General features: G+C 55.2%; 58 protein-coding genes and 1 pseudogene (1 of these 59 running past the window's edge). 10 read left to right on the forward strand and 49 right to left on the reverse strand.

Annotated elements, in window-relative coordinates; all coding sequences use genetic code 11:
- Positions 1–242 precede the first annotated feature (242 nt).
- The 46 genes and pseudogenes from HY868_12165 to sufC all read right to left on the reverse strand — a co-directional run bounded on the left by HY868_12165 (position 243) and on the right by sufC (position 42527).
- Positions 243–1442, reverse strand: coding sequence for a nucleotidyltransferase family protein (locus tag HY868_12165; GenBank protein ID MBI5302883.1), 1200 nt, complete (start codon positions 1440–1442; stop codon positions 243–245).
- 363 nt (positions 1443–1805) lie between these two features.
- On the reverse strand, positions 1806–3764 hold the full coding sequence (locus HY868_12170; protein ID MBI5302884.1) for a polysaccharide biosynthesis protein: 1959 nt from the start codon (positions 3762–3764) through the stop codon (positions 1806–1808).
- 3 nt (positions 3765–3767) lie between these two features.
- Entirely contained in the window at positions 3768–4955 is a 1188-nt protein-coding gene (locus HY868_12175) for a DegT/DnrJ/EryC1/StrS family aminotransferase (protein ID MBI5302885.1), read from the reverse strand.
- A gap of 4 nt (positions 4956–4959) precedes the next feature.
- Positions 4960–5601 carry an acetyltransferase gene (locus HY868_12180; GenBank protein MBI5302886.1) on the reverse strand — a complete coding sequence of 214 codons (642 nt, stop codon included), beginning with the start codon at positions 5599–5601 and terminating at the stop codon, positions 4960–4962.
- A gap of 3 nt (positions 5602–5604) precedes the next feature.
- Entirely contained in the window at positions 5605–6231 is a 627-nt protein-coding gene (locus tag HY868_12185; GenBank protein MBI5302887.1) for a sugar transferase, read from the reverse strand.
- A gap of 1 nt (position 6232) precedes the next feature.
- Positions 6233–7321, reverse strand: a complete 1089-nt coding sequence (wecB, locus tag HY868_12190) for a UDP-N-acetylglucosamine 2-epimerase (non-hydrolyzing) (GenBank protein MBI5302888.1) — start codon at positions 7319–7321, stop codon at positions 6233–6235.
- Positions 7318–8382: a polysaccharide biosynthesis protein gene (locus tag HY868_12195; GenBank protein MBI5302889.1), complete on the reverse strand. Its 1065-nt coding sequence runs from the start codon at positions 8380–8382 to the stop codon at positions 7318–7320. The genes wecB and HY868_12195 overlap by 4 nt, the downstream gene beginning before the upstream one ends.
- Before the next feature lie 42 nt (positions 8383–8424).
- Positions 8425–9324 carry an SDR family oxidoreductase gene (locus tag HY868_12200; GenBank protein MBI5302890.1) on the reverse strand — a complete coding sequence of 300 codons (900 nt, stop codon included), beginning with the start codon at positions 9322–9324 and terminating at the stop codon, positions 8425–8427.
- The gene (locus tag HY868_12205) at positions 9303–10229 is read right to left on the reverse strand and encodes a GDP-mannose 4,6-dehydratase (GenBank protein ID MBI5302891.1); all 927 of its coding nucleotides are present in this window, start codon (positions 10227–10229) and stop codon (positions 9303–9305) included. The genes HY868_12200 and HY868_12205 overlap by 22 nt, the downstream gene beginning before the upstream one ends.
- On the reverse strand, positions 10226–11485 hold the full coding sequence (locus HY868_12210) for a glycosyltransferase family 4 protein (GenBank protein ID MBI5302892.1): 1260 nt from the start codon (positions 11483–11485) through the stop codon (positions 10226–10228). Before HY868_12210 ends, HY868_12205 begins: the two co-directional genes overlap by 4 nt.
- Positions 11482–12639, reverse strand: coding sequence for a glycosyltransferase family 4 protein (locus HY868_12215; GenBank protein MBI5302893.1), 1158 nt, complete (start codon positions 12637–12639; stop codon positions 11482–11484). Before HY868_12215 ends, HY868_12210 begins: the two co-directional genes overlap by 4 nt.
- On the reverse strand, positions 12636–13793 hold the full coding sequence (locus HY868_12220) for a glycosyltransferase (GenBank protein ID MBI5302894.1): 1158 nt from the start codon (positions 13791–13793) through the stop codon (positions 12636–12638). Before HY868_12220 ends, HY868_12215 begins: the two co-directional genes overlap by 4 nt.
- Positions 13790–15583 (reverse strand): asparagine synthase (glutamine-hydrolyzing), encoded by a 1794-nt coding sequence (gene asnB / locus HY868_12225; GenBank protein MBI5302895.1) that lies wholly within the window; start codon positions 15581–15583, stop codon positions 13790–13792. Before asnB ends, HY868_12220 begins: the two co-directional genes overlap by 4 nt.
- Positions 15584–15587: 4 nt before the next feature.
- Positions 15588–16793 (reverse strand): glycosyltransferase, encoded by a 1206-nt coding sequence (locus tag HY868_12230; protein ID MBI5302896.1) that lies wholly within the window; start codon positions 16791–16793, stop codon positions 15588–15590.
- A gap of 43 nt (positions 16794–16836) precedes the next feature.
- Positions 16837–18393, reverse strand: a complete 1557-nt coding sequence (locus HY868_12235) for a hypothetical protein (protein ID MBI5302897.1) — start codon at positions 18391–18393, stop codon at positions 16837–16839.
- A 30-nt stretch (positions 18394–18423) separates the two neighbouring features.
- On the reverse strand, positions 18424–19557 hold the full coding sequence (locus tag HY868_12240; GenBank protein MBI5302898.1) for a glycosyltransferase family 4 protein: 1134 nt from the start codon (positions 19555–19557) through the stop codon (positions 18424–18426).
- Between the two features lie 8 nt (positions 19558–19565).
- A complete protein-coding gene (locus HY868_12245) occupies positions 19566–20261 on the reverse strand; it encodes a class I SAM-dependent methyltransferase (protein MBI5302899.1) in 696 nt (231 codons plus the stop codon).
- Complete coding sequence (locus tag HY868_12250; protein MBI5302900.1) at positions 20258–21538, reverse strand: oligosaccharide flippase family protein; 1281 nt, start codon at positions 21536–21538, stop codon at positions 20258–20260. The genes HY868_12245 and HY868_12250 overlap by 4 nt, the downstream gene beginning before the upstream one ends.
- 16 nt (positions 21539–21554) lie before the next feature.
- Positions 21555–22820 (reverse strand): hypothetical protein, encoded by a 1266-nt coding sequence (locus HY868_12255; GenBank protein MBI5302901.1) that lies wholly within the window; start codon positions 22818–22820, stop codon positions 21555–21557.
- 201 nt (positions 22821–23021) lie between these two features.
- Positions 23022–23591 carry a hypothetical protein gene (locus tag HY868_12260; GenBank protein ID MBI5302902.1) on the reverse strand — a complete coding sequence of 190 codons (570 nt, stop codon included), beginning with the start codon at positions 23589–23591 and terminating at the stop codon, positions 23022–23024.
- A 64-nt stretch (positions 23592–23655) separates the two neighbouring features.
- Entirely contained in the window at positions 23656–23961 is a 306-nt protein-coding gene (locus HY868_12265) for a hypothetical protein (protein ID MBI5302903.1), read from the reverse strand.
- A 277-nt stretch (positions 23962–24238) separates the two neighbouring features.
- A pseudogene (locus HY868_12270) lies at positions 24239–24495 on the reverse strand (DUF433 domain-containing protein).
- A gap of 65 nt (positions 24496–24560) precedes the next feature.
- Positions 24561–25298: a Uma2 family endonuclease gene (locus HY868_12275; protein MBI5302904.1), complete on the reverse strand. Its 738-nt coding sequence runs from the start codon at positions 25296–25298 to the stop codon at positions 24561–24563.
- 86 nt (positions 25299–25384) lie between these two features.
- Complete coding sequence (locus tag HY868_12280; protein MBI5302905.1) at positions 25385–25633, reverse strand: type II toxin-antitoxin system HicB family antitoxin; 249 nt, start codon at positions 25631–25633, stop codon at positions 25385–25387.
- A complete protein-coding gene (locus HY868_12285) occupies positions 25626–25835 on the reverse strand; it encodes a type II toxin-antitoxin system HicA family toxin (GenBank protein MBI5302906.1) in 210 nt (69 codons plus the stop codon). Before HY868_12285 ends, HY868_12280 begins: the two co-directional genes overlap by 8 nt.
- A gap of 213 nt (positions 25836–26048) precedes the next feature.
- Positions 26049–26471 (reverse strand): HEPN domain-containing protein, encoded by a 423-nt coding sequence (locus tag HY868_12290; protein ID MBI5302907.1) that lies wholly within the window; start codon positions 26469–26471, stop codon positions 26049–26051.
- Positions 26468–26992 (reverse strand): nucleotidyltransferase domain-containing protein, encoded by a 525-nt coding sequence (locus HY868_12295; GenBank protein ID MBI5302908.1) that lies wholly within the window; start codon positions 26990–26992, stop codon positions 26468–26470. The genes HY868_12290 and HY868_12295 overlap by 4 nt, the downstream gene beginning before the upstream one ends.
- Before the next feature lie 47 nt (positions 26993–27039).
- On the reverse strand, positions 27040–28017 hold the full coding sequence (locus HY868_12300; GenBank protein MBI5302909.1) for a GDP-L-fucose synthase: 978 nt from the start codon (positions 28015–28017) through the stop codon (positions 27040–27042).
- On the reverse strand, positions 28010–28429 hold the full coding sequence (locus HY868_12305; protein MBI5302910.1) for a HEPN domain-containing protein: 420 nt from the start codon (positions 28427–28429) through the stop codon (positions 28010–28012). Before HY868_12305 ends, HY868_12300 begins: the two co-directional genes overlap by 8 nt.
- On the reverse strand, positions 28386–28739 hold the full coding sequence (locus tag HY868_12310) for a nucleotidyltransferase domain-containing protein (protein MBI5302911.1): 354 nt from the start codon (positions 28737–28739) through the stop codon (positions 28386–28388). Before HY868_12310 ends, HY868_12305 begins: the two co-directional genes overlap by 44 nt.
- A 15-nt stretch (positions 28740–28754) precedes the next feature.
- On the reverse strand, positions 28755–29768 hold the full coding sequence (locus HY868_12315; protein ID MBI5302912.1) for a Gfo/Idh/MocA family oxidoreductase: 1014 nt from the start codon (positions 29766–29768) through the stop codon (positions 28755–28757).
- A gap of 547 nt (positions 29769–30315) precedes the next feature.
- Positions 30316–31950, reverse strand: coding sequence for a phosphoenolpyruvate carboxykinase (ATP) (gene pckA / locus HY868_12320; GenBank protein ID MBI5302913.1), 1635 nt, complete (start codon positions 31948–31950; stop codon positions 30316–30318).
- Entirely contained in the window at positions 31947–33164 is a 1218-nt protein-coding gene (locus HY868_12325) for a pyridoxal phosphate-dependent aminotransferase (protein ID MBI5302914.1), read from the reverse strand. The genes pckA and HY868_12325 overlap by 4 nt, the downstream gene beginning before the upstream one ends.
- Before the next feature lie 178 nt (positions 33165–33342).
- Entirely contained in the window at positions 33343–33654 is a 312-nt protein-coding gene (locus HY868_12330; GenBank protein ID MBI5302915.1) for a non-heme iron oxygenase ferredoxin subunit, read from the reverse strand.
- Between the two features lie 2 nt (positions 33655–33656).
- Positions 33657–34049 carry an SUF system NifU family Fe-S cluster assembly protein gene (locus tag HY868_12335; GenBank protein MBI5302916.1) on the reverse strand — a complete coding sequence of 131 codons (393 nt, stop codon included), beginning with the start codon at positions 34047–34049 and terminating at the stop codon, positions 33657–33659.
- Between the two features lies 1 nt (position 34050).
- Complete coding sequence (locus tag HY868_12340) at positions 34051–34383, reverse strand: hypothetical protein (protein ID MBI5302917.1); 333 nt, start codon at positions 34381–34383, stop codon at positions 34051–34053.
- A gap of 14 nt (positions 34384–34397) precedes the next feature.
- Positions 34398–34703 (reverse strand): hypothetical protein, encoded by a 306-nt coding sequence (locus HY868_12345; protein MBI5302918.1) that lies wholly within the window; start codon positions 34701–34703, stop codon positions 34398–34400.
- 24 nt (positions 34704–34727) lie between these two features.
- Positions 34728–35963, reverse strand: a complete 1236-nt coding sequence (locus HY868_12350) for a cysteine desulfurase (protein MBI5302919.1) — start codon at positions 35961–35963, stop codon at positions 34728–34730.
- A gap of 64 nt (positions 35964–36027) precedes the next feature.
- Positions 36028–36360 carry a DUF59 domain-containing protein gene (locus HY868_12355; protein ID MBI5302920.1) on the reverse strand — a complete coding sequence of 111 codons (333 nt, stop codon included), beginning with the start codon at positions 36358–36360 and terminating at the stop codon, positions 36028–36030.
- A gap of 74 nt (positions 36361–36434) precedes the next feature.
- Positions 36435–36740, reverse strand: coding sequence for a ferredoxin family protein (locus HY868_12360; GenBank protein ID MBI5302921.1), 306 nt, complete (start codon positions 36738–36740; stop codon positions 36435–36437).
- Positions 36741–36777: 37 nt separating this feature from the next.
- Positions 36778–37218: an SUF system NifU family Fe-S cluster assembly protein gene (locus HY868_12365; GenBank protein ID MBI5302922.1), complete on the reverse strand. Its 441-nt coding sequence runs from the start codon at positions 37216–37218 to the stop codon at positions 36778–36780.
- A 79-nt stretch (positions 37219–37297) separates the two neighbouring features.
- Positions 37298–38140, reverse strand: a complete 843-nt coding sequence (locus HY868_12370; GenBank protein MBI5302923.1) for a sulfurtransferase — start codon at positions 38138–38140, stop codon at positions 37298–37300.
- A gap of 88 nt (positions 38141–38228) precedes the next feature.
- A complete protein-coding gene (gene sufD / locus HY868_12375) occupies positions 38229–39650 on the reverse strand; it encodes a Fe-S cluster assembly protein SufD (GenBank protein ID MBI5302924.1) in 1422 nt (473 codons plus the stop codon).
- A 114-nt stretch (positions 39651–39764) separates the two neighbouring features.
- Entirely contained in the window at positions 39765–41189 is a 1425-nt protein-coding gene (sufB, locus tag HY868_12380) for a Fe-S cluster assembly protein SufB (protein MBI5302925.1), read from the reverse strand.
- A 128-nt stretch (positions 41190–41317) separates the two neighbouring features.
- Positions 41318–41683, reverse strand: a complete 366-nt coding sequence (locus HY868_12385) for a VOC family protein (GenBank protein ID MBI5302926.1) — start codon at positions 41681–41683, stop codon at positions 41318–41320.
- Between the two features lie 67 nt (positions 41684–41750).
- Entirely contained in the window at positions 41751–42527 is a 777-nt protein-coding gene (sufC, locus tag HY868_12390) for a Fe-S cluster assembly ATPase SufC (protein MBI5302927.1), read from the reverse strand.
- A 200-nt stretch (positions 42528–42727) separates the two neighbouring features.
- Here sufC and HY868_12395 point away from each other — a divergent pair, with 200 nt between their 5' ends.
- Positions 42728–43255: a hypothetical protein gene (locus HY868_12395; protein ID MBI5302928.1), complete on the forward strand. Its 528-nt coding sequence runs from the start codon at positions 42728–42730 to the stop codon at positions 43253–43255.
- Between the two features lie 9 nt (positions 43256–43264).
- Here HY868_12395 and HY868_12400 read toward each other — a convergent pair whose 3' ends face one another.
- The 3 genes from HY868_12400 to HY868_12410 form a co-directional block, all read right to left on the reverse strand.
- The gene (locus HY868_12400; protein MBI5302929.1) at positions 43265–43672 is read right to left on the reverse strand and encodes a cupin domain-containing protein; all 408 of its coding nucleotides are present in this window, start codon (positions 43670–43672) and stop codon (positions 43265–43267) included.
- A gap of 73 nt (positions 43673–43745) precedes the next feature.
- Complete coding sequence (locus HY868_12405) at positions 43746–44915, reverse strand: ArsA family ATPase (protein ID MBI5302930.1); 1170 nt, start codon at positions 44913–44915, stop codon at positions 43746–43748.
- Between the two features lie 3 nt (positions 44916–44918).
- Positions 44919–47231, reverse strand: a complete 2313-nt coding sequence (locus HY868_12410) for a GAF domain-containing protein (protein ID MBI5302931.1) — start codon at positions 47229–47231, stop codon at positions 44919–44921.
- 603 nt (positions 47232–47834) lie between these two features.
- On the opposite strand from HY868_12410, the gene mtaB reads away from it, so the two are divergent.
- The 9 genes from mtaB to HY868_12455 form a co-directional block, all read left to right on the forward strand.
- Positions 47835–49199, forward strand: a complete 1365-nt coding sequence (gene mtaB, locus HY868_12415; GenBank protein MBI5302932.1) for a tRNA (N(6)-L-threonylcarbamoyladenosine(37)-C(2))-methylthiotransferase MtaB — start codon at positions 47835–47837, stop codon at positions 49197–49199.
- 71 nt (positions 49200–49270) lie between these two features.
- Entirely contained in the window at positions 49271–50095 is an 825-nt protein-coding gene (locus HY868_12420; GenBank protein ID MBI5302933.1) for an ABC transporter ATP-binding protein, read from the forward strand.
- Positions 50079–52022 (forward strand): AMP-binding protein, encoded by a 1944-nt coding sequence (locus HY868_12425; protein ID MBI5302934.1) that lies wholly within the window; start codon positions 50079–50081, stop codon positions 52020–52022. Before HY868_12420 ends, HY868_12425 begins: the two co-directional genes overlap by 17 nt.
- A gap of 85 nt (positions 52023–52107) precedes the next feature.
- On the forward strand, positions 52108–53013 hold the full coding sequence (locus HY868_12430; protein MBI5302935.1) for a branched-chain amino acid ABC transporter permease: 906 nt from the start codon (positions 52108–52110) through the stop codon (positions 53011–53013).
- A 79-nt stretch (positions 53014–53092) separates the two neighbouring features.
- Positions 53093–54178: a branched-chain amino acid ABC transporter permease gene (locus tag HY868_12435; GenBank protein ID MBI5302936.1), complete on the forward strand. Its 1086-nt coding sequence runs from the start codon at positions 53093–53095 to the stop codon at positions 54176–54178.
- A 93-nt stretch (positions 54179–54271) separates the two neighbouring features.
- On the forward strand, positions 54272–55552 hold the full coding sequence (locus HY868_12440) for an ABC transporter substrate-binding protein (GenBank protein ID MBI5302937.1): 1281 nt from the start codon (positions 54272–54274) through the stop codon (positions 55550–55552).
- 69 nt (positions 55553–55621) lie between these two features.
- The gene (locus HY868_12445) at positions 55622–56425 is read left to right on the forward strand and encodes an ABC transporter ATP-binding protein (GenBank protein ID MBI5302938.1); all 804 of its coding nucleotides are present in this window, start codon (positions 55622–55624) and stop codon (positions 56423–56425) included.
- 116 nt (positions 56426–56541) lie between these two features.
- The gene (locus HY868_12450; GenBank protein MBI5302939.1) at positions 56542–57192 is read left to right on the forward strand and encodes a hypothetical protein; all 651 of its coding nucleotides are present in this window, start codon (positions 56542–56544) and stop codon (positions 57190–57192) included.
- A 65-nt stretch (positions 57193–57257) separates the two neighbouring features.
- A protein-coding gene (locus tag HY868_12455) for a MaoC family dehydratase (GenBank protein ID MBI5302940.1) crosses the window boundary here: on the forward strand, positions 57258–57671 show its 5' portion. It continues 24 nt past the right edge of the window; 414 of the gene's 438 nt are visible here — the first part of the coding sequence; it begins with the start codon at positions 57258–57260; its stop codon lies off the right edge, out of view.

Consider the following 57671-nt stretch of genomic DNA (forward strand, 5'->3'; position numbering starts at 1 on the left):
CTAGAGCCGCCGGGTTTTCTAAAGTTGCTTGACTCACTTGCCAACCTAACCCCCACCCCCCTTCCCTATGAGGGAAGGGGGCAGGGGGATGGGTCTGCAAATGACTTTAGCAAAGCCGTGGCTAGAGCCGCCGGGTTTTCTAAAGTTGCTTGACTCACTTGCCAACCTAACCCCCACCCCCCTTCCCTATGAGGGAAGGGGGCAGGGGGATGGGTCTGCAAATGACTTTAGAAAAGCCGTGGCTAGAGCCGCCGGGTTTCTTCAAGCCCTTTGGCGTCGGGTTGAGTATTATGCAGGATCGAGCGCACGGAGATGACGATGCGCTGGGCGCCCAAGATCAGACGCCAGCCATAGTAGAATGGCACGAGTGACGTGTGCGCGATGAGGTACCGTTGCCGCATGTACGCGGGACTGGGGAAAATAAAGTGGAACAAGTAGGCAACCTTGTCGCGCCACCGACGATAACTCAACCCCTCGCGCAGAATGAGAATGTCCGGCCGTTCCGCTGTCGCGGCGAGCATGTCGACGCGGCTGGCTAGATTGCCGGTGGACGCAAGTTGCGCCCCCACGGCATCCGGTACGGCGACGCCCCACACTGACGCGACCTGCGTCAGCGCCGCCGCCAACGCCGGCGCAATTCGAAATTGGCGCGCGGCGGCGAGGATCGCGTCCCAATGCAATTCGTTTCCGTGCGCTGCGAGGACGAGCGCGAGATCGCACTCCCAGCGCGTCCCGCGCATTTGATGATGCAGAACGAAATGCTCGGCGAGGTGAAGCAGTTGCGCGTCCCAGTTCAATACGGTCGCCGCGCGTGCGCCGAATGACGTCGTCAGGGTCCGTTCCCAGAACCACGCGACCGACGTGCGTTGCGCGTACGATGGCACGTTGATGATGTGCCAATGCGCGTCCACAGTGAGCGCGTGCTTGCCGCGCCGAGTGTAGGTCTGCTCGCTTCCCAACCCTTCGCGAAATCCAGTCGTCAAATCGAGGAGCGGCGTGAAGCCATGCGCGTGCAACAGCGCGGCGACACGCGTCTTGTCTTCGTCGTGGATCAATAGATCGAGATCGCCGATCTGACGAAGCGCGCCATCGGTGTAGAGGGTGACGCTGAGGGCGGCACCCTTGAGCAAGACGACCGGAATCTGCGCCGCGTCGAACCACTCTAGCAGTTCCTGGGTTAGGGCGATGGTTCGCCAATGCGCGACGTTCGCGCGAAGGTACGTCAGCCGCAGCGTTTTGGCGAGGTCGGCGGGCAGTTGCGCCAGGTGTCCGGTTCGCGTGAGCGCGGCGTACAACAGCGCGCTCATATTTTCGCGTTGCGCGTGCTGAACGAGCGCGCGCCACGCGTCCGCAGTGGGCGTGGGCATTTCGGCGGGTACGGTAAGCGGCGATAACCCAGCGCGGATGAATGCGACGAGTGCGCGGTTTAGGGTGATGGTCATTTTTGAGATTTTGCCAGCCGACCTATCCCCCTACCCCCTTTCCTACAAGGAAAGGGGGAAATGCCTCCGCATCCCTCACAGGGAAAGGAGAAAATCACTCCGCATCCCTCGCAGGAATGGGGGAAATGCCTCCGCATCCCTCACAAGGAAAGCGGAATATCACTCCGCATCTCTCGCAAGGAATGAGGGAAATCCCTCCGCATCCCTCACAAGGAAAGCGGAATATCACTCCGCATCCCTCGCAAGGAATGAGGGAAATGCCTCCGCATCCCTCACAAGGAATGGGAAAGTCACTCCCCTTCCCTTGCAGGGAAGGGGCTGGGGGTTAGGTCGGCGCGACTTGCCCAGCCCTGGAGGGTGGGGTTATTGTTGCGCCGGACGATACTCAGGGACGAGCGCGTTGAGCAACTCGCGCACCTTGGCGGTTTCGCCGCACTGCGCCGCCGCAATCAACATGTTAACTTGTTCGTCAAGCAACTCAGATTTTGGCGAATGAGAATTCGTAATGGATGATTGGGAATGGGAAATGGCATTACCGCCATTGCGCGCGACAAAAATCTTGTCATGCGCGGTGCGGGTGTACTCTTCGCCGGCGATGAAGAGTTCTTCAAACAGTTTTTCGCCGGGACGCAAGCCGGTAAATTCAATCGCAATTTCGTCCGGCTCCAATCCGCTGAGCCGAATCAGGTCGCGCGCCAAATCCACAATTTTCACCGGCTCGCCCATATCGAGCACATACACGCCGCCCGACTTGCCGAGCACGGTCGTCTGCAAGACCAATTGCACCGCTTCGGGAATCGTCATGAAATAGCGCCGAATTTCCGGATGCGTGATCGTGATGGGACCGCCGCGTGCGATCTGTTGCTTGAACAAGGGGACGACACTCCCGCGCGAATCGAGCACGTTGCCAAACCGCACCGCGACCAGATTCTTGCCGGTCGTATGCGCGGCAGACTGGACCAGCATCTCGGCGATGCGTTTCGTCACACCCATCACGCTCGTCGGGTTGACCGCTTTGTCGGTCGAGATGAGGACGAGGTGCGCGGCGTTCACGTCGAGCGCGCTCTGAATCACGTTGCGCGTGCCGAGGACGTTGTTGGTGACCGCTTCTTCGAGATTTTCTTCCATCAACGGGACATGCTTGTGCGCGGCGGCGTGAAAAACGATCTGGGGTTGAACGCGCGTAAAGACCGCGCGCAGACGCGCCGCGTCGCGCACATCGGCAATGACCGGGCGAACGGCAAATTGGGGATGGCGAATAGCAGATGGCAGATTGCGTTGGAGCTCGTTACAGACTTCGAAGATGGAGTTTTCGCCGTGCCCGAGGAGGACGAGTTCGGCGGGCGCGCACTGGGCGATCTGGCGGCACAACTCGCTGCCAATCGAACCACCCGCGCCGGTGACGAGGACGCGCTTGCCCTGCACGAGTTGCGCGATGTGGGACATATCGGTCGCGATCGGTTCGCGGCGCAAGAGATCGGTAATTTCAACCGGGCGTAGTTGGTTGACCGCGTGCTTGCCGTCCAATAAATCGGACATGCCGGGAATCGTCTTGACCGGCAGATTATTTTCCTGACACAGGTGCGTGAGTTCGCGAATCGTTTTGCCCGGCGCGCTCGGAATCGCGATGATCGCCTGCGTTATACTGTACTTGTCCACCACGTCGGCGAGTTGGGTGCGGTCGCCAATCACGGGCACGCCGAGAATCCACGTCCCTTGCTTGGCGGGGTCGGCATCCAGGAACGCGACCGGCTCTAACCCAAGTTTGGGGTTGCGTTGCATCTCGCGCACGATCATCGTGCCGGCTTCACCAGCGCCAAACACAATGACGCGCGCGTGCGCCGTCTTGGCGCTGCGCCGGCGTTGCCGTAACCGTTCGGCAATCCGGATACTGTACCGGATCCCGCTCGTCGCGACGAAGACGAGAAGCCCGTCAATGAGCGGGATCGAGCGGGGCAGGTCGGGAATGAGAATGCCGAGCGGTGGGATGAGCCACCAGAAGAGGACGCAAAGGAATGCCATCGTCGTGAACGCGGCGAACGCGATCTGCGCGAGCTCGTCCACGCTGGCGTAGCGCCAAAAGCGCGAATAGAGTCCGAACCGACGATAGATTACAAACCGCGCCCCACACGCGACCAAGGTGTAAATGACGACTGGCGTTGAAAAAGTGGAACGCCATACCCAATCATCCACCCGTAGCCACAAAGCGAATGCGGCGGTGATAAACCACAACAGCAGATCGAGCGTAAAAAGATGACGATTGCGCAAGGTCGTCAGAAAATTTGTTAGACTGATGGGTGCCGTGTTTCTGGAACTAGTCATGGGTTAAGGTTGCTCTTCGACGATTCGTTTCAAGTTCGTACAGACGTACTCGACCTGTTCTTCGGTCATTACGCCGGCAAAGGGGAGCGCGAGCGACACGTCACCCAGGTACTCGGTCACCGGAAAATCGCCGCGCGTGTATCCAAACCGTTCGCGATAGAATGGTTGTAAGTGAATCGGCGTAAAGTACGGACGACTGGGAATACCGACCTCGGTGAGTCGTTGCATCACCTGCTCGCGTTGCGCCGGTGGTTTGATGCGAATGACATAGACGAACCACGACATGCGTGTCGTGGTTGGCGCGGTGTACGGTCGTTCGATCAGCCCGACGTTTGCCAGGCGTTCGTTGTACCATTGCGCCACGCATTCACGTTTGGCAAGCAGTTCGTCAATTCGCCGAATCTGCGCGAGACCCAGCGCCGCGCTCATTTCGTCGAGCCGATAGTTGTAACCGAGCCGCGTGTGATTGAGCCACGCGTCAAACACGTCACGCCCCTGATTGCGAAGCGAGCGAAACAGATTCGCCCAGTCCGCGCGGTTGGTGACCATCATTCCGCCTTCGCCGGTCGTCATCTGTTTATTCGGATAGAACGCAAATACCGCCGCGTCGCTTAACGTGCCGGCTTGGCGTCCCTTGTACTGTGCGCCAATTGCTTCGCACGCATCTTCGATGACAGAAAGGTCGTGAGCGCGCGCAGTCTCGTTGAGTGCGTCCATATCGGCGGGCTGACCGAACGCGTGAACGGGCAATAAGGATTTTAGATTTCTGATTTCGGTTTTGTGATTTCGGAGAGCAGGCGGCAACCAGCGGTCAGCGGTGGGCAGTCGGCGATCAAGCGCGTCTACACATTCGGCGACGCACGCCGGGTCAATGTTCCCCGTCTTGGGGTCAATGTCTACAAAGATGGGCATGGCGCGTTCGTAGAGAATCACGTTCGCGGACGCGACGAATGAGAACGGCGTCGTGACGACAAGATCGTTTTCTTTGACCCCAGCGGCAATCACGGCGAGGTGCAATCCGCTCGTGCCGGAGTTGACGCCGACCGCGTGTGTGGCGCCGACGTATTCGGTCGTCGCTTTTTCAAACGCGTCAATCTGCGGACCGATGCTAAGGGTGGGTGTTTGTAAAACTTGATTGACCGCCGCGACATCTGCGGGTGTGATGTCGGGTGAAGACATGGGGATTTTCATTAGGTTATGTTGTCCTGTTTTCAAGAATGCGCGCCGGAATACCTACCACAGTAACGTTGCTTGGAACAGGGCGCGTCACAACTGCGCCTGCGCCGACAATGCTCCACGAACCCACTGATTGGCGCGGCATCACAGTCGCACCTATACCGACCAATGTGCCCTGACCAATTTGCGCTTGACCACCCAAATGTGCTCCCGGCGCAACGTGGGCAAAAGCGCTAATCAGGTTATGATGATCCACCGAACAAGCGGTATTCAGAATAACGCCTTCTCCGATAGTGCTGCCTGTGCCAACGATAGCGCCGGCGCAAATCACGCATCCTTCACCTACCGTCGCTTGGCGCGCAAGCAGCGCGCTTGGATGGATCGCGGCAAAGAAGCGTTCTCCTTGGTCGCGCAGGCGCGTATACAATTGTTGGCGCAGATGGTTGTTACCAACAGCGATGACAACCGCGTCATGTTCGATAATGCTCAAATCTGACACGATACCCAGGACGGGTAAACCAAGTAGGACCTGCGCCTGCAAATTAGCGTCGTCGTCCATATAGCCGATTGGTTCTATCGCGGGGTTTCGCTCGCGCATACTCAGGAGAATGTCCGCGACGACCTGTGCGTGTCCGCCGGCGCCAATAATTAGTACGCGCATCGGCTACACCTGGTTTCCGCGAAACTCACGTGCCGTCGCCTCGCCAGGTTCATTGATGCCCTCGCGGGTGATTAACTTCCAGAGTGTCAACAGAATGATTTTCACGTCGAGCCAAAACGATTGATGGTCAACGTACCAAACATCCAGTGCGAATTTCTGTTCCCAGGTCAGCGCGTTGCGTCCATTCACCTGCGCCCAACCGGTGATACCTGGTTTCACTTCGTGGCGGCGTATCTGCTCCGGCGTGTAGAGATCAAGATACTGCATCAGCAACGGTCGTGGTCCAACTAGACTCATTTCGCCGCGCAAAACGTTGAAAAGTTCCGGTAATTCGTCGAGACTCGTCGCACGCAAGAATCTACCTAATCGCGTCAGCCGTTCGGCATCTGGTAACAGATTACCGTGTGTGTCACGCGTCTCAGTCATCGTACGGAATTTGTAAAGTGTGAATGGCATACCGCGAAATCCCGGTCGCTTCTGATGAAACAAAACTGGTGAACCCAACTTGATGCGTGCAAGCCATGCGAGCATGGATATGAAAGGTGACAGGACCACCAAAGCAGGGATCGTCAATCCCAGATCGAACAGGCGCTTGACATACCGCGCATAAAAGTTCAAAGGTGTCGCCATTTCAAAAAGCAGATTGGTATCCTAGAACGATCTTCGCCACCGCGCGCGACACATCGGACTCTACATACTCGGCAGGCGGATTCCACGTGTGGCTTGTTTCTAGCGCAATCTTCACCGCGCGCAGAATCATCTCTGGTTCCGCGCCAGCCAAAATGTTACTGCCCACCTCAGTCGTTTCTGCTCGTTCGGTGACATCGCGCAGCGTGATATTCGGCACACGAAAAATACAACACTCTTCCTGCACTGTACCGCTATCGCTCAGGACACAATGCGCGTGGCGTTCGAGGTTGACGAAATCGAAAAAGCCCATCGGCGACATGAGGCGAACGCGTGGCGATTGCAGGTCGAGTCCAAAGCGGTTGAGTTTGTCCGCCGTACGCGGGTGGAGACTGATGACCATTGGCTCGGCGTACGTGTCCGCGACGAGCGCCAGACCACGTAACAATCGCTCCAAGCGTTCGGGCTGATCCACGTTTTCGGCGCGGTGAAGTGTAACCAAGAAATATTTGCCTGATTCGACGTTGAGTCGGTCGAGCGCGTCGCTCTGTTCGATGTGCGACGCATACGCGTTCAGCACCTCGTAGATTGGATTGCCAATCACAAAGATGCGCTGACGCTCAATTCCCTCGCGCAATAGGTTTTCTTTGCTGCGATGCGTGTATGGCATCAACACATTACTGCAATGGTCAATGATGCGGCGATTGATCTCTTCGGGCACGTGGTTGTCGTAACAGCGATTGCCGGCTTCCATGTGATAGACCGGAATGCCCAGCCGCGCGGCGACGATCGCGGCAAGCCCGCTGTTCGTGTCACCCAGGATCAAGAGCCGATCCGGTTTTTCCCGCGCGAGCAATTCACCGGCACGCGCAATGATCTGTCCGGCTTGGTCGGCAAAACTGGTCGCCGTAATGCCGAGATGTACATCCGGCGCACGCACGCCGAGGTCGCGAAAAAAAATGTCGCTCAGGTTCGGGTCATAGTTCTGTCCGGTGTGGACGAGTACTTGATCGGCAAATTGGTCGAGTAGCGGGATGACGCGCGCGAGCCGAATGATTTCGGGGCGCGTGCCGAAAATCGTCATCACCTTCATCGCAATAGTTCTCCGCGCCCGTTGGCATCTTCCAGCATCAAGCGACGCGCCTTGAGCACGCCGACGGTTTCCGCTAGCGACATAACGCTGTCCTGCGAACTGTACTCACCCTGCAAGCACCTAGAGCCGACACGGTCGCCGCTCACTTCGGGGAGCATGGGTAGAATCGCGTACCACTTGCCGCGCTCGACGACTCGATATGCTTCTTCATCGCTGACCATGATCTCGTGGATCTTTTCGCCGGGGCGAATGCCAGTCAAGACCTGTTTGATCGGACGGTCGCCGATCAGCGCGGTTGCCACATCCACAATGCGCGCGGCGGGCGCACGCGGCACGTAGGTTTCGCCGGGCTGCGCTTCGCTGATCGCGGCGAACACCGTGTCCACCGCGTCATCGAGACTAAGCAAAAAGCGCGTCATCTCTGGCGTGGTGATCGTCACTGGTCCACCAGCGCGGATCTGTTCGTGGAACAAGGGAATGACCGATCCGCGCGAGGCGAGCACATTGCCGTAGCGCACGCAAACGAAACGCGTGCCATTGCACCGCATATTGCCCTGAATGAACACGCGCTCTTGAATCGCCTTGGTCATGCCCATCACATTGACCGGCTTGCACGCCTTGTCGGTTGAGACGCCGACGACCGTTTCGACCGGCAGACGATGTTCCTGGATCACGCGCACGATATTTTCCGCGCCCTCGACGTTCGTGCGCACGGCTTCGTAGGGAAAATACTCGCAGGTTGGCACTTGCTTCATCGCCGCCGCATTGACGACGACATCCGCATCCGGCAGAACCGTCGCGACACTCCGAAAATCGCGCACGTCGCCGATGCGAAATTCGAGCAGTTGTTGAAAGTTGTGATAGATGATTTCGTCGGTTGCCGCGAGCCGATGTTGGTACTCGACGCGCATAAAGTGTTGCTTGGCTTCGTCGCGCGAAAAGATTATAACCTTGGCTGGCTTGCCCATTTCGCCGCTGAGTAAGCGACGCGTAAGTACTTGACCGAGCGAGCCGGTGCCGCCGGTAATCAGAATGCGTTTGTCTTGAAGAGGAAGAGTCATGGGGTGATCCATTGATCGTAGGGGGCGACGCATGCGTCGCCCCTACGCAACAATCCATTCGTCGTAGGGTGTAGGGTCTTGCGCGAGATTTTGGGCGAGTGTTTGCCATGCTGGTGAAACATACCCAGTGGCAAGGCGCAACTTGTCGCCCTTCATACTGCGGTCGGATATAACTGTCTCGTCTGGCGTGATTTCGATATCGAGTTTGTAAGCGTCGCGGAGCAGACAAAGCAAGTCGTATTTGGAGATAGGTTCGGCGACAACCTGATACAAGCCGGATAGGGTTGGATAATTCTGAATCACGAATGTAACGACCTCTGCCATTTGATTTGTCGTGATGCCGGAATAAATAACGCGTCTAAAGCCCTTGATCGTTTTGTGATTCTGCGCAAGGAACCAGTCGAGTAGCGATTGATGCTCGACGAGTTCGCGTCCGATGATAGAGGTGCGAAGTGTCAACGCGTTCGCCGTCGCAACCTCGCCGAGGAACTTGGACTTGCCATAGAGGTCGTCGGCATCTGAATCATCTGTTTCGGTGTATCCGCCGCGCTTGCCGCTGAACACGCAATCGGTGCTAAAGTGAATGACTCGTCCGCCCCAGGTCTGCGCGAGGTCGGCTAACCGATGGGGTAATAGTGAATTGAGCGCGATGCTGGGAATGGCGCGTTTGGCTTCGTCACGCTGTTTGATGATGCCGACACAGTTGACGATGTAATCCGGTTGATGCTCAGTGAGCAGACGCGAGAGCGCATCGAAATCCATCACATCCACGCCGCGCAAAACATCGTCACCCTGCAACAGTTCGACCTTGTGAAAGGGGGGCTGATGCGTATCTTCGCGTGTGGTTGTGATGGTGCCGGGAAAGCGTTGGCGCAGAATTTGGAACAGTTTGTGTCCCAGCATTCCGGCTCCACCGATGATTACAAGACGTGTTTCGCCCAATTCAAATACTCCTTCAACCCAGATTCAAGTGTGATGCTCGGATTGTACCCGAACGCGATACGTGCGGCGGAAATATCTGCCAAACTGTGGCGCACGTCGCCCGCGCGCGGCGGCGCGTACTCAATTGATGCGGAAATGCCGCTTGCCTCGCACATCCATGTAGCCAGACGGTTGATCGTGATGCGCGTGCCGCTCGCGATGTTGAACGCGCCCCAAACACCCGGCGTGAGCGCGGCTTGAAGGTTTGCGCGTGCGACATCCTGCGCGTTCACAAAGTCGCGGGTCTGTTCGCCATCGCCAAAGATGGTAATAGGTAAACTGTGAAACAAGCGATGCGCGAAAATGGGAATGACGTTGCCGTACGCGTCATAGCGCTGGTTGATGCCGTAGACGTTGAAATAGCGCAAGCACACACATTCGAGCGATGGATAGAGTTTGCTATAGGCGAGACACAATTTCTCCGCTGCGAGTTTGCTCGCGCCATATGGCGAGTCGGGTTCGACGGGGTGATCTTCTTTAATAGGGAGTGTCTTGAGTTCGCCGAAAATACCAGCCGATGAGGAAGCGACCAATTTCCTGATTCCCGCGTGCCGCGCGGCTTCGAGCACATTGAGCGTGCCAATGACGTTGACCTGGGAATCTTCAAGCGGATGTTCGATGGAGCGTTTGTTGCCGACGGACGCGGCAAGATGGAACACCGTGTCCTTATCCTGCATCGCGCGTGTGACGCACGCGGCATCGCGTACGTCGCCCTCGATGAATTCGACTTGCGGAAACGGATCAAGGTTGCCGCGATACCCGGAGGTGAGGTTATCCAGTACCGTGACCGAGTGTCCTTCATGGACGAGTAGGGCGACAATGTTCGAGCCAATAAAGCCCGCGCCGCCGGTGACAAGTGCATTCACGTTGTTGTGCTCCGCTGAACGTTGAGATGGATCGTATGCTGATCCGCAATTTGAGTAAATAATTCTTCGTAACGACCTATCAATACGGTGCGCGTATAGTGATCGAGAAACGCGCGTCTGCCAGATTGTCCCATTGCTTCGCGCTGTGTGTGAGGCATCGCATGCAACTGACGCACTGCCCGCGCAAGCGCCGCGGGATCTTCTGGCGCGCAGATAATCCCAGCTTGAGCATTCCGAATCATCTCGGCGGCATCTCCAGCAATCGCACCAAGAATGGGGCGACCGCAAGCAAGGTATGCTATGGTCTTGCCGGGGATCGTGATTTCAAATAGCGGATCGCGCCGCAAGTGGACAAGCAAGGCATCTGCCCAAGCAAAAAACTGCGCCATCTTTTCAGCCGGTTGGCGTCCAATCAAACGGACATTCCTAATGTCGCGTTCCCGCACGGCTCGCTGCAGACGTTCTTCCTCCACACCATCGCCAACCAAGACGAATTGTGTGTCCGGCAGATCGTTCAGCAGCGTGGCGGCATTGAGCACATTGTCCAAACTCTGCGCCGCGCCGAGGTTACCGCCGTAAATGATATTAAATTTGCCGAGCAAGCCATATTCATGCGCTAGTGTCTCGTCGCGGGGAACTGGGTAATAGAGTTCTTCGTCTGCCCAATTTGGAATCACGTGAATCTTGTCTGCCGGTACTCCTTTGGCAATCAGATTACGTTTAAATCCAGGCGAGATCACTGTTATGGCGGAGGCGCGCGCATAAACCCCGCGCGCAAATCGGTCAACGAGTGCCATGCCACGCCGAGAACGAAACATGCCGGTTGCCGCGAGCGTTTCGGGCCACAGGTCCTGGATTTCGTACACAAAGGGAATCCGGCGCAAGCGCGAAATACACCAAGCCGGTAGACCAATCGTCAAGGGGGGATGATAGACCCACATGACATCGGCGGGACCACACCAAGCCGCGCCGAGGAACGATGCGGACAAGGCAAAGCTGGCATAATTGGCAATCCGCTTGATACTGGACTGATTATGGTTAGGATAGAGGGGAACACGTAGCACCTGTACACCATCGCGGATTTCCCATTGTCGCCAACGGATGGAATAGCCGGGATAAAGGTGCCCGCTAGGATAATTGGGAAACCCGGTGATGGCGGTGACCTGATGACCACGAGCCACGAGTGTTTTGGCGAGCAGATGGATACGCGTGTCCGGTTCAGGTGGGTACCACTGGGACAAAACAAGAATTCTCATCTATTATAATTACAGTCGAATAGCTTCCGATATGCGTCGGGTAGCGTTGCTTCCTGCTCACATTTGAACTGTTCGGCGAAGACGCGCGCTCCATTGGACCACATATCGAACTCGGATTGATTGATTGACACACAGTATTGGAGGATGGTGTGGAATTGCGTGTGCCTCGAAAGTGGTACGTCCCAACCGGCATGGTGGGAATCCAAGTTGTGCCAGAGCGTTTGATCGCTAATCAAGACCGGCGAGCCAACCGAAAGAGCTTCTAGGATCGCTCGACCGAATCCTTCTCCGAAAGTTGGCAAAAAAAACAAATGATAGCGCGCGAGTGTTTCCGGAACCTGCTCCGGGGATACACTGCCACGATACGAAACGCGAATGTTGGCAGGTAAGTCTCGAATCACGTGTTGACATTCTTGCCAATACTGCGTGTCTTCAAGAGGACCAAAAATATCGAACTCAACCGCGCCTTGAAGAGGAGCCAACAGTCGAAGCGCCAAGGCGAGATTTTTTATACGGACAATCCGCGAGAGGTAAACTACGCGCAATTTACCGGCGTGTTTTTCGATCGGATGTGTCGAAGTGACCGATGGAAAATTGCCGGATGCCCAGTCAAAAGCAACTTGGATATTCGCTGATTTCACCTGTCGTCGAATGTCCTCCGCTTCGCGCTCACTCGTGGCGCGCCAGATTACATCGCGGTAAAGCCCCCACCGGTTTGCCAGAGCAAGATAGGGACGTTTTTTGTATGCCTTGAGCGCGAGCGCATGAGGAGAGAATTCTCCGCGCGGCGCTAGAATGACGCGGTGCGAATCAATTTTGCCTAGGTACCGCAAGAACAGGAGTTTGATAGTAGGGCGGGCAAAGTGGCTGTTCAGAAAAAGAACATCATGCTCAGTGGTCTGAATCAAGGTGCGCCAATGGTGCAGTGATTGTTGTTGCGGCGTCAAGTAACGTACGCATGCTTTACCGACGGGTTGCCATTCGCCATGTTTTATACTCGAATACGGCTGTGACTCACCTACATCGCGATCAAGTGTAACGATTGAGAACGTATATTCGTCACCCATTCGCTCGACGAGATTCGCGATACTTCGGATTGGTCCGCCTCCCTTGTAACCGGGCAAATAAGCGCCGACAACGACCAGAATCTTCATACCTGTGGCAATTGATTAATCAGGCTACGGAACTGGTCGAGTTGTTCGTTTTGGCTTTCTACGAATCGTGCGCCGAGGGCGCGTGCGCCACGCGACCATTCCGCAAATGTCGAACTATCCATTGCCACACATTCATTCAAGATGGCTTGAAATTGTTCCGACGCAGACAAGGATACGTCCCAGCCCGCGTGCTTCGCCGCCAAGTCCCGCCAAGGGGTTTGGTTACTCACAAGCACTGGGCAGCCCGCTATCAGCGCTTCGGCAACCACGTGCCCGAAATTTTCTCCGTGCGTTGGAAATAGAAACAAGTGGTATTTAGAAAAAACGTGGATGACTTGGTCTTGAGCGACCACACCGCAATAATTGACGCGATGTGACGGCGGTAACTTTCGAATCAATGCTTGACATTCTTGCCAGTACTGGACATCTTCGAGCGGACCATAAATATCGAATTTTACGCAACCTGGTGCCAGACGCAACATCTGCAAGGCAAAGAGCAGATTCTTTTTGCGGACGATACGCGAAAGAAAAACGATCTGCAATTCTCCAACGCGTTTTACGCGATGATCCATTTTCTCCGGTATGGTGTCGAATGTGACGATGTTCTCAGCGGTGTGAATCGGCGCCAGCTCAAAGACTCGGTGAATGTCTTGCGCTTCTGAATCGCTCGAAGCGTGCCAGACTACGTTCCGGGTGAGCCCGAGTTGCTTGGCGAGAAATATGTACGCGCGTTTTTTGATGGTTTTCAGTGCTAGCGCACCCGATGAGAATTCGCCACGCGGCGCGAGTACAACCGGCTTGGATGGAATCTGGCGCAAGCGACGTAACACCAATGTTTGGATCGTGAGCAATGCGAAAAAACTATTGAGGTAGAGCACGTCGTATTGGATCTGGGATAAAAGCCACCGCCAATTCAACAATCGCAATTGGTGCGGCGCAAGGTACATCACGCGCGCTTTCCCGACAGTCAGCCAGTCGCCAACGAGAATGTTGGAAAATGGAACCCGGTCGCCAATGTCACGGTCACTCGTCAAGATGGAAAAATCATACTCGTTGCCCAGGCGATCAACCAGATTCACGAGCGAGCGTACCGGACCACCGGCTTTATAGCCCGGCAAGTAATGTCCTATCGAAACCAAAATCCGTCGGTTCATCGCTGTATGTCTACAAATTCACCTAACACGCGCAGTGCCAAGCGGCGCGAGTCCATTCCCCACCGGGGTGGGTCGCGTGGGACAGACGGGTCGAGCCATTCCATCACCGGGAACATAAAACCGGACTTGCGGCGCGTGAAGAGTTGGGTCGGCAATTCCGGAGCGACTTGTTGAACAAGAGCGGCTTTGCCTTGATGGCGCGCCGGTTCAAAACCGGTTTGGCAAAGGTACTCACGCAAACGCACGTCAACCAGCGGCACGCGCAACTCGAGCGAGTGTGCCATCGAAGCCCAATCCGCGTCGCGCAAGAGTTGGTTTCGCATGTACTGACCGGATTCTAGCTGATGCACGTGTTCCCACGCGCTACACCCATCGGTTTGTGTGCCTGGGCCATTCGTCAAAGCCAGCATCCGGGCGATTGGGTCATACGTGGCAAGTCCTGCGTGTGCCATATCTGATCCAATCAATGCTGGCAGTTCCTCCGGCAGAAACACGCCGCGGCGGAGATAGTACGCACCCGCGATATCACCGCCGTACCTGAGCAATCCTGCGAGCTTGGGCTGGGTCGGACGCGCGATCTGCGCGAGCTGAGACCAAACCGCATGCAAGCCGGGAATACGTCGCGCGATGCTCGACCACTTGGTCCAGCGCGGCACATCGTGGAATGAAGAATAACTGCCGAACAACTCGTCGCCGCCTAGTCCCGACAAGACAACCTTGAGTCCGGCGGATTGCGCAAATTGACTGATCACAAAAACGTTAAATCCATCTACACTAGGTTGATCCATTGCCGCGAGCGTGTGCGACCATAGATCCGGCAAGTCAGTTGGACTGACGCGTTGTTCGATATGATGCGTGCCAAGTGTTTTGGCAACCTCAGCCGCCAACGGCAATTCATCCCATGGTTTGCCCAGGAAACTGGTAAAGCCCAGTGAGAAGGTTTGCGGCGGAGTTGGCAAAGTCCGGCACGCTAATGCGGTAAGCAACGTCGAATCAAGTCCGGCTGAGAGAAAAATTGCTACGGGCACATCGGCAACTAGATGTGCCTGCACCGTATCTTGGAGCGCTTCTTGAACGTTGGCGTACCGGTTGGCAACGGGCGCGCGCCAATCGTAGTGTGCACACGGCGCGCCGATCTTGCCACACTCGACAAGGACATAGTGCCCGGCGGGAACGGCGCGCACGGCGTGCCGAATCGTGAACGGTTCCGGCACTGATCCCCACAACAAAAAACCGGCAACGCCTGCAGGATCCGGTTCGCGCGAAATTGCGCCGCTAACTTCCAACGCCTTGACTTGTGAGGCGAAGCGAAGATAATCTCCGTCGCTTGAATAGTACAGTGGTTTGATGCCATAGGGGTCGCGTGCCAGCAAGAGACGATGGGTGTGTGTATCCCAGATTGCAAACGCATACATTCCACGTAGACGTGGAAACATCGCAGTGCCTTGACGTGCGTACAGCGCCAGGATAACTTCAGTGTCACTGTGCGTTTTCAACGGTGCGCCATCGCGGATCAACTCGGCGCGCAGTTCGGCATAGTTGTAAATCTCGCCGTTGAACGTGATCCAATAACGACCATTCTCCCACGACATCGGTTGTGCGCCAGCCGGCGAGAGGTCAATGATTGCTAATCGCAGATGCCCAAAGCCGATTTCACCGGATTCCAAGACCCATTCTCCGGTATCATCTGGACCGCGCAAGTACATATAATCACGCGTACGGATTAGCTCGGTTCGACTGATCGCCGGGGCTGATTCGCGCAAGCGCAAGATGCCATTGATCCCACACATAGTTTTAGTTTCCTGCTCGACAAATCAGCAACTCAGCGTACTTGTCCAAATAGACTTGCCCAGTGGCAGCCATTGAAAAGCGTTTTTCGGCAACGGTACGACCGGCATATCCCATCTGTTGGCGCATGGTCGAGTCTTGCAAAAGGGACTGGATTGCGTCAGTGATCGCGCCTAGGTTGCCAACAGGTGTAAGTAATCCAGTAGTTCCATGAACAATCGCGGTAGACGGTCCGCCGCAATCTGTGCATATTACTGGAAGCCCAGAAGCCATCGCTTCGAGAATGACAATGCCTAATCCTTCTTCATCCGAAGGTAAGACAAATAGCGACGCATTCTGATACGTCAGCCGCAGTTGCGCTAATGAGATGTTTTTCTTGATTTCGATATGATTCTCTAATCCTAGAGATTTGACCAGATGAGTGTCCTCCTCAGAAACGCCATTACGTCCGACGAGCACGAGGCGGGGGATGTCAGGTCGCTGTAGATGAATCGCGTGATAGGCGCGAATCAACATGCTCAAATTCTTACGCGGATCATCAAGCCGACCGACGCATAGGAGGGGTCCATCAGTTTGATAGCAAGAGGGAGGGCAGAAAAAATCGGTATCTACGCCCGGGGGAGCCAGTGTCAAACGCGCTTGTGGGACAATCGAATTCAATAGTTTGATCGTATAGTGGCTTTCAGCGAAAACGCAGCTAGCCAATGATAAAGCGCGCAGTTCGATTTGAGCGACGGCGTGTACCATGCCAGTCATCCAAATTTTTTTCCAACCAGTGGCTTGACGGATGCTCGACACACGTTCATTACCGGCGCGGGTGGCTACGAATAGTGTGACCGGCGGCACAATCCCTTCTGTCACTGCTGCCCATGCGGGCGTACCCGCGACGACCTGAACAAGATCATAGCGATTGAGTAATTCAGTTAATTGACGCCGTGGTTTGTAGCGCTGGAACTCGAATTCAGTCAAAAAAGCGCCGACATGATAGATTTTGTCATTGTTGTTATTTTGTTTCAAACCAACTTGGATACCGCGTTGCCAAGTTGCTGGCGACAGTAGTCGCACGCTTTGGTCGTCACTCATTGAAGTGGCGAGGACGATGATGTCGGTACTGTACTGTTCGGTGTGATTAAGCGCCGCGCGTAGGAACTGGGTCGTTGTCCAAACACCTCCGCCAACGGTGTGTGTTACCAGGGCAATGCGATATGTCATTCAACCTACTTGCGTCAAGTATTCACGCGGATGGAGTAATTCATTACAGGTGCTTGCGTAGAAGAATCCAAAGTGCGAAGGCGACTGCCAGTGGAATCACCATATCGCGAAAAGTGGCGAGGTAGTGTCCAAAAGGTTGCTCTAGGTTCAAGGTAATCCCGACTAACCAAGGTGCGAGTGGGTGCGTGGATAACCGGCTCGGCGAAAGCAAAAAACCGGTCAAAAGAGACCAGAAGAAGCCGATTCCCAAGAACGTGAACAAGCCAGCAACCCATCCATAGTTCCCTACGAACTCGAATGGAAGCGAAACGGCGATGCTGTTCAAGTAATTCGAAGGATCGGTAAGCCCCAAATCGGTACCAATCGTCCGCGACATCAAGTTGCCAACGTTCATTTCCGGTTTGTCCGGCGCGAGTGCGCGCGGAATCAACGCTTGCAAACCCATCTCGACCGTTTCGCCTTTCCAGTACCCATCGAACCAATCGGCTTTGCGTGTCAATTCCCCCGCCAGCGGGTAGATGCCGCGAAACAATTGCTCGACCTTGACATCTCGTACATCGGATTGCAGAAATCTGCCAGACAAAAAGGTATCGAGAAATATGTCTGTGCGATCGGTGGTTGATTGCGCTGACGTCATGATGGCGGTTTGCCGCGCTGTCGTCACAAAAGGGTCAACGATGAACAAGAAAACAATGGCTAAAACGAGACCCAAATGCCACGGGATGCGTTTGGTATAGGACACGTACGCACAGAGTGTGTAAAAGAATAACAGGATCATCGGGCCGCGTGATCCACTGGTTATTCCAGTTGCTAGACCCTGCACAAGAATCAAGATGGCAACTAATTTCAGCCACCAAGAGCCAGAGTGTTTGGGCGCAAACAAATATGCAATCGCACCGACACTTGCAAAGATAATGACATCGCTTATCGCGTCAAGCACACCCAACCACCACACATCGGTGCGAGTTCCTCCGAGATAATTGACAAACGTGATTCCTTCGACGCCGGCGGTCCTAAACGCGATTACTAGAACGGTGGCAATCGTGCCAATCGCCCAGAATGCCAATAAGGTTAAGGGTGTATACGAAAAACTATTCGGCATGAGAAACGTTGCAGACAGTTTGCTGGATTCGAGCCATTGTAGTGCCACGCGCGCAATCGCGGCATAGAGTGGCAATCCAAGAGCGACGATAAATTGTGCATCCAGCCCGGCTTCTTGAATGCGTAAGGCGGCTGAAGCGTCTCCGAGGAACAAATAATATCCGCCAATCACCACCGGCGCGGCACCAACCCACCAGTAGAAAATGGCAACAACTGCCTGAACCGGATTGATGAGTGGGCGGTCAGACAGCAACCACAACGCGATGAATGTGCCGAGCAATATGCACATCTGACTGAACCAATATGAAGAACTCGTACTAGATAGCAGAGCCGTGCCAAATGTAGCAACGACAATGAGGATAGTGCCCGCAATGAACCATGGAGCGCGAATCCAAGATTTTTCACTGACATCTGGATAGTGCAACTGAGCTACGCGCAATGTTTCTGTACTCATTTCTCGTTCTTCCCATAGATAACTAAAAGCAGCAAGTCCGGGCAAGCGACAATCCAAGGAAAAGTCATATCTTCCTCACGAGAGAACTCGTTCATAAACGGAATGGACTTGATGAGCGCAACATTCCCAAGAGTATTTTTTCGCGACTGCGTATCCTCGCGTCCGCAAGCGGTCGACACTTTGACTATCGTTCAACAAGCTACATATCGTTTCAGCAAGTGTCGTTGGATTCTCGACGGGAAACAAGATAGCCGCACCCTGGACAATTTCACGGAACACCGGAATATCGGAAGCAATAACAGGACATCCAGAATTCATCGCTTCAATAATCGGAATCCCGAAACCTTCGTATAGACTTGACATCACCAGAATCTTGGCGTGCCGTATCAGTTGACGTACCGTGTGCGTGTCTTTGCCACTGAGGTGCACCAGTTCCTCAGTATTCTGAAGTCGAAGGATGGTCTCCTGAATAGACTTGCTTTTCCAACCAATGCTTCCAACAATGACCATTTGAACACTCTGTGACATATTTTTTCTCAAAATAGAATAAGCCTCCAAAAGGGTTTTAATTCCCTTCCTAGGCTGAATAGTACCAACAAAAATGACGTACGGTTTGTGAATCCCATGGGAAGGTAGGAATTCATTACCGTGCTTGGAATCTTCCCAAGATGGTTCATCAACCCCTGGATATGCTACATGGATTTTTTCTTTGGGCACATTTAGGATCCGGTTAAGTTCGTTTTTGACAGTTGCTGAGATGGTAATTATTGCATCTGCAAGGTTGACGCTGGATCGAATAAGATATCTGTGGTAAAGATTGGAAATCAAGCGGCCGGTTTCTGGAAACAGGAAGGGAGTTAGATCGTAAATAGTCACTATCTTTTTTGCCTGGCGTGTCTTGGGCACAAGATGAAATAACCCGTGGACCAAATCAACATCGCCGATCTGGTATTCGATTGGGTCAAGCTTGAGCGTGTTCCAGCGAATCGCGCTAATGGTTTGGGAACGTCGCATTACATGGAGAGAGGCGTCGGTTCGCAGAGCAGTTAGGTCGGACAAGCCATGAATATCTACGAAACGCGAGTACGCATATAGTGTGAAATCGTCTTGAGGAAAACCTAGGAGAAGAGATTTGACCAAGTTGGCAGCATAGGTTCCGACTCCAGTCCGGTTTCCGGAAGTACAGGTGATATCTAACCCAATCTTCACCCCCAATTTCAAGAGCCCTCTGAAGCAAGTACAATATAAAGTTCACCGGGCGATAAACGTACGAGTGTCTGCCTAATCACCCATAGGGTACGATTCCGTTTGTATGCAAATCGGCGTTCCACAAAACCCAGAATACGACCCAGCAGATTGTAATGTGCTTGTCCCGTCACATCCACAACACCAAGACCGCCAACCAAGTCCAGCCACTTCTTAACGGACAATAGGCGTTCATCACCACGTAAACCACCACGCCAGTAGCATGTTGGAACTGAAAAGGCAACCAGGCGACTAACGCGAAGAGATTCACGAAGAGCGGCGGTAATAACTGGTGGATCGAAATGCTCCAATAGTCCCTGACTGTAAATCAAGTCAAAAGTACCTTTCTGAAAAGGCAAGGAAAGCAGGTCCCCTTGCATCAAATCCAATCGGACGGATTTGCTAGACCAGTCTCTTGATTGAGAAAGTAGATCAAACGACAAGTCCACCCCAACATAACGAGCGCCAATGCTTGCAAGGTACATTCCAAGATAGGCATTGGCGCAACCGACCTCCAGAATCCTGCGATTTCTGAGATCATGACCGAGAGCAGTTTGGATAAAATGGAATTGTCCTGATACTGTGTTATGGAACGCGGCGAGTGACAAAGCTGTCCCATAATATTCTTCCCAAGTTGCCTGCGGGTTTGCTTGGCTTGGATTTTTCATGTACGAACTGCCCAATAAAGAATGATGAATACAGTCATATAACTTGCAACGGATGTTATCGCCGCACCAAGAATGCCAAAATAAGGGAGCAAAGCAATCAAGCCCACTAAAGTGACCAAGAGTCCGGCGATTTCGGCTATTGTGGTAGCGAAAGGTCGCCCCAGACCGCGCAATCCGTCGCTCAAAACATAGTTGGCACTAAGAAAAACGGTTCCCAGCAACAAGACGAGGGCAGAGTTGACTGCCAGGGTGAATCTCGAACCAAACAAGAACGGTAACGCCACTGAACAGATAATACCTAGTGCTAGTGCTCCTGTAACAGAAACACCCAAATTCAATTTCAAGATTCGGAGGATTCGTGCACCTGCATTTTGCTGATCCTCTGCAACACGCGGGAAAAGAATCGTGGCGAACGCACCTGTAACGGGAAACAGAACATTGGAGTACGAAACCGCAACAGCGTACTGTCCTAAAGCGTCCATCCCCACAATTGCACTCATAACAAACTGATCCAAGCGCGCATTGGCTACCCATGACAAACTTCCCCAATACGATTTGGTCCCGTACGCCAACAAATGTTTTGCCCACACAGTTTCCACACTCCACACCGGCCGGACACACATGAGAAATATACCGAACTGGACAAGCGCGCTGAAGACAAGGAACGACAACATCAATGCGACGATTTCCACTGTGCGATTCAAACCAAGGAGTATTCCTAATCCTATGCTTAGTGGATAAGTGATGGACGCTGCCAGTCGTATCGCGTTGAATAATCCAAAGCGTTTTAGCCCTTGTGCCATTGTGCTTAGATAAGTCGTCAGTATTACTGGGGGAATAGAGAACAAGTATAATCGCGTGGATTCGGTTGCGGGGGACCGCAAGTGCGCCAAGAGCAAATCAATCGCGACCCAGCCACTCAGCAAGGCGATACTACTCTGGACTAACCAAATCATCAGCGTGGTAGAAAAAATCGTTCCAACCGCCGATGGGTCGCGCGCTACAAAAAAAGTTAATGCCTGTGGCAGTCCTATCGTTGCGATTGCGCTAAGTACCGCCGCCCAAACAATTGCCACGGCAAACTCGCCGCGGCCTTCTGGTCCTAAAAGGCGCGCCGCCAGAATTCCGCCCATAGCCGTAAAGACTGTTACAGCGAAATTACTTCCTGCTGTCAACAAAAAATCTTGGGCAGACTTGGCCCGCCAAATCTGAATTGTTTGCTTGATAAAATGATTAAAGGAAAGTGTACGGAATCGTGAGGGGATAATTTGATTCATTCAAGGTTGCTACACATTAACGCGAACAGTTCGAAGAAAACAATTGTTGGAAGGGGGTGGCACGTTGAGACTCACCTAGCCGAGTGTACCCCTCTGCTATCAGTCTCCAGGACTCACAAGAAGGAGTAAGCGTGCTTGCTCGCTCCAGCAAAGTGAGTGCGATCGTGCGGTTGCCTTGCCGGTTCTCAAACATCGCTGTTGACCAAAGTGTTCCGAGGTGCTGCGGCGCGATTTGGAGCGCCACGTCAAATCTTTGTCGTGCTTGATTCTGATTATTCAACCCTTCTGCCACCTCTGCCGCGCGAATGTATGCCCAGGGATCACGCGGAAAAAGGGCAACCACACGGTCTGCCCAATCGTTTGCTTTTGCGTAATCTTTGTTAGCAAGGAATATTCTTGCGAGTGAGGTGTATGGTTCCGAGGAATCGCCCGGCGCAATCTCAATTGCTTTTTCGTACGCGAGAATCGCGCGTTCGCTCTGCTTGCCTTCTTCCATTGCGCGCCCCAAGCGTAGATACAAATCAAATTGAATATGTATGTTTTGGGTGGCTTGTGCCGCGCGGGTAGACGCATCAAACAACGTATCCCACTCGCGATCTTGCGCGGCAATCTCTGCCGTCGCGATCGAATGCAACATACTGCCAGATGGCGACTCGGCAATCATTTTCAACCAGAGGCCGCGTTCTGCTTGAGTATTCTTTTGTCCCTCGTACACGCGTGCCAGTCGGTTTGCCGTTTCATAGGTTGGGCGCACCTCCAATGCAAACGAGTACAAGTCAATGGCGGCGGGAGCATCGCCGGCAATCTCGCGGCTATACCCCAGCTGATAAAAGTAGGATTCTAATTTTGCTTGCCGCGCAATCTCGATAGCGGGTTCGCGCATTCGCAGACGAAGCAAGCCGCGCGCCAAGGCGACACTTGCTCGCGCGCTGATTGAAGTGTTTTCGTTCGCGCTCGCTTGCCAGTACGCCAGCGCAGATTCGCAATTGCCTTCGAGCCAAGCGAGTGTGCCAATGCGATAGGTCGCGCGCGCATCGTCCGGGTTAAGCGCGATTGCCATGGAGAGCAATGAACGCGTTGAATCCGCTGTACGCACAGTACCACATTCGATCCCGCGATACAGATCGGCGGCAACCAGTTTCTGAGTAACTGCAACCTGGTCCACGTTGAAAAGAAACTCACCCGCAACAAGACGCGCCTGGAAAACTCCAAGCGCGCTTATCAGAATGAATGCTAGCCACAGTGGATTCGATTTGAATCGCAGAATCATGGTGTTAAACATGAGAGCACTCGATATGAACCGCGCCCAAACAGCCCACCAATCCAAATTCGTCCGATCTCTATTTGCTCAAAAACACTAGTCGCGATTGATTTGCGTTTGGATTATTGAGAGCACGCGCCTCGCCGCGTGTCGAAGCACGTGCTCTCTTCGTTCAGGGTCAAAGTTAAGAACTACACCTGCCTACTTGCGAAGAGATGCGCACTACACCTTGTCAGTGGATTTCGTGCTCGTGTGGCCGGGGTGATCCTTGGCAGTTACATTCACACGCACTGCTGTACCGGTCGGTACCGCTTGTTTGGCGGTATAGACCCAGCGACCACTGCCCGGCGGTGTTTCCACCGCGTCGCCAGCTTCGATGGCTTGCCCATCCGTACGCGCAATCGCCACCGCGACGCCGACGACCGCAAAGTCATCGTGTGCGTGCACGCTGATCTCGTCCCCCACTTTGCCCGCGTAGGCAGACAAGTCTACTTCATCTACTGCGGGGGCGTTGTAAAAGTCGGCGACGGTCAAACTAAAGACCGGCACGCCACGATCCTGTGCCTCTTCCTCGTACAGCGTCTTGGTGTCCGGGTCCGCCATGACCATTTTGCCATACAACGTGGCTTGACGGAATTTCTCCCGTGCCGCCAACTGCGCTTCGGTCGCCTCGCGTCCCTCCATGTCCGGCTTGCGCGTGAGGACTGTCTCGCCATTGTAACGCTTGAAGACCAAATCGCCCACTTGACCTCGCACCTGTTCCAGAATCGGGTTCAACTTGGTTTTTGCCACCGTGTGTCTCCTTCGAGTGAGTTTGTTGTCTGACATCCGCATGTACGGCGGGATGCCTGCGCCGTTACTTGTTTGCCGGCGAGGGGGCGAGCAATCCTGCGAGTGCGCCGATGGCGGCAGACCCCAAAGCAATCAGCACTTCGGGAATCGGCTTGCCTACCAGCGCGAGCACGATCGCACCAACCATCCCGACCAGCACGCCCAGTCCCAAGGTGCCGACGACCACGCGGTAGATCCAGACATCGGATTGAAGCGGCGCGGCTAAACCTGCCAGCGTCTCGGCGGGATTCGCTTGGATTCGCTTGGCAAGTTCAGGGTCCCGAGCAACTTGCACAGCCAGTTCACTAACGGACTCGACACGCTTTTCCACAAGCACCTCCTTGAAAGATGATGAAGCAAGTCAAACGCTTGCTCTCCGATTAGAATCACGATGCCGAATGGATGATGTATGCGTGTGGAAACGCGCTCACTCGTGAGGCAATTTGCGTGTAGCCAAAGACGCCCGATCAAATGTAAAGGTGCAGAGTTCCTACCTAGATCCTACCTACAACCTACCTATAACCTACCTAACTCCAATACCTTCGCAAAATCGTTTTCGACTGCTTTTTTTATCCGCGAATAACGCGAATCTCCGCTAATTTTTAAATTCAAACGATTTCATGCGACAATCGGTGCTCTCGTTCTATCCGGTCTGCTTCGGCTTCATCCGCCGCGATCGCGGTTTCGATTTCGGCTTGGTTGGCATGGTAGTATGCTAACGCGGCGTGGACTTGGCGAGCGAGAGATGTCCAACCCGGTCAGCAATCTCTTCTGGACTCCATCCCAATTTATACCAACCGACGATGCGCTGCACCGTCATACCGGTGCCGGCGATGCGTGGACGCCCGCCGCGAATCTCCGGCATCCGAACGATCAATGTTCCGCTATCAATTACATTTGACTAGTTGCAATCTCCCGGTTGCGCCAAACTTACCGCCGCACGGCGCGCGCCGAACGTTTAGCCCAGTTGGTATGCTCCGCCGATTTGAGACCGCGCCGCAATTCTGCCAACACCTCAGCCAAATCACCTTTGAGCATGGCATTCACATTCAAACGCAAACCCGGAAACTGCGCGCTGTGCATCACTCCCTTGTTATCCGGCGCAAGTTCGCGATATTCACCTTCACGCAAAACAAACCAACTCACGCGCACCTCGTGGACTTGCCATACGATGTACTCGCGCACACCGTTCCGCCGATAGACGCGTTTCTTGTCATGGAGGTCATACGCCGCGCTCGTGCTCGCGATCTCGACGATCAGCTCAGGTGCACCGGTCAGGAAATCATCCGGCGTGACCTGGGATGTGCCACCCTCGATCAATCGAAGGAGAGCGTCCGGTTGAACTTCGTTCTCGGCATCCAAACGCACGGATACATTGTCAGCCGTTTCGACGCCGGGAGTAGACGCGCAATAGGTAATCAACCATCCATTGATGATTTGGTGCGGCTTGCCGTGTTGCGCAAAATGGACTGGCGATGGCATATAGACGACTCCTTCGACGAGTTCGGCTTTCTTGATATGTGGCATCGCGCGATACCGCATTTCAAATTCAGGGCGCGTCAATCTGTCGCCGTTCTCCAAACGCGGCATGCGCGTCTCAGGAATCGGCTTGGCGCGCAGAGCATGTTCGCCGCGAATCGTCTCATGGGTTATCGAGCGTACGACCATTTTGATTTGTTTCTCTCCGGAAAATAGGACGCGGATAAACGCGGATGAACGCGGACAAAAATGAACAGCAGCGTTTGTCCGCGTCCCTACACAAGTTGCAACGCCGGCACTTGGTTTTCAATGATGATTCTGGGATGACTAGATGAAGACGGCACGGGGAGACCTTGTTCCTGCAAGAGGGCTAGATGTTCTTCGATGCCCCAGGTCGCCTTGTAGATGCAATCCTCGATTGAATTTCCCACGCCGGAAAATCCCTCCAAATCAGGCGAGTAAAACCCGAAAAAATTCGGATCCTCGGTTGCTTCGATCACGATGGTATATTTAAGACTAAGCATTCGCTTTATTCTCCTTCCCTCTAATCTCGGCGGCTTTCAATATCGCATTGCATGTACCAGTGGGCACTTCTTTGCTTCCATGAAAGTCCACACGAATCAATCTTGGAATTCCCGGTTTGGCATAATAACGAATTGAACCTTTTTCACGCACGAGTCGGAATCCGTTCTGTTCAAGTAGTTTGACCAATTCGCTAAAGCGCATACCTTCTCATGCTCCTCTCCTTGTTATCAACCCAGCGACCCAACTATCCAGCCATCCAACCATCCAACTACCCAACTCTCCGACTTGTTACATACCACCCAATCGTCTTGCGCAATGCTTCCTCGAACCGCACGCGCGATGCGAAACCAAATTTCGCTTCTGCGCGACAAGATTTGTAGTTGGATCGTCGCGAGATTAGGACGCTTGCGGTGATTACAAATCGTCCGCTGGAGCGATCAAAGCCTCGGCGACCGAGACGACAAATTGGGCGTCCTCAATCGCGCGCAACGCGTCAGTGCGCGAATACTCTTCAGTCGGAATAAAATCAATGTCGCCGTAGAAAGAAAACTCACGCTCCTTGCGAAGCCAACTCGAAATTTCAGCTAATCGTTCGAGATGTGCCCCGACCGCGTCTGGGAATCGCGTTCGGTACTCTTTCAGCATTCCGCCCACGTCGTGCCATTTGGGTGGCTCGATACCCACTTGGCGTAGCATGCCCTTGAGCGCCAACTCGACGATTTCTTGAGCTTCGCGGACCACGTCCGAGTAAGCGGATTCGTCAAGTAATACTGAGAGGATTTTCAGTCGCTTGCGCGCTTTGATCAGATAACTCTGCGCGAGTGAAATGTTCGTCATAACTCAAACACCTCACCGACGCGATAGTCAGGTTTGAGATCCCACAGCCAGGCATTGCCGCGCCAAATGCGTCGCGCATGCAGCTTTTCGAGACGGGCTTGGAATTGGGCGAGTGTGGTAATGAAAAAGCCAGCGCGATCATATAGCACGCGCGCATCTTGAATCATGTCTAACAAAAGCGGACTGCCCTGCGCGAGTTCCTCGCGTGTCTTGAATACCGGCGACAATTCGACATGGCGACCGGCAGAGTAGAGGTCTGCCAGAATCGGCTTGAGCGTATCCTCGACCGACCGAAATTCATTAACACGGCTCAAACGACCAACGGGCAAGTCGTCGGCAATAATCAGAATGTCCACGTCCGAATCTGGGCGCGGCGTGCCTCTGCCGACCGAACCAAAGATCACGAGTGAAACCAGGCGCGCCGCGTAGTATTGGCGGCAAGCCGCGAGCAAGGCGTCGAGCAAAGATTCGAGCAGTGAGCTATCGCCAAATGTTGGAATCGCATCCTTACTTTGACGCATAAATTACCTTGCCTTTGTCAAAACTACCCAACCACCCAACCATCCAACTATCCAACTCTCCGACTCTTGACATACCATTCAATCGTCTCGCGCAACCCTTGCTCAAACCGCACGCGCGATTCGAAACCGAATTTCTCTTTCGCGCGACTCGTATCCAGTTTGCGGCGCGGTTGACCGTTGGGCTTGGTCGTGTCCCAGACCAACGTGCCGTTAAAGCCAGTCAGTTTGACGATGAGTTCCGCCAGGTCCTTGATGCTGATCTCGAACGCGCTGCCCAGGTTCACCGGCTCGCTCTCGTTATAGCGTTCCGCCGCGAGCAGAATGCCCTCCGCCGCGTCCGCCACGTAGAGAAACTCGCGTGTCGGCGAGCCGTCGCCCCACACGACGATGTGATCGTCACCGGCTTGTTTCGCGTCAACGCATTTTTTGATGAGCGCGGGAATGACGTGGCTGTGCGCTGGATCGAAATTGTCGCCCGGTCCATAGAGATTGACCGGCATCAGAAAGATGCTGTTGAATTCGTACTGTTGACGGTACGCCTGCGATTGAACGAGCAACATTTTTTTGGCAAGCCCGTACGGCGCGTTCGTCTCTTCGGGATAACCGTTCCACAAATCATCTTCGCGAAAGGGGACGGGCGTGAACTTGGGATAACAACAGATCGTGCCGAGCGCGACGAATTTTTCGACGCCCGCGACCCAGGATTCGTGCAAGAGTGGGATGCTCATCATCAGGTTATCGTAAAAAAATTCGGCGGGATGTTCGAGGTTCGCGCCAATCCCGCCGACACGCGCGGCGAGGTGAATCACCATCTGCGGTTTGGCGTCGCCGAGCGCGCGGCGGATTTGATCGAGATGCCTCAAGTCATAGCGATCAACATCTGCGACAAAGACGCTCGCGCCGCATTCAATCAACTGGCGTACCACGTTCTTGCCGAGAAAGCCGTTCCCGCCGGTCACCATCACGCGGCGATTGTGCCAAAAGGAAAGATTGGTTGAAGCAGGTTGCGGGATTGTCTTATCCATTTTGAATTAGCCATTCTCGGCAAGCCGACAACAGCGCTTGCGCCGTCGTGATGCCTTGTTGAGCGTCCTTTTGGGTGTACACTTGACCGGGCGTTAGATCCGGCAAACCATTGGGATAGCGAGTGGGAATATAAAACTTGTCTAGCAACGCGCCGCGGTCAATCCATTGGTTCAGGTCCGGCAAGCGGTTTGAACCTGGGAATTCGAGAATCAGTTTCTGAACGGAATGTCCCCACGGGTCCGCATCCATCTGAAACCAGAGCGCCTTGATCGCTTTTGCACCGGCTTGTTGCGAATAAAAACATGCTTGCGCAAAGGCGCTGGCTTGCATCAACGCCTGAGCCGCGTACAAGTCTTCTTCCGCTGTCTTAAACCATCGTTGCGCTTCGTGTTGGTTCTTCGTTTGACTCATAGATCGTTTTGCCTTCGCGCAAGGCGCGCGCAACGAATGGACGTTCAGCCATCAGCACGAACTCTTGCGGCGTATAGATCAGCAAATCTACATCGCGCTCGCGCATCACGGCAGAAATTGCCGGGAGTAATTCGGAATACCGATCCAAGAATCGTTTCGGAGTGTCTTGCACGATGATAAGATCGAGGTCGCTATGCCGTGACGCGTCGCCCCGCGCGAGCGAACCGAATACAATCGCTCGGCGTACTTGCTGTCGTTGTAAAATGGGACGTAAGCGTTTCGCAATATCGTCCAGTAGATCGTCAACCATCTTTGTTCATCCAATTTACCCAACTACCACCGAACACCCCGTCCGCGCTGACTCGTACATCGCGAGCACGAGCGCGACGGACTGGCGTGCTTGCGCGCCGTTCGTCCTGGGTTCGCGTCGCTCGTTCACGGCGGCGAGCATATCCGCGATGACCGCGCGATGACTCGTGCCATACACCGACGGCGGATCAACCTGGTCGCGCGTGAGCAATTCCTTTTCGTGCTCTAGTTCGCCCGCGACTTTCCAAATCACTTTGCGATTGAGCGCGGTCCCACCGATCTTGACCGAACCGCATTCGCCAAACACCGCGACCGATCCTTCGAGATTCTCTGGATAGGTCAGCGTCGAACCTTCGACGACGCCGAGCGCGCCGCTCTTGAATCGGATCGTCGCCACCCCAGCATCTTCCGCTTCCATGCGATGCGCGAGCGTCGCGGTGTACGCGAACACACTCTCGACATCGCCCATCAACCATTGCAGTGCGTCAATGTGATGAATGGATTGATTCATCAGCGCGCCGCCGTCCATCGCCCGGGTGCCGTGCCAGCCGTCTTCGTAATATTCTTGCGGACGAAACCAGCGGACGGTCGCGTTGCCCAGCAATAGTTTGCCGAGTTTGCCCTCGTCAACCACGCGGCGAAGGTCTTGCATCGGTGGGTTGTAGCGATTTTGCAAGACGACGCACAGTCGGACGTTGCATTCGCGCGCGGTCGCGATCATCCGGTCGGCATCGGCAAGCGAGAGCGCCATCGGCTTTTCGACGATGACGTGTTTGCCGGCGCGCATCGCCGTGATCGCCATCTCGGCGTGCAATCCGCTCGGTGTGCAGATGGTAACCACGTCCACGTCCGCGCGATCCAGCACGCGGCGATAATCGCTGTACGCGTCGCCGTGCTGTTTGCTCGCGGCGCGTTGCGCGCGCGATTCGATCAGGTCGGCGGCGGCGACGAGCCGCGCGTCCGGCAGTTCCGCGATAGATTCAACGTGCCGCGAGGACACGCGTCCGCAACCGATCAATGCAAAATTCATGTTGGTTTGATACTTTAGCTGACCCCTCCCAACGCGCCCCTTAACAAGGGGAGGGCAAGGGTGGAGTGAGTTGTGCTGGGAGTTGACCGCGCTCCGCCCTTCCGGCAATCCGCTGAGGGATGTTCAGAATCAGTGAAGTAAATTTGGCGATACGGAAAAACGACCAAACGCATTCTATCTAAAACGATAGAGCAAGTCAATTCTGACAAAAGCAAGTTTTGTAAATTCACAGTAAAATTATCGCGCGATGAAAAGAGGTGACTACTTTGGCAATGTCACATTCTTCTTTGCCATCGAGATCATAGAGGGAAAAAACGGGATTCTCTCTATGTTCTCTATGTGCTCTATGGCTACTCTGATATTGCCAAACTACTCAGCCCACCATCGCTCACCCAGATGAAAAACAAATTGATCCGCGTTATTCGCGGATCAATTTATGATTTTGGCGAAGGTGTTGTCTAGGAATATGCTTCCAAGAACGAAACGCCCATCGCTTGGTCTCAAGCGATGGGCGTTCTGTCACACAGGGCAACGCAGTTCGCGCGGGCTATAACTTGGGACCGGCGTTGCGAACATGATTAGGCGTTTCTGCCGCGAACTTTTTGAAATTGTTCACAAAGCGCGACGCGAGTTCGCGATAGCGGCGCATGTATTCTTCTTTGTTGCTCCACGAGTCAGCAGGGTTGAGGATGGACGAGGGAACGCCTTCGCAGGACTTGGGCACTTGGAAGCCGAACACCGGGTCGGTATAGTACTCGACGTTGAGTAGTTTGCCGCAGAGCGCGGCATTGAGCAACGCGCGCGTGTACTGAATGCTGATGCGCTTACCGACGCCATACGATCCGCCGATCCAACCGGTATTCACGAGCCAACAATGCGCGCCATAGCGATCAATTTTGTCTTTGAGCAGTTGCGCGTACACGGACGGATGATGCACCATGAACGGCGCGCCAAAGCAGGTGCTGAACGTCATTTCCGGTTCGCGTCCCAAGCCCACTTCCGTTCCCGCGATTTTCGACGTGTAGCCGGAGATGAATTGGTACATCGCTTGATCGGTCGTCAGCTTTGCGATGGGCGGCATGACGCCGGACGCATCGCACGTCAACAACACAATGTTCTTGGGATGCCCGCCGCGTTTTTCCGCCACCGCGTTCTCGATGAAATCGAGCGGGTAAGACATGCGCGTATTCTCGGTGATGCTTTCGTCGTCCAGGTCAATCAAACGCGACCCAGGATCGAACACGACATTTTCGAGAATCGTGCCAAAGCGGCGCGTGCACGCGTAGATTTGCGGCTCGGCGGTCGGCGAGAGACGAATCACTTTGGCGTAACAGCCGGCTTCAAAGTTAAAGACCCCGGTGTTGCTCCACCCATGTTCGTCGTCGCCGATCAAGCCGCGGGTCGGATCCGCGGAGAGCGTGGTCTTGCCCGTGCCGGACAAGCCGAAGAAGATCGCCACATCGCCGCCCGCGCCGATGTTCGCGGAGCAGTGCATCGGCATGATGCCGCGCAAGGGCAGGAGATAGTTGAGTACGGTGAAGATGGATTTCTTGATCTCGCCGGCGTACAAACTGTTGCCGATGATGCCGATCTGGCGTTCAAAGTTCAGGATGATGAACGTGTCCGATTGTGTGCCGTCAATTTGCGGCAGACCCTTGAAGGACGGCGCGCAGAGAATCGTGAACTGCGGGACGTGATGCCGATAGTCGTCGTGGGTCTTGGGCGTCATGAACATGTTGCGCGCAAAGAGCGAATGCCACGCGCGCTCGGTGACGATGCGAATCGGCATTTGCACTTCGGGATCGGCGCAGACACTGCAGTCCTGCACGAACGCGTCGCGCCCCTGAAAGTACCCGAGCAAGCGATTGAACACATCGTCGAATTTGTCGGCGGCGAATGGACGATTGTACTGTCCCCACCACACATGTTCCTGGGTCGAAAATTCCTTGACGATGAATTTGTCGTTCGCCGAACGCGCAGTGTGTTTGCCGGTGTTCGTCAGGATCGGACCGTGCTGCGTGATCTTGCCTTCGTTGCGATAGATGATCTCTTCGTACAACGCCTCGACCGGCAAATTCCAGTACGTCTGCTTTAGATTCGTCAGTCCGATGTTTTCCAAACCATAGTCGGATTTGAATTCGGTTGCCTGCCCCTGGGCAGGTGTGCGAGGTGCGCTGCTCATAGCCAATCCCTAATGTAGCGTTTGTCGCCGATGTAAATTTCGTTCGGCGAAGTTGGATCGAGCGCCCAGCGAATGCGTGCGATGCCTTCGGTGAGATCCTTGATCGAGCCGACGTAGCTGAGGCGCAAATGTCCTTCCATGCCGAATTCCTTGCCGGGCACGGTGACGACGAGCGCCTTTTTCAACAACAGTTGCGACAGTTCGACCGAGTTGTTGGTGAACGCGCGAAAATCGGGCAGGCAGTAAAACGTGCCGGCGGGCTTGTGGATTTTGACGCCGGTGAACGCTTGCAATTCTTGCATCATTACGTCGCGATTATTTTCGATCATCAAGCGCAAACTTTCGACCGCGCTTTGCGGACCGTTGAGCGCGCCTTCGGCGGCGGCTTGGTCGAGCGGCGACGCGCACGACGTGGTCTGGCTTTGCACGTTCGTCATCACTTCGATCAGTTTGCGATTGGCGACCGCCCAGCCGATGCGGAACCCGGTCATGCCGTACAATTTCGACACGCCGTTGATGATGATGATCTTGCTTGTATCGAGATCGTATTTCGAATACCGGATCGCGGGCGGCGCGTGGATGCCGTCGAAGATGAGTTTGTGATAGATATCGTCGGCGATGACGTAAATGCCTTTGCGTTCGCACAACTCGATTACCTGCGCGACAAAGTCGCCGCAGTACACGTTGCCCGATGGATTGTTCGGGCTGTTGAGGATGATGGCTTTCGTGTTCGCGCTAATCACGCGCTCGATTTCCTGAATGCGCGGCGTGAAACTACCATCCTCCGGCGTGACGACAATTGGCACGCCGTAACACATCTTGACCATTTCCGGATAACTAACCCAGTATGGCGCGAGGATGATGACTTCTTCCTGCGGATTGAGCAGACTGTAGAGCACGTTGTAGATGGATTGCTTGGCGCCGGTGGAGACGATGATGTTCTCGGGAGCGACGGCGGTCCCATAATTTTCTTCCGTGTAACGAATGATTGCTTTCTTCAATGAAGGCAGACCATCGGTGGGCGCGTACTTGATGTCGCCGGTTGAAAGTTTCGCGCCGGCAGAGAGGATCGCGGTCATCGGCGTCTTGTTCTTCGGCTCGCCGATGCCGAGGTGGATGACGGGCTCGCCGCGCTCGCGCAAAAGACGCGCTTCTTCATTCATCGCGAGCGTCGGTGAGGCGGCGATGGATCGCGCTAGGTTACTGAGGGTCATAGCAACTCCTTATAAATTTCCTAAATATTGCGGCGCATTATACTGATGCTGGTCGTTTTTGGCAAAAGTCACGCGCGCGCGGCGCGATTCGTGGCAAGCGTTCCGATCCCTCGACGAGCGGTATAAAAAAGACCTGATCGGTTGCAGGAACCAATCAGGTCAGGGGTGCGCAAGTCACTCAACCAAACGCGACTTGAATATCGTCGCCGTTCACTTGCACGGGGAATGTTTTAATTGGCATGATCGCTGGCATTTGGGTCGCCTTGCCGGTCTGAACGTTGAACCGCGCCCCGTGTCGCGGGCATTCGACTTCTTCGCCGAACAACTCGCCATCGCCGAGCGGTCCGTTGTCGTGCGTGCACAAGTCTTGCGTCGCGAAAAAGTTGCCTTGCACATTCGCGATGAGCACGCGTTTGCTGTTCACGACGAACGTCTTCATTTTACCGGGCGGAACCTCGCCCAATTTGGCGACAGTGATGAAGGTGGGCATCGTTAATCTTCTTCCTCATCGGGCCATGCGGTGATGCCATACGCGCCGGCTTTGACGACTTTGAGCGGGAGCAACGCGCACTTGATGCGCGAAGGTCCGAGCGGAATCCCCAGCATATCGAGGATGAATTGCTTGTCGAGCCGCTTGACATCCTCGAGCGACTTGCCGATCAATTCGTCGGTGAGCATCGAAGCGGACGCCTGGCTGATCGCGCAGCCCTTGCCGTTGAATTTCACATCTTCGATGACGCCGTTCTTGACCTTGATGTCAAAACGAATCTTGTCGCCGCAGAGTGGATTCGAGTCTTCGTACGAAATATCCGCGCCCGGAATATCGCCGTGGTTGTGCGGATGTTGATAGTGATCGAGAATGAGTTCGCGGTAAAGGTCGTCCATGTTAGTTCATCTCTTTAGTTTGAGATTCATACCAATACAGTTCAAGTTCGCGCAGAAACGATGCGAAATCTATTTCATCACAGGGCTGGTGGTTTGAGGGATCATCAAACGGGTGCCGATGCCAACCCATCCGGGTGTTGTCCTTACCATAGATTCGTTTGTCTGCTCGAATCCAGGCGAAGGCGGTTTTGTTGCGCGCGATGTTGTAATAAACGTGAATGAAAGATTGATCGCTCAAGATCACGCGGACACTGAGCGTGTCTTCGTCGCTTGATGCCACCGAAAACGATTCAACCAAGGTTGATTGTTGACAAGCGAACGCGAGGTGACGCAACAGATCATCTATAGTTACGTCAGCCATGCCTGCACACCCTCAAGGCGTACTTTGCGCGTATCAAGCGCTTCCCATTCTAGATAATCAAACTCGGCTTCGTAGGAGTAATACTCGGATTTGTCTTCGGTCTCCCAATGTTTTTTGTATTCCTCAAAAGTCATCCCATACTTGGCTTCGAAGCGCGTTTGTGCCAATGCAATCTGTTCGAGACGATGTGCGATAGCATCTTTGAGCACCAAGAGCATAGCGACATCCGGGCGTGATTCTCCGGTCACTTCAGTTAACATCCGCGCGGTTGTTTTGGGCCATGTGACTGCCATCTTGCTCTCCTTTCACTGAAAGGATTACCCCTTAAAAATCGTCTTGACCTTTTTCAGCGTCTCGACGAGTTTGTCTACTTCTTCAGGAATGTTGTAGATGTAGAATGACGCGCGTGTGGTCGCGGCGAGTCCGAAAAAATCGTGGAGCGGCATCGCGCAGTGGTGCCCGGCGCGTACACAAATTCCTTCGCGATCGAAAATCGTCGCGACATCGTGCGGATGCGCTTCCGGGATGCTGAACGCAACGACGCCGCCGCGCTGGTTCGGATCATGTGGACCGATTACGCGCACGTGATCGAGCGCGCTAATCTGGTCGAGCGCGTATGCGACCAGGTCGCGTTCGTGCGCGCGCACATTGTCCATGCCGAGCGCGGTCAAATAATCCACCGCCGCGCCCAAGCCAATTGCTTCGGCAATCGCCGGCGTACCCGCTTCGAACTTGTGCGGCAGATCGTTCCAGGTCGAATGGTCGAGGAAGACTTCGCGAATCATGTCGCCGCCAGCCATAAACGGCGGCATCGCTTCGAGCAACGCGCGCTTGCCGTACAGCACGCCGACGAATGGCGCAAGCATCTTGTGCCCGCTGAACGCGAGAAAATCGCAGTCGAGCGCCTGCACGTCCACCGGCATGTGCGGCACACTCTGCGCCGCATCCACGACGACCCTCGCGCCGACCGCGTGCGCCCGCGCGATAAGGTCGTTGATCGGCGTGATCGTGCCCGCGACGTTCGACATCATCGTCACTGCGACGAGTTTCGTTTTTTCGGTGATGAGCGCGGCGATGTCTTCGGGCAGGAGCAAGCCCTGGTCGTCCACGCGAATGTGTTTGAGCACCGCGCCCATTTCTTGCGCGAGAATCTGCCACGGCACGATGTTCGAGTGGTGCTCCAACACGGTCGTCACGATCTCGTCGCCCGGGTGAATGTTCGCGCGTCCCCAGGAGTACGCGACGAGATTCAACGCTTCGGTCGCGTTACGCGTGTAAATCACCTCGCGGTACGATTTCGCGTTGATGAATTTCTGGACCTTTTTGCGTGCGGCTTCGTACCGCGCGGTCGCTTCTTCGGCAATCGAGTACACGCCGCGATGAATGTTCGCGTTATATTTGTGATAGTACTCATTGAGCGCCGCGAGCACCGCTTCCGGCTTTTGCGACGTAGCCGCGCTGTCGAGATAGACGAGCGGCTTGCCGTTGACAATTTGTTGGAGCAGAGGAAAATCTTCGCGAATGGCTGAAACGTTTAATCCAGAATGAGACACATTGTCCTCGCGCAATAACCAATTACCGCTTACGAATTGTAATTTGTAATTGGTGATTGGTAATTTACCACCCCATCAACAATCCTGGGTCTTCCATATAATTTTGATCCCACATTTCGGGAAGCACCGTGACCTTGAATTTCTTGCCGTACGCTTGCGACGCGGTGTCTTGAACTTGTTGGATCAGCCAACCGCCGTACGGACAGAACGGGGTGGTCAACATCATTTTGATTTCCGGCGCGGCGTCGTCCAGGATGATCTCGCGAATGAGCCCGAGTTGAATCACATCCAATCCGATTTCCGGATCTTTGACCTGGCGCAACGCCGTTTTGATTTGACCGGGCATTCCTTCGTCGCTCAAGTTCGCAGTGTTACTCTGAAGCGTTTGATTGTCCATCGTTTCCTCTATGAATGCAAACCCCCGCCATCGCAGGACGAGGACGGGGGTTGCGAAATGACCAAGACGTGGATTTACACCGTCTTGCCAGCCGAGCCCCACTTGGCTTGGAACGCATCGGCGGCGAGTTTGAAGTAATCGGCGTTCTTACCCGTGAACGACTTCCATTCATCCTTCAAGTCCGGTTCGGGGAAGATCGCGCTGACCGGGCATTCGGGCACGCACGCGCCACAATCAATGCAAGTGTCCGGATCAATGTACAATTGCTGGACTGGTTCAAAGTTCTCATCCTTGCGAGGATGGATGCAGTCCACCGGGCAGACATTCACGCATGCAGCATCCTTCGTTCCGATGCAGGGTTCGGCAATCACGTACGCCATTGTTTGTTGCTCCTTTCGTCGAGAGGATTTGGATTGCTTATTCAGTTTGGAGGGTATGGGCTAAGATAATTGGTTGAATCAATTTCTGACCCAACGCTTTGCGACTGGGATACTCGCGTGCCGCGCCTTTCAACGTGTCTGTGCCGAGTGTCGCGCATCGCAATCGCGATTTTACCACATCTTGCCCCATTTGGTCAATTAACGGCGCGTACGACATCGCTTCAATTTCGGCGAGTGTCTTGCCGAGGACCATTTCGGTGATGAGCGATGCGCCCGCCATACTGATCGTGCAACCGTGTCCCTCGAACTTGATGTCGGTGATGCGATCCTGCTCGTCCAGTTTCAGATACATCGTCACGACATCGCCGCAGCCCGGATTCCCGCCGTTGACGAGAATATCCGGTTCTTCAATGACGCCCCGATTGCGCGGGTTGTTAAAGTGATCGAGAATGAACTCGATGTATTCCTGGCGTTCCATGTTTGAGAATAAGGTAGGCAAGAAAACAAGTAGACAAGTAGAATCACGACGTGTCTACTTGTTTCCCTGTTTCCCTACTTCACTTTTCGATAGGCGCGCCGACGAGATTGCCCCACTCGGTCCACGAGCCATCGTAATTGCGGACGTTTGGAAAGCCGAGCAGGTATGTCAACACGAACCAGGTGTGGGACGAGCGTTCGCCGATGCGGCAATACGCGATCACGTCTTTGTCGGCGGTGACGCCTTGCGGTTCGTACAACGCTTTCAACTCATCCGCCGATTTGAACGTGCCATCTTCGCGTACCGCTTTTGCCCAGGGAATACTTTTCGCGCCCGGAATGTGACCGCCGCGCAACGCGCCTTCTTGCGGATAACCCGGCATGTGCAACAATTCGCCCGAATACTCTTGCGGCGAGCGCACGTCCACCAGCGGTTTCTTCGCATTGACGTGTTGCGAAACCTGATCGCGGAACGCGCGTATCGTTTTGTCGTCGCGATCTTTCGCCGCATACTTGGTGCGCGAATAGCTCGGCACATCTTTCGAAAGCGGACGATTTTCCGCGATCCATTTCTGCCGACCGCCGTTCATCACCAAACATTTTTCGTGACCGAACAACTTGAATACCCAGAACGCGTAGCACGCCCACCAATTGTTCTTGTCGCCGTAGAACACGACGGTCGTGTCGTTCGCGATGCCGCGACTTGACAACAGTTCATCAAAGGCGCGCTTGCCGACGTAATCGCGCACGACTTGATCTTGCAAGTCCGTGTGCCAATCTATTTTGACGGCGCCCGGCACGTGCCCGACTTCGTACAGCAAAATATCTTCGTCGGATTCGACGATGCGGAGATTCTTATCGTTCAAGTGTTGGGCGACCCAGTCGGTCTCCACCAACACTTCGGGATGTGTGTACGTACTCATACTTCGTTCTCCTTATCAAAAAGCAGGGGAGCGGTGGCGCAGCGGGGCAGAGGGATAGCGCCCCCCGCTCCCTGGCTCCTCTGCGAATTTAGATGCCGATCTTGGCTTCAATCACCGCCGCGAGTTCGTCGCGAATAGATTCGAGTGGAATCTTTTGCATCAGCGGATCGAAGAATCCTTCGACGATGAGCCGCTCTGCCTGCACGCGGTCAATGCCGCGCGCCATCGCGTAAAAAATTTGTTCCGGCTCGACGGGACCGACGGTCGCGCCGTGCGTGCACCGCACGTCGTTCGCTTCGATTTCCAATTCGGGAATCGAGTCGGCGTGCGAAGTTTGGCTCAACAAGAGATTGCGATTCGCCTGGTACGCATCGGAACGTTGCGCGTCGGGGTTGACGCGAATCAAGCCGCGAAACGCCGAGTACGCCCGGTCTTTGAGCGCGCCTTTGAAGAGCAAGTCGCTTGTCGAATTGCCGACGATATGATTCTGGAACGTGTGTTGATCGAAGCGTTGCTCGCCGTCGCCGAAAAAGAAACCGAGCAATGCCGCGTTCGATCCTTTGCCCAGCATTTTGCAGTCGAGAAACGCTTTCGTCGCGCCGCTGCCGAGCGTGCCCGTAAGCCAGGTCAGATTCGTGTCTCGATTGAGCAACGCGGTCTGCGACGAAAAATGCCACACGTTGCGCGCGAAATCTTGCAAATGGAAATACTGCAAGTTCGCCCCAGGTTTCAAAATCAGTTCGACCGCGCCGTTGGAGAAACGTTGCGCTTCGTTTTGCGACGATGCATAGTTCTCGATCAACTTGACCGACGCGCCGTCTTCGAGCACGACGAGTGTGTGCGTGAACATCGCCACAGCGGCGGCGTCAAAGTACGTGAGCGTTTGCAACGGCAGATCAATCACGACATTGCGCGGCACGTAGAGGAACGTGCCGCCGCTGAGAAACGCGCCGTGCAATGCGGCGAATTTCATATCGCCAATCGTGTCGCCATAGCCGCCGCCTTCGTGTTTGCCGGTGGTGCTCGTGCGCGGTTTCGCGGACGCGTAGCGATTCTCGGTGTACGTGACGGCTTGCGTCATCAAGTACTGTTTGACGAGGTCGGGATGTTCACGAATTGCGGCGTCGAGATCGCAGAAAATCACGCCGCGTTTTTTGAGATCGTCGGCGAGCCGCGCGTACGCGTTCGCCGAATTGTATTGCGCGAGCACGCCGCCTGCGTTCGCGTCGTTCGTGATGTGCTGAAATTTTTCCGGCAACGCGCTCAACGCGTTTGCCGCGTTCGTCAGCGCAAACGGAATCGCCGCGTCGAGATTCAGCGTGTCGAGTTTCGTGCGTCGCCACAGTTCGTCATTCGACGCGGGCAACGGTGTTTCTTCGTACAGATGCCACGCTTCGAGACGCCGCGCGAGCATCCATTCGGGTTCATGCTTGGCGCGCGAGAGTGTTTCAATCGCGTTCTTGGAAAACCCAGTTTCAGTTTTGTTCATTGTTGCGACAGTGCTAGCCACGTGCGTTGTTCCTCCGGTACAAGTATCAGGTAAACCGGTAGATAGGTAGACAAGTAAACCGGTAGACAGGGAAATGATGTGTCTACTTGTTTACCTGTTTACCCGCCTACATGCTTATCCCACCGAGCCTTCCATCTGCAACGAGATGAGGCGGTTCATTTCGACCGCGAATTCCATCGGCAATTCCTTGACGATCGGTTCGATAAAACCGCTGACAATCATCGTGGATGCCTCGGCTTCGCTCAACCCGCGCGACATCAAGTAGAACAGTTGCTCTTCGCCGATTTTCGACACGCTCGCTTCGTGTCCGATTTGCACATTGTCCTCGTCTACTTCGATGTACGGGTACGTATCCGAGCGCGAGTCTTCGTCGAGCAACAACGCGTCGCAACGCACGTTCGATTTGACGCCGTCACACCCAGGATACACTTTGAGCAGACCGCGATACGAGGTGCGTCCACCGTCCTTGCTGATGGATTTCGACGTGATGAGCGACGACGTGTTTGGCGCGGCGTGAACGACTTTGCCACCCGCGTCCTGGTGTTGTCCCTTGCCCGCAAAGGCGACCGACAAAATTTCGCCGTGCGCGCCTTCGCCCATCATGTAGACGCTGGGATATTTCATCGTCAACTTGGAACCCAGGTTGCAGTCCACCCACTCCATCGTCGCGTCTTGATACGCGACCGCGCGTTTGGTGACGAGGTTGTAGACGTTCGACGACCAGTTTTGGATCGTCGTGTAGCGCACGCGTGCGCCTTTGTTAATCACAATCTCGACGACCGCGCTGTGCAACGAGTCGCTGGAGTAGGTAGGTGCGGTGCAGCCCTCCACGTAGTGTACGTACGACCCTTCGTCCGCGATGATGAGCGTGCGTTCGAACTGCCCCATATTTTTCGCGTTAATGCGAAAGTACGCTTGCAAGGGCATCTCGACGTGTACGCCCGGCGGGACGTAGATGAACGAGCCGCCCGACCACACCGCGCTGTTGAGCGCGGCGAATTTGTTGTCGGCGAGCGGAATCACCGTGCCGAAATATTTCTTTACGATATCCGGATGTTCAGCCAGTCCCTGGTCCATGCCCAGGAAGATGACGCCTTGTTTCTTGAGCGAGTCCTGGATGTTGTGGTACACGACCTCGGATTCATATTGCGCGCCCACGCCGGCGAGAAATTTCTTTTCCGCTTCGGGAATGCCGAGCCGGTCAAACGTGCGCTTGATGTCTTCGGGCACTTGATCCCACGAGCGTTCCGATTTGTCGGTCGCGCGCAGGAAATAGTAAATGTCGTCGAAGACGATGTCGTTGAGGTTGCCACCCCATTGCGGCATCGGTTTCTTGTAGAATGTTTCGAGCGCGCGCAAACGAAAATCGCGCATCCATTCCGGTTCGCTCTTCATCCACGAAATCTCTTCGACGACCTCGCGGCTCAACCCTTTCTTCGCTTTGAATACGTATTTTTCCGGATCGTAGAATCCGTATTTTTCTTTGTACTCTGAACCTGACGAGCCAATATCAAACGTTGGTTTGTTCGCTTCTGTCATTTCTGACTCCTATTTCTATCTATCAGTCTCGGCACCAGCCGCGCCGTGGCTTGTCGCTGAACCTGCTTGATGCCAGGTCATTCGAGAACTGCATACTCAGCGGTGCTCAATGCCTGCCCATGATCTACTCATCCCATCGGAAATGGAGTTACCAATTGAAAGAGGTTGCCGTCTGGGTCAGCCAATGTCGCAATCCACCCACCCCCCATTTCATAGGGTTCTCGAATAACCCGACCGCCTAGAGTTCGAATTCTCTCAAATTCCTCTTTGACCTGCGTGGTTTCAAAATTGAACATGACACGCCCTGGCTCTTTCGCATTACCCGCCATTTCGGAATGCTCTAAAACGGAGAAATAGGCGCTGCCAAGTTGCCAGCCAAAAAAACCATTCTCGCTATCGACCATGTCGGCTGGCTTTCCAATGACCTTTTCATAGAAAGTCGCCAACGCTTGGGTTTGTTTTGTTCCAATCATGATGGAATTGAGTTTCAACATTTCGAGCGTATCCTTTCTTTGTACGTTTGGTGACACCTTCTCGATTGACCGAGCATCGCCCAACGCACTATTTCGTCGTTTCAGCTTCGATAATCCAATCGTACCCTTGGTCTTCCAAGCGCAACGCGAGTTCGGGACCGCCGGATACGGCGAATTTGCCGTTCACCATCACGTGCACGAAATGCGGTTTGATGTAATTCAGCAAACGTTGGTAGTGCGTGATGAGAAGCACGCCGAGGTTCGGACCGGTCAACGAGTTCACGCCTTCGGCGACGACGCGCAGTGCGTCAATGTCGAGACCCGAATCGGTTTCGTCGAGCACCGCGAATTCGGGATTGAGCACCGCCATTTGCAAAATCTCGACGCGTTTCTTTTCGCCGCCGGAAAAACCGTCGTTGAGATAGCGCGTCGCAAACGCGTCGTCGAGCTTCAAGACCGCCATTTTCTCGCGCATCAATTTGCGAAACTCGGGGATGCTGATCGGTTTGCCGCTGCCGTTCGTGCCGGTCGCTTTGCGGCGCGCGTTCAGCGCGGTGCGTAAAAAGTTCGCGACCGTCACGCCGGGAATCGCCATCGGATATTGAAACGCCAGGAACATTCCTTTCTGTGCGCGTTCGTCGGCGCCCCATTCGAGAATACTCACGCCGTTGTACAGAATATCGCCTTCAGTCACTTGATACTTGGGATGCCCTGCCAACGTATTGGCGAGTGTAGATTTGCCCGACCCGTTGGGACCCATGATCGCGTGAATCTCGCCTTTTTGGATCGCCAGATCAATCCCTTTGAGAATTGCTTTCCCTTCGACTTGGACGTGCAGATTTTTGATTTCGAGTTCGTTCGACATTGGAACAAGCGCTCCTTGAGTGTTGGAAATTTACAAAAACGATAGTTGGCGTTCTTATCGCAACCACCGCAATTCTATGTGGTCGTTGTAAAATCAGAATAAGAATCCCGCAATGACGATAAAGAAATCATTAGACTTGTTTGACAATGCGCAATCCGTCGGGTAGAATGCAATCAATTGATTGTGTACTGGGAGTTTCCATGTCTTCAGTTGAACCGGCGGTTGCTTATCGCGTGGTGATTTTGACGAGCACGCATTACGTGTCCGGTGATCTGTTGTTCAAGAATCAACGCCTGTCGGATTACTTGAACGACCGACGCGAGAGCGTGATCAGTTTGCGTAAAGCCGAAGTCGCGCGATTGCAAGACCCCGGTAAAATTTTGCAAGCACATCCTGCGGCAGTCATTCCGAAAACGTGGGCGATGATTGCATTCGAGCCGCCGCAAAAATCCATTCCGCAAGCGCATCGCTTTTACGGCTATGTCAAGAAACAAGAGCACGAAGTTTTCATCTTGATGGATCGGCTCGAAGTGCGCGGCATTTTGCACACGCAGGCAGATTTAGACCTGCGCCGCGTTTTTTTAGATGCCGCCAACAGTTTCTTGCCGCTTACCAAAGCCGTGGTAACATTATTTGCCAACGAAAAGTACGTGATTCAACAAGACGCGATTATGGTGAACGCGAATTTGATTCGCTACATTGCCAAGATGGAACCGGTTGGGACCTGACCGCCTCGGTCAGGTCGCTTTATTTGGAGCGTACACGACGACGTTCTCTTGCTCGTTCGGATCGTTACGCGCGACAATCGCTTGCGCGACCTCGGTCTGGCTCAAGTTGACCGGCTGATGCGGCACATCCGCCGGGATAAACAAAAAATCCCCCGCCTCGTTGACGATTCTTTTTTTCAACCCCGCGCCGTACCGCGTTTCGACGCGCCCCTTGAGAATGTAGATGGCGGTCTCGTACCCGCGATGCAAATGCGGTTGCGCCGCGCCGCCCGGTGGAATCACGACCAGGTTCATCGAAATCCCGGTCGCGCCGGTGGTCGCGCTCGACACGCCGACAAAGTACGGCAAACGTTGTCGTGTCATCGTTGTGGTATCCGGTCGCACGACGATAATCTCGTCGGATGCAGAGTTCGTCATTCGCAATGTTCCTTTCTGACGCGATGGTTGCCCATCCTTGCGAAGGGTAAAGAACCTTCGCAAGGTTTTTATCCTAACTCGCCGCGCCAAATGTGATTGCCAACCGCGCGCCTTCGAATTTCGCTTTCTGCACGGTGAGCGCGGCGAGCGAACGCGGCAGAATCACGTTGCGCCGGAAATTGCCGATGCTGATCGCGAGTTCGTCGCCGTTGCGCGACAAGTTCACATCCTCTTTGCCGATAAACGGCAGATGCAGTTTCAACACGTACGCGTTGCCCTGCTTCTCGATGACCTGGGATTGTTCGGCGTAAAACACACGCGTCGGGTCTTGCTCGCGATAAATCGCGTCCGCCATTTTGCGGAGCATTTCGACGCCGACCACTTCTTGATCCATCAATGGCACTTGGAAAATCGGCACAGGCGAGAACGCGTCCTCGACGAGTTGCCCGTACCGCGTCTGTGAATTTTTCCACGCCGCGAAATAACCGTCGCCGACACTCGCCGGAATGATGCGATTCGATATGATGAGGTCGGTGGAATAGCCGTACAAGTTCAAGTACGTGAACGTGCGCTGCGCTTCCTTGATCACCATTTTTTCCGGATTGAGCACGAGACGCACGGACGATTGATTCGGTTCGGCGAGGAGTTGGTGCATGCGATCCAACTGCAAAATCAAATCCTTGATCGAGTCGAAGACTTTTTCGTCGGGAATCGGCAAATCGGTGAGACTCTTGAGCAGTGGTCCCGCGAGTTTAACGGCTTGGCGTTCGATTGGAAAAATGTGCGAGAGGTACCACCGCGCGACTTCGGGGAGCGAGAGCAAGCGCAACGTTTCGCCGGTCGGCGCGCAGTCCACGATGATGACATCGTACTGCTTGCTGTCGTACAGATAGACGATCTGCAACAGACTCGCGAGTTCGTCCATGCCCGGCAAAACGCTCGCCTCGTCCGCGATCAGTTCGTCAATGCCGCGCCAGGAGAGCACGGACGTGACCCACTCTTGCACTGTGCCCCAATAGCGGCGCATCTGATGCAACACGTCAATCTCTTGTCCCTGTAAATGCGGCGCAATGTCCATCGGCTCGTTGCCGATGTGAAGATCGAATGAGTCCGCCAGTGAGTGCGCCGCGTCGGTGCTGATGACGATGGTGCGATAACCCAGGTCGGCGCAGCGCAGCGCGGTTGCCGCGGCGATGCTCGTTTTGCCGACGCCGCCTTTGCCAGTGTAAAGTAGAATTCGCATGGTTTACGCTTTCAACATCTCTAGAAAAATTTGGACGAGCCGCGGATCGAACCACGTGCCGCTGTGCGCGCGCACAAACTCGCGCGCCTGTTCTTCGCTCCACGCCTCGCGGTACGGTCGCGCGGACATCAGCGCGTCGTACACGTCAATGATCGCAAAGATGCGCGCGACGAGCGGAATCGCTTTGCCGGCAAGTCCTTCGGGATAGCCAGCGCCGTTCCAGCGTTCGTGATGCGAAGCGACGACCGGCAGCGCGTTACGCAAGAATGGAATGCCGCGCAAAATCGTCGCGCCGATTTCCGCGTGCCGGCGTATTTCGATCCGTTCGGCGTCGGAAAGGGTTTCGGGTTTGCCGAGCACCGCGTCGCTGATTTGGATTTTGCCGATGTCGTGCAAGAGCGCGCCGTAATGAATCGCGCGCAATTCGTGTTCGTCGGTCATTCCGCTGGCGCGGGCGAGCCAACACGCGAGTTCCGCCACGCGTTGCGCGTGTCCCTCCGTCTCGTGATCGCGCACGTCGAGCGCGGTGGACATGGCGGTGAGCGTGGCGGTGTAACTTTCTTCGAGTTGGCGCGCCAGATCGGCGAGCGACGCGGCTTGGCGTTGCGCGTCTTCGTACCGACGCGTATTCTGCACCACCAGCGCGGCTTGCCCGCCCAGGGTGACGAAGAAATTGAGTTCCTCGTCGTTCGGCGAGTAGGGTTGGCGCGCGCACACCACGAGCGCGCCTATTTGTTCGCCGGCAACTCGCATCGGCGCGGCGACGAGCGCGCGCAGATTTTCTTGCGCGCCGGCGACACATCCGCGCGTGCGCGCATCGTGCGCCATATCGGCGACGACACGCGGAATGCCGTCTTCCATCACGCGCGCGAGAATACTGGCGTGGATTTGTTGGGACAAGGTCTGCGCGAGTTCCGCGCTCAGATTCTTGGCGGCTTCCACGCGCAACTGCGTCGGGTCGTCGGCATCGCGGAGCGCGACCCAGCCCGCCGCGTCGCGCGGACCGACGTGCGCGAGGGCTTGGTCGAGCAAAACGTCGAGCGTCCGCGCGAGTTCGAGCGTCGCGCTGATCGTTTGGTCAATCGTGCGCAGCGCGCGGAGTTGCCGCAGGCGTTGTTGCGTCGCCTCGTGCATTTGCGCGTTGTCGAGCGCGATCGCGATTTGCGCCGCGAGCGATTCGAGCAACAGCACGTCGCTTTGCTCGAACGCGTTCGCGCGATAACTGGAGATGACGAGCGCGCCGAGCAATTTGCCCTGGGTGTTGAGCGGTAAAGCAACCTGGGACAGCGTCGGGTCATCGGCGGAGTGCTGTGCGCCGCGCGAATCAATTCGCACGTCCGCAATCACGATCGTTTTACGCGCGGCAATCGCTTGCGCGATGAGCGGATGCGTGGTCAAGGATTGTCGCGGCGCGCGGCGGGTGTGCTCGGCGACGGCGGTCGGATAGCCGCGCAGGATCGTCGCCGTGATTTGGTGATCGTGAACCATGTAGAGCGCGGCGCGGTCGTAGCCGAATCGCTCGGTGATGGCGCGCAAAACTTGGGCGGTCAGTTCAGTGGGGGCGAGAATCGCCGTCAGTTGGCGTCCCACATCGTTGATGGTTTGGAAATCGCGCGCGCGGCGTTGCTCTAGCGCGTACAGTTGTTCGTTATCGGTTTGGTGGCGGATCAGTTCGCGCGATGCGCCGCGCACGATTGCGAATAGCGCGATGTACAAGGCAAGGAATCCCAACGCTAGACCGGCGAAGAGCGTTTGTTCGATGGTGGCGATGCGCGCTTGCGCCGCGTCGAGCCGCGCGTAAATTTCGTACGCGCCCACGGTCGCCGCGCGATCGCGTGGAATGATCGGCGCGTAGATTTCAAACGCGCGCGCGACGTGCGCGCGCTCGGCGATATTCTCCGGTCGGTCGAGCGACGACACGCGCATCGCCGTATTTCCGGCGAACGCTTGCCGTAATTCGTCGGACGGCGGAAACATTTGTCCGATCAACTCGCGCTCGTCCGAATAAATTAGTTTGCCCTGCGTGTTCCAAATTTTGACGCGAAAGATGCGGCGGTTGATGACGTGATCCCGAATTTCGGCGTTGAGCAGTTCCAACTGGGTTGGGGCAAGCCCGTCCAGATCGGCGGCGGTGAGCTTGGGCGCAATAATCCACTGCGCTTGCTCAATCGCGTTGGCGGCTTCTTGTTCCAACTCGCTCTCGGTGATTTTTTGCTGGAGGAGATAGCCGAGAGTGACCGCGATGACGATGAGCGTGATGAAACTGAGCAGACTGAATTGCGCGAGCAAGGATAGGCGCGGGCGTGATTTATTCATAGACGTGCGCGGATTATATCACAAAAAATTGGCAGTGACGAATTTTGTTAGCGCCGAGTCGGGTGTGCGTCAAGTTTTTGGGTGGTAAAAAAACCTTGCGAAGGGCGAACGGCAATCATATTTGATTTGTCGTCAAAATCTTCGCAAGGTTGAGTGTTCCAAAATTTTGACGGACACCCCGCCGAGCACAGCTTTTCAAAAGTCGCTTGACTCACTTGCCAACCTAACCCCCAACCCCCTTCCCTATAAGGGAAGGGGGCAGGGGGATGGGTCTGCAAATGACTTTTGAAAAACCGTGCCCCGCCGAGTCGGGTGTGCGTCAAGTTTTTGGGTGGTAAAAAAACCTTGCGAAGGGCGAACGGCAATCATATTTGATTTGTCGTCAAAATCTTCGCAAGGTTGAGTGTTCCAAAATTTTAACGGACGCCCCGCCGAGCACGGCTTTTCAAAAGTCGCTTGACTCACTTGCCAACCTAACCCCCAACCCCCTTCCCTATAAGGGAAGGGGGCAGGGGGATGGGTCTGCAAATGACTTTTGAAAAACCGCGCCCCGCCGAGTCGCCCGGTTGACAGTCGTCTCGAAAACGGCTATTCTATCGCCCCATGAAAGTTTATCTGAGCACGCTCGGCTGTAAATTAAACGAAAGCGAATTGGAAGCGTGGGCGCGCCGATTTGGCGCGGACGGATACGAGATCGTAGACGACGCGCGCGATGCGGACTTGTGCGTGGTCAACACGTGCGCGATCACGCACGTCGCCGCGCGCAAATCGCGACAACTGGCGCGGCAAATGGCGCGCGCGAATCCGCACGCGCGCATCGTGCTGACCGGTTGTTACGCCGATGTGTCGCCTGATGAAGCGCAAGCATTGCCCAACGTCGCGCTTGTCGTGCCGAACGCGGACAAGGACAACCTCGTCTCGCGAATTGCGAATTCCGAATTAGGAATTGCACATTGCGCCCAGTCCGAGGATCCAAATTCGCAACCCTGGCACCGCCCGCCAGGGCAGGTGTTCGCAACTCGCAATTCGCAATTGAGAACGCGTGCCTTTGTAAAAATTCAAGATGGTTGCAACATGAGTTGCACGTACTGCATCATCCCGCTCGCGCGCGGCAAGGAACGCAGTCGCGCGCGCGATGAAATTGTCGCTGAAGTGCAATCGCTTGTGCGCGCAGGTTATCAGGAAATCATTTTGACCGGCGTGCAGATTTCCACCTATCGTAGCGCAAATTTCCAATTTGCGTTGCGCGATCTTGTCGCCGCGATTCTGGACGAAACGAATGTGCCGCGCTTGCGCCTCACGAGCATCGCACCCTGGGATTTGGACGACGCGTTGCTCGATGCGTGGCGCGATGCGCGGGTGTGCCGGCATTTGCATCTATCGCTCCAAAGCGGGAGCGATGCGATTTTGCGCGCGATGCGGCGCCCGTACACGACCGCGCAATTCGCGCGTGCCGTTGAAATCGCGCGCGCGAAAATTCCAGAAGTTGGCATCACGACGGATGTGATCGTCGGTTTTCCCGGCGAAAGCGACGCCGAATTCGACGAATCGCTCAAGTTCGTCGAACAAATGCAGTTCTCGCGCGTCCACGTCTTTCCGTATTCAATGCGCGAGGGTACGCCCGCCGCGACGATGTCGCACCAAGTCGCGGACGCAGCCAAGCAATCGCGAGTCCGGCAAATGCAAACGGTGGGCGACGCCAGCGCGTGCGCGTTCGCCGGGCGATTCGTCGGGCGCGTGATGCCGGTGTTGTGGGAGTCGGTGGACGGTGGACAATGGTCTGGGTACACGGACAACTATATTCGCGTGCTCGCGCCGAGTGATGCCGATCTTGCCAATCGAATCGTTTCCGTTCAACTCACCTCCATCATGGATGACCACGTTCAAGGTATCTTCATTTCTGATACGAAAGCACCTAAAGATTCTCCGATTGGGTCTCCCCAAATCACCCACAATCGCATAGAATAAACTCACACGCACCCGCCTAATTCATCCTCAATGGTTGAGGATTCACTACGCCGGTTAAGCAGTCTTGCTCGATGAGGAGGCAGATGCCGGAACTAGACGATGCAGTCCAGTTAAAGGTCGAGAACGTCCACATGGCGTTCGGTGGTGTTTTCGCGCTTCGCGGCGTCAGTTTTCGGGTCCGCCAAGGGGAAATTTTTTCGATCATCGGACCGAACGGCGCCGGCAAAACCGTGATGCTCAATTGCATCAGCGGCTTGTATCGTCCCCAGCGCGGCAAAATCCTCTTTGAAGGCAAGGATATTACCTCCCTGCGCGCATATCAGCGCGCGCGTCTTGGCATCTCCCGCACGTTTCAGAAAATCGAACTCTTTCGCGGCATGACCGTCCTCGACAATATCCGTCTGGGACGGCATTTGCATTTGCACGCCGGGTTGCTTGAAGCTGGCGTGTACCTCGGGCGCGCCGCGCGCGAAGAAATCGCGAGCCGCGAATTTATCGAACGCGAGATCATTGACCTGCTCGAAATCGAACACATTCGCAACAAGGTTGTCGGCATGTTGCCGTATGGTTTGCAGAAACGCGTCGAACTCGCGCGCGCGCTCGCGCTGCAACCCAGGTTGCTCATTCTCGACGAGCCGATGGCGGGCTTGAACCTCGAAGAGGTCGAGGACATGGCGCGCTTTATCCTCGACGTCAACGAAGAAAAAAAGTGGAAGGTGACGTGCATTCTCGTCGAGCATGATATGGGCGTCGTGATGGATATTTCACATCACGTCGCGGTGTTGAACTTTGGCGAGAAGATCGCGGAGGCGACGCCGGAGGAAATTCAGCTCGACGAACGCGTGCACCGCGCGTATCTCGGCGAAAAAGAGGAGTTGTATGTCACGCGGCGGTAACCCATCACGCGCGCCGGTCCTCACGATCACGCCGGACTTGACGATTCCCAAAGTGTTCGTGCAAGCCGCGTCCAAGTACGGCGACGCCAAGGTCGCGATGCGCGAAAAAGAGTACGGTTTGTGGCGACCGATCACGTGGAAGCAGTACCTCGCCAAGGTAAAACTCATCGCGCTTGGGCTTGCCGACCTGGGATTGAAACGCGGTGACAAGGTTGTGCTCATCGGCGATAATCGCCCGGAGGGATTGTGGGCGGAGATGGCGGCGCTGTGCGCGGGCGGCGCGGCGGTATGGATCTATCAGGATTCGTTGCTTGACGAAGTGCAGTACATCGTAGACCACTCGGACGCGAAAATTCTGATCGGCGAAGGTCAAGAAGAGGTAGACAAGGGGCTGGGTCTGCGTGACAAGTGCCCCAAACTTGAACACATTGTCTGGGACGACCCGAAGGGAATGCGCCGCTATGACGATCCGATGCTCACGAGTCTCGACCGCTTGATGGAGCGCGGGCGTAAGTTGGATGAGCAAGACCCGCATCGCTTTGACGAATTGGTCAAGCGTGGCAATGGCGACGATATTGCGCTCTTGTTCTACACCTCGGGTACGACCTCCGCGCCGAAAGGCGCGCTCCTCACGCATTACAACATGCTCAAGATGGGACAGAACTTGATGCAGGTTGACCCCGCGTTCGAGAACGACGATTTCGTTTCGTTCTTGCCCTTTGCGTGGATCGGCGAGCAAATGATGTCCATCTCGTGTGGCATCCAAGCCGGCTTTACGCTCAATTTTCCGGAAGAGCCGGAAACCGCGATGGAAGACTTGCGCGAGATCGGTCCGCAGATGATGTTTTCGTCGTCGCGCCTGTACGAGCAGATGGTGCGCAATTTGCAAGTCAAGTACTCTGACTCGTCGTGGATGAAGCGCAAGTTGTACGAGTGGAGTTTGAACGTCGGTTACGCCGTCGCCGATGGCAAGTTCGATAAGAAACCGCTTGCGTTACCGCTCAAGGCGCAGGCGTTCGTTGCGGATAAACTCGTGCATCGCGCGTTACGCGATCACATGGGCTTGTCGCGAATGCGGAACGCGTACACCGGCGGCTCGGCAATCGGTCCCGATCACTTTCGTTTCTTTCACGCGATTGGTGTGAACCTCAAACAGATTTACGGACAAACCGAAATTGCCGGCATTTCGGTGTTGCATCGCACCGACGATGTGAAACTCGATACGGTCGGCAAGCCGATTCCGGAAACCGAAATCAAAATCGCGGAGGACGGCGAAATTCTCGCGCGTAGCCCGGCGGTGTTCAAGGGCTATTACAAAAATGACGAGGCAACGGTCAAGACGTTACAGGATGGCTGGCTGCACTCCGGCGACAATGGATTCATTGACGACAATGGGCATCTGGTTTTCTTCGACCGCTCGAAAGACATTATGATTTTGAGCGACAAGCGCAAATTCTCGCCGGTCTTTGCCGAGAGTAGACTCAAGTTCAGCCCGTACATCAAGGACGCGTGGATCATTGGGCACGAGCGACCGTTCGTCGCCGCGGTGATCTGCATTGATTACGCGGTGACCGGACGTTGGGCGGAGAGCAAGGGCATCGCGTACACCAGTTACACCGAATTGTCGCAAGAGCCGCGCGTGTTGGAAATCGTGGAGAGATCGGTCGAGCAAGTGAACAAGAGTTTGCCGGAACCCGCGCGCATCAAACGCTTTGTCAACCTGTTCAAGGAATTCGATGCGGACGACGACGAACTAACGCGCACGAAAAAACTGCGGCGCGGCTTTCTCGAAGAACGATACAAGTTGATTGTGGATGGACTGTTTGGTGGCGTGGACGTGATTCACATTGACACGGCGATCAATTACGAGGATGGGCGCGTCGCGCGTATCAAGACGGATTTGAAAGTGGTGGAGAGTGGCGGGTAGCGAATGGCGAATGGCAAATAGCGAATAGCGAATGGCGGATGGCAATTAGCCATTTGCCATCTGCCATTCGCTATACGGGGACGCGATGGAAGTTTTTCTACAATTGGTCATCACGGGATTAATGGTCGGCAGCATCTATGCTCTCGTTGCGTTGGGCTGGACGCTGATCTATAAATCGTCCGGTGTGCTCAATCTCGCGATGGGTGAACTAACGCTCGTCGGCGCGTACGTGTCGCTGGCGTTTTATCAGTGGGGCTTGCCGTTCCCGCTCGCGTTGTTTCTCACGCTCGTCGTCGGCTTGATCCTGGGTCTCGTCGTCGAGCGCGCGTTTCTGCGCCCGCTCATCGGCGAATCGGTGTTGACGGTGATAATGGTGACGGTGGGCTTGTCATTCTTTATGCGTGGCTTGCTTGGTCTTATTTTCGGAACGGACACCTTGGTCTTCAAGCCCGCCGTTTTTCCCGACGAGCCAGTGCGCGTGGGCGGCGTGGTGATTGGACAGGTGTACATTTGGAGTTTCGTCGCCGCGCTCGTTTTGCTCGTCGTTTTTGTCGCGTTCTTCAAGTACACGCGTTGGGGCTTGGCGATGCAAGCAACCGCCGACGACGAAATGGCGGCGCTCTCGATTGGCATCAGCGCGAAATTCGTGTACGCACTCGCGTGGGCAATCGCGTTCATGTCGGCGGGTGTCGGCGGCGCGTTGCTCGGCAACATCAACGGCGTGAACGTGTCGGTCGGATACCTGGGTCTGCTCGTTCTGCCGGCGGTTGTGATGGGTGGACTCAACTCGGTGCCCGGCGCGATTGCGGGTGGATTGATCGTGGGACTTTTGCAGAATTTTGCCGGCGGCTATCTCGACAACCTCACGATTGCCGGCATCAATCTGATTCCCGGCGGCGCGAAAGATGTATTTCCGTTCATCGTGATGACGATTGCGTTGTTGTTCAAGCCGTACGGGTTGTTTGGATGGCAGAGGATCGAACGCGTCTAGTTCCCTCAGTTCCCTTATTTTCTTCATTTCCCTTCTTGAACGGAAATGCGGGAATTTGACTGGAGTCAAAGTGTCCGCAATGCGACTTCCTTCCGGGGTGTATCACGAAAATTACACGCAAGACCACGCGTGGTGGCAGACGCGCTTTGTCTGGTTCCGGATGCTGGCGTTGTTCGTGATTTTGTTCGCGGTGTTTCCATCGCTGGTCGGCGGGTACGAGTTGTCGGTGGCGAATCGCATCGGGTATACGATTCTGTCCGCGCTTGGCGTCCAGTTGCTGATTGGCTTTGCCGGACAAGTGACACTGGGTCACATGGCGTTTGTCGCGATTGGCGCGTACACCTCTGCCATCTTTACTCTGAATGTCAATCAGACATTTCCAATTCTCAAAGACCTAGGTCTGTCGTATCCAATCAGCATGATCGTCGCGATGATTGTCGCCGGTTTGTGGAGTATGTTGTTCGGTCTGCCGTCGGCGCGCGTCAAGGGGTTTTACCTGATTATGACGACGATGGCGGCGCAGTTCATCACCGTAGATTTCATCATCACGCACTATATTAGCCGCGTCGGCGATCGCGGCGTGTCGTTCTCGCTGCCGCCCGGCACGATTCGCTTCGGGCTCTGGGATATTCGTACCGATCTGGAACAGTACTATCTGATGCTCGTGCTCGTCATCCTGGGTATCGTGTTCGTCGGCAACTTGATGCGGACGCGCATCGGGCGCGCGTGGATTGCGATTCGCGACAATGACATTGCCGCCGAAGTGCTGGGCGTGAATGTCGTGCGCTACAAACTCCTCGCGTTTTTTGTCGCCGGCGCGCTGGCGGGTCTCGCGGGTTCGTACGCGAATGCCGTGTCGTTCACGGTCAGCCCCGAGCAATTTAGTTTCGGCGAATCATTGTGGCTCGTGGGTGTTGTGCTCATCGGCGGCATCGGCAGTAACTATGGCACGATCTACGGCGCGATTTATTTGACGATGATCGCCGAACTCGTTCAACCTGCGCTCAAAATTATTCTGCCCGACCTCGCGCTCAAGACCTCGTACGTCAAGGATATGGTATTCGGTTTGTCCATCGTCGTATTTCTCTTGCTCGAACCAAAAGGATTGGCGTATCGTTGGTCGCGTCTCAAAGATTACATTCATCTGTGGCCCTTTTCGTACTAGCGATTTGGAATGGTCGAAATTGCGGCGGTCGGCGGTCTGCCCCTTCGACTGCGCTCAGGGCAGGCGTCGGCGTCGTATTTTGGGAGGAGGAGTATGGATTTCCGCAAACTATCGGTCGTGATGATGTTCGTCCTCGTGGCGATCCTTGTCGTCGCGTGTGGCGGCGGCGGCGCGCCAGCCGGGCAACCGACTGCTGTCGCGAGCAAGGGTGAAATCAGCGTCGGCTCGTTGAACGATCTAACCGGCGCGACCTCGGACGTGGGCAAGGATTACGCGCTCGGCGTGCAAGAGGCGGTCAAATGGATCAACGACAATGGCGGCATCAACGGCAAGACCATCAAGTTGTTCCAGTACGATTATGGCTATCGCGTGCCTGAAGCGCAAACGACGTACAAACGATTTCGCGATTTCGACAAAGTGATCGCGGTGCTGGGTTGGGGTACGGGCGACACGTCCGCGCTTTCGCCGACCATCAATCAGGACAAGATGCCGTACGTCTCCGCGTCGTATGCGGGCGAGTTGACCGACCCCGCCAAGACGCCGTACAACTTGTTCGCCGCGCCGGACTATTCGACATCGGCGCGCGCCGCGTTGACAGTGTGGTACGAAGAAGTGTGGAAAAAAGATCCGCGCTTTGCCGCCGAGCAATCCTCCAAGCCGCGCGTCGTCATGTTCTATCAAAAATCGTCGCCGTACTCCAGCGCGCCGATCAAGGCGATGAAGGAGCAAGCCGCGCTGCTCGGCTTTGAAGTCGGATCCGATCAAGATGTCGCGCTGACCGCGCTCGATACAAAGTCGCAAGTGCTCGCGGCAAAAGATTTCAAACCGCACGTCGTGTGGCACGGCAACACGACCAACTCGGTGGCGACCGCGTTGAAAGACGCGAAAGCGTTGGGGTTGGGCGCGGATCACCTGGTCAACACGTACGGGTACGACGAGAATTTGCCGCGCCTCGCGGGCGATGCCGCCGAAAATGTGATGGGCATTGGCGTTGCCGCGTTCTATGGCGAGAACGTCAAGGGGATGGATGTCGTCATCGAGTCCGCGAAAAAATACAATCCCAGCACGCCGCAAGACACGCGCTTGATTCACACCGTCAAGGCGTGGGCGAATACGCTCGTCTTGCGCGAGGCGATGACGCGCGCGGACAAAGCCGGCAAACTCAGCGGCGAAGGGATTCGCACCGCGTTCGAACAACTGAAAGATTTCGAAGTCGGCTTGGGCGTCACGCCGCTAACGTGGACCGCGACTGACCATCGCCCGACGAGCCAGGTGCGCGTCTATCAAATCAAGGGCGGCAAGTTCAACCTGCTCAAACAGATTGATCTGAAAGCCAAGTATGCGAACGAGTGGCCCAAGTGGGTTGGGTACTAGTCGCCAGAAGACAGTCGTCAGTAGACCGACATCCTATTGGCGACTGGCGACTGACGACTGACGACTGCTATGGATAACGGCAACATTCTCAACCTCAACAACATTGAGGTGATGTACCACGAGGTCATTCTCGTGCTCAAAGGCGTCTCGCTGAGCGTGCCGAGCGGCGGCATCGTTGCCCTGCTCGGCGCGAACGGCGCGGGCAAAAGCACCACACTCAAAGCGATCTCCGGTTTGCTCAAGCACGAGAACGGACGCGTGACCGACGGCTCGATCGAATTCCTGGGCGCGCGCATTGATCGCAAATCCGCCGAGGAAATCTCGCGGACGGGCATCATTCAAGTGATCGAGGGACGCCGCGTGTTCGAGCACTTGACCGTCGAGGAAAACATCAAGGTCGGCGCACACCTGAGTAGCGCCAAGTTGCGCGGCGGACTGGAAAAAGTGTACGCGTATTTTCCACGCCTTCAAGAAATTCGCACGCGCACGGCGGGGTTTTGCAGCGGCGGCGAGCAACAGATGTTGGTAATGGGACGCGCGTTGATGACGAATCCCAAACTGATGTTGCTCGACGAACCTTCGATGGGGCTTGCGCCGCTACTGATCAAAGAGATTTTTACGATCATCACGCGGCTGAACCAGGACGAGCGCCTGCCAATCCTGCTCGTCGAGCAGAATGTCAAACTTGCGCTGACGGTTGCCGGCTATGGTTATGTGCTGGAGGGTGGTCGCATTGTGATGGATGGCGCGGCGGATACATTGCGCGACAACCCCGACATCAAGGAATTCTATCTGGGTCTTACCGACCTGGGCACGCGCAAAAATTTCCGCGAGATTAAACATTACAAACGCCGCAAACGCTGGCTAACGTAATTCGAATTTAGGATTTCTGATTTCTGATTTATGATCTGGCAATTCACGATGCGCGCGAAAAGTGTAAATCATAAATCGCAAATCATAAATCGTAAATTTCCCTAGGGGGAGCACCTATGAAGCGATTATCGCTGTTTGTGTTTTTGCTCGTTGTGCTGATCGCGAGCGCGTGTAGTGCGCCCGCACCCGCGCCCGCCGAGTTCAAGAATCCGACTTTGACGTTGACCCAGGTTCAAGTGCAAGGGTACTTTGCCGCGCCGTGGGCGGGCTGGCCCGCCGCGGTACCGACGCCCACCCCGCCGCCGGCGGGGACGCCTGCCGCGCAGTTCGTACCGTTTCCCGGCGCGATCAGTGTCCCGCTCGTGATCGCGTTCATCTGGGAAATCAACAATCCGAATGACGCGGCGGTCACGCTCGAGCAAATGCAGTACTCGGTCGAGTTTGAAGCCGCACCCTCCCAGCCCGGCGAGTACTTTTCACTCGCGCGTCCGATCGCGCCGGAACGACAGACGATTCCCGCCAAGACGACGAATCAAATGCGTGTTGTCGTCGTGCTCGATTCTGCGGTCGTGCCCGGCAACCTCGCGGTGACGAGCGGGCAACGCCTGGGTGCGCTCAAGTTATCCGGCGCGACGCTCGTCAAAGATTGGTGGGCGAACATCGGCGATTTCAAATTCGTCATCAAGGCAACCGGCGGCACCGCCGATTTTGTCACGAGCGCCGGGAAAAAAGTCATCACGTTCGACGGCAAGTTTCCCAACAAATGATGGCAGGGGCGCGGCATTCGCTCAACGTTTCATCGCACGCATTCCGCGCCCCTTCGTGTGATGCCATGTCTCCTCAACGCGCGCTCGAGCAATTTGTCGTCGGCGAGCAAGCCGAGTTCTCGCGTACATTCACTGAGAGCGAAGTGACGCAATTCGTCGGGTTGTCCTGGGATGTGAATCCATTTCACACGGACGATGAGTTTTGCAAAACGCATCGCGTCGGCAAGCGCATCGTCCCAGGATTATTAATCGGCAGTATGCTGACACACATTGGCGGACTCGCAGCAGTCCTGGCGTCGCACGCGTCGTTTGAATTTCTCGCGCCGGTGTACATCGGCGATACGGTAACCGCGACGTGCACCGTCGTCGAGGCGGATGCAACACGTGGTTGGGCGCGATTCGAGATGCGCGGCGTTAATCAGCGCGGCGAACTCGTGGTGCGCGGCGAAGCGCGCGGGTATCCGATGCGTTGGCGCGAC

The sequence above is a fragment of the Chloroflexota bacterium genome, assembly GCA_016219275.1.
Lineage (GTDB): Bacteria > Chloroflexota > Anaerolineae > UBA4142 > UBA4142 > JACRBM01.

Excerpts from the sequence above, each read along its gene's own strand:
- HY868_12345 (MBI5302918.1), bottom strand. The coding sequence starts at position 34,703 with ATGGCAGTCACATGGCCCAAAACAACCGCGCGGATGTTAACTGAAGTG.
- HY868_12285 (MBI5302906.1), bottom strand. The coding sequence starts at position 25,835 with ATGCGCTTTAGCGAATTGGTCAAACTACTTGAACAGAACGGATTCCGA.
- HY868_12310 (MBI5302911.1), bottom strand. The coding sequence starts at position 28,739 with ATGGTTGACGATCTACTGGACGATATTGCGAAACGCTTACGTCCCATT.
- HY868_12255 (MBI5302901.1), bottom strand. The coding sequence starts at position 22,820 with ATGTTTAACACCATGATTCTGCGATTCAAATCGAATCCACTGTGGCTA.
- mtaB (MBI5302932.1), top strand. The coding sequence starts at position 47,835 with ATGAAAGTTTATCTGAGCACGCTCGGCTGTAAATTAAACGAAAGCGAA.
- HY868_12215 (MBI5302893.1), bottom strand. The coding sequence starts at position 12,639 with ATGAAGATTCTGGTCGTTGTCGGCGCTTATTTGCCCGGTTACAAGGGA.
- HY868_12355 (MBI5302920.1), bottom strand. The coding sequence starts at position 36,360 with ATGGACAATCAAACGCTTCAGAGTAACACTGCGAACTTGAGCGACGAA.
- HY868_12230 (MBI5302896.1), bottom strand. The coding sequence starts at position 16,793 with ATGACATATCGCATTGCCCTGGTAACACACACCGTTGGCGGAGGTGTT.
- HY868_12420 (MBI5302933.1), top strand. The coding sequence starts at position 49,271 with ATGAGGAGGCAGATGCCGGAACTAGACGATGCAGTCCAGTTAAAGGTC.
- sufB (MBI5302925.1), bottom strand. The coding sequence starts at position 41,189 with ATGACAGAAGCGAACAAACCAACGTTTGATATTGGCTCGTCAGGTTCA.
- HY868_12360 (MBI5302921.1), bottom strand. The coding sequence starts at position 36,740 with ATGGCGTACGTGATTGCCGAACCCTGCATCGGAACGAAGGATGCTGCA.
- HY868_12275 (MBI5302904.1), bottom strand. The coding sequence starts at position 25,298 with ATGGTCGTACGCTCGATAACCCATGAGACGATTCGCGGCGAACATGCT.
- HY868_12195 (MBI5302889.1), bottom strand. The coding sequence starts at position 8,382 with ATGACTCTTCCTCTTCAAGACAAACGCATTCTGATTACCGGCGGCACC.
- HY868_12430 (MBI5302935.1), top strand. The coding sequence starts at position 52,108 with ATGGAAGTTTTTCTACAATTGGTCATCACGGGATTAATGGTCGGCAGC.
- HY868_12435 (MBI5302936.1), top strand. The coding sequence starts at position 53,093 with ATGCGACTTCCTTCCGGGGTGTATCACGAAAATTACACGCAAGACCAC.
- asnB (MBI5302895.1), bottom strand. The coding sequence starts at position 15,583 with ATGTGTGGGATCAATGGCATCTTGCGCTTGCGCGAATCAGCCCCGGCG.
- HY868_12400 (MBI5302929.1), bottom strand. The coding sequence starts at position 43,672 with ATGACGAACTCTGCATCCGACGAGATTATCGTCGTGCGACCGGATACC.
- HY868_12440 (MBI5302937.1), top strand. The coding sequence starts at position 54,272 with ATGGATTTCCGCAAACTATCGGTCGTGATGATGTTCGTCCTCGTGGCG.
- HY868_12370 (MBI5302923.1), bottom strand. The coding sequence starts at position 38,140 with ATGAGTACGTACACACATCCCGAAGTGTTGGTGGAGACCGACTGGGTC.
- HY868_12250 (MBI5302900.1), bottom strand. The coding sequence starts at position 21,538 with ATGAATCAAATTATCCCCTCACGATTCCGTACACTTTCCTTTAATCAT.
- HY868_12445 (MBI5302938.1), top strand. The coding sequence starts at position 55,622 with ATGGATAACGGCAACATTCTCAACCTCAACAACATTGAGGTGATGTAC.
- HY868_12305 (MBI5302910.1), bottom strand. The coding sequence starts at position 28,429 with ATGAGTCAAACGAAGAACCAACACGAAGCGCAACGATGGTTTAAGACA.
- HY868_12280 (MBI5302905.1), bottom strand. The coding sequence starts at position 25,633 with ATGCTTAGTCTTAAATATACCATCGTGATCGAAGCAACCGAGGATCCG.
- HY868_12335 (MBI5302916.1), bottom strand. The coding sequence starts at position 34,049 with ATGGACGACCTTTACCGCGAACTCATTCTCGATCACTATCAACATCCG.
- HY868_12175 (MBI5302885.1), bottom strand. The coding sequence starts at position 4,955 with ATGAAAATCCCCATGTCTTCACCCGACATCACACCCGCAGATGTCGCG.
- HY868_12185 (MBI5302887.1), bottom strand. The coding sequence starts at position 6,231 with ATGGCGACACCTTTGAACTTTTATGCGCGGTATGTCAAGCGCCTGTTC.
- HY868_12405 (MBI5302930.1), bottom strand. The coding sequence starts at position 44,915 with ATGCGAATTCTACTTTACACTGGCAAAGGCGGCGTCGGCAAAACGAGC.
- HY868_12330 (MBI5302915.1), bottom strand. The coding sequence starts at position 33,654 with ATGCCCACCTTCATCACTGTCGCCAAATTGGGCGAGGTTCCGCCCGGT.
- HY868_12410 (MBI5302931.1), bottom strand. The coding sequence starts at position 47,231 with ATGAATAAATCACGCCCGCGCCTATCCTTGCTCGCGCAATTCAGTCTG.
- HY868_12220 (MBI5302894.1), bottom strand. The coding sequence starts at position 13,793 with ATGAACCGACGGATTTTGGTTTCGATAGGACATTACTTGCCGGGCTAT.
- HY868_12425 (MBI5302934.1), top strand. The coding sequence starts at position 50,079 with ATGTCACGCGGCGGTAACCCATCACGCGCGCCGGTCCTCACGATCACG.
- HY868_12295 (MBI5302908.1), bottom strand. The coding sequence starts at position 26,992 with ATGCGTCAAAGTAAGGATGCGATTCCAACATTTGGCGATAGCTCACTG.
- HY868_12245 (MBI5302899.1), bottom strand. The coding sequence starts at position 20,261 with ATGAAAAATCCAAGCCAAGCAAACCCGCAGGCAACTTGGGAAGAATAT.
- HY868_12300 (MBI5302909.1), bottom strand. The coding sequence starts at position 28,017 with ATGGATAAGACAATCCCGCAACCTGCTTCAACCAATCTTTCCTTTTGG.
- HY868_12365 (MBI5302922.1), bottom strand. The coding sequence starts at position 37,218 with ATGGAACGCCAGGAATACATCGAGTTCATTCTCGATCACTTTAACAAC.
- HY868_12165 (MBI5302883.1), bottom strand. The coding sequence starts at position 1,442 with ATGACCATCACCCTAAACCGCGCACTCGTCGCATTCATCCGCGCTGGG.
- HY868_12395 (MBI5302928.1), top strand. The coding sequence starts at position 42,728 with ATGTCTTCAGTTGAACCGGCGGTTGCTTATCGCGTGGTGATTTTGACG.
- HY868_12210 (MBI5302892.1), bottom strand. The coding sequence starts at position 11,485 with ATGAGAATTCTTGTTTTGTCCCAGTGGTACCCACCTGAACCGGACACG.
- HY868_12290 (MBI5302907.1), bottom strand. The coding sequence starts at position 26,471 with ATGACGAACATTTCACTCGCGCAGAGTTATCTGATCAAAGCGCGCAAG.
- HY868_12180 (MBI5302886.1), bottom strand. The coding sequence starts at position 5,601 with ATGCGCGTACTAATTATTGGCGCCGGCGGACACGCACAGGTCGTCGCG.
- pckA (MBI5302913.1), bottom strand. The coding sequence starts at position 31,950 with ATGAGCAGCGCACCTCGCACACCTGCCCAGGGGCAGGCAACCGAATTC.
- HY868_12170 (MBI5302884.1), bottom strand. The coding sequence starts at position 3,764 with ATGACTAGTTCCAGAAACACGGCACCCATCAGTCTAACAAATTTTCTG.
- sufC (MBI5302927.1), bottom strand. The coding sequence starts at position 42,527 with ATGTCGAACGAACTCGAAATCAAAAATCTGCACGTCCAAGTCGAAGGG.
- HY868_12325 (MBI5302914.1), bottom strand. The coding sequence starts at position 33,164 with ATGACCCTCAGTAACCTAGCGCGATCCATCGCCGCCTCACCGACGCTC.
- HY868_12450 (MBI5302939.1), top strand. The coding sequence starts at position 56,542 with ATGAAGCGATTATCGCTGTTTGTGTTTTTGCTCGTTGTGCTGATCGCG.
- HY868_12385 (MBI5302926.1), bottom strand. The coding sequence starts at position 41,683 with ATGTTGAAACTCAATTCCATCATGATTGGAACAAAACAAACCCAAGCG.
- wecB (MBI5302888.1), bottom strand. The coding sequence starts at position 7,321 with ATGAAGGTGATGACGATTTTCGGCACGCGCCCCGAAATCATTCGGCTC.
- HY868_12315 (MBI5302912.1), bottom strand. The coding sequence starts at position 29,768 with ATGAATTTTGCATTGATCGGTTGCGGACGCGTGTCCTCGCGGCACGTT.